Origin of the sequence: Curtobacterium pomorum (assembly GCF_044497295.1) — a bacterium.
GTDB lineage: Bacteria > Actinomycetota > Actinomycetes > Actinomycetales > Microbacteriaceae > Curtobacterium.
This window is the reverse complement of the sequence record NZ_CP172409.1, coordinates 1,813,965-1,868,867: the sequence shown is the minus strand read 5'-3', so window position 1 is coordinate 1,868,867 and position 54,903 is coordinate 1,813,965. Positions and strand designations below refer to the sequence as shown.

The window sequence follows — 54,903 nt, the reverse complement described above, 5'->3', positions numbered from 1 at the left end:
GTCCTGCGCCGGCCCGGCGAGCACGTCGAGCGCCGCCCGGTACGCCTCGACGTCGGTCGGCATGCCGTCGACGCGCCACCCGTCACCGAGCCCCACGGCGAGCTGGTCGTCGACGCGCAGGGCGAGGTCGACCTGACCGTCGCCGGGCTGTGGGACGACGATCCGGGCGATGGCGCGGAGGGTCTGCAGCTGGAGCGCCGTGAGCGCGCGCGGCGCGGCGGTCGGGTCGTCGGGCAGCGCGCGTGCCGCCAACAGGGAGCGCATGCGGGCGCTGACCCGCGGCGAGGCGATGACCCGTGCCTGCTCGACGGGCACCACGGGAGCCCCGGTGAAGCGGCGGGTCCAGAAGTCGCGGATGCGGTCGGCCACCGCCTCGGGCTGTTCCCACGGCAGCAGGTGTGCAGCGCCCTCGACGACGTGGAGCTCCGAGTCCGGCCAGTGCGGGAGCGTGAGGCGACGCTGCGCCTCGGCGTCGAGGTCGCCGTCCTCGGCACCGGCGAGCACGAGCGCCGGCACGGGGTTCGGCGCCGCGTCCGACCAGTCCTCGCGGCTGCCGCGCGTGAGCCACGCCGTCCACGCGCCGGGATCGGTGCGCTGGACGTCCTGCACGGCGGTCGTGTGCCGCTCGGGCGCCAGGGTGGACGCGGTGTTCGCGTCGACGAACTCGGCGGCGTGGGTCGCGCCGATCGGGCCGTCGGCCGCCCAGGACAGCATCGCCGCGCGGCGCTCGTCGTCCATCGGTTCCGGCGCCAGCGGGGAGGCCGCCAGCAGCACGATAGCGCGCAGGCCGAACAGGCCGTTCGCACCCGACATGGTGCGGTCGGCGACGACCGTGGCCACCTTGCCGCCCATGGAGTGCCCGATGAGCACCCACTCGCTCGCGCCGCTGGCACCGATCGCGCGCTCCACGAGCACGGCCATCTCCTCGACGGTGGTGCCGGACGACGCAGGGCTTCGGCCGAAGCCGGGCAGGTCGATGCCGATGAGTTCGAGGTCGTCACGGATCAGGGCGCGGCGGAGCAGGGCGAACTCCTCGGAGCTCGCCCCCAACGCGTGGAGGCAGAACGCAGGGGTCACCCCTCTTGCCTACCGGTCGCTCCGCGGCGGACCCAGGCGGCGTGTACCCCGTCGGCCGATCCTGTCCCCCGATCGGTCATCGTGCGTACGCGTCGACGAAGAGGTCGCCACGGATCCGCCGCAGGGTGTCGGTGAGCCGATCGACCGTCCGGCCGGAGATGCCGGACACCTGCAGGTCGTACGGGCCGAGCGCCGGCAGTCGTCCGGTGCGGATGCGCACGACCTCCCAGCCCACGGCGCGGACCGCGCGGTCCTTCTTGCGGTCGGTGTCCTGCCGCGGCCCGACGTGTTCGAGGCCGTGCCGACCGGTCGAGTCGTACTCGATCGCCACGCGGAGCTCCGGCAGGATGATGTCCGGCCAGACCTCGACGTGGTCGAAGAACGGCCGGTCGAGGCGGATCGCCGAGTGGTCGTAGGTGAACCCGAACCGGTCGGACAGCGCGGCACGCAGCTCGGCTTCGACCGCGGACGCCGTCGCCGGTGCGCAGACGCTCGCGAACGACTCACCCGACGGCAGCCGCGGGGTCTTCGGGCAGATCGTGCGGGGCACGGGCTGGTTCGCGCGTCGCGGTACCCCCGGCACCGGTCGACGCGCACGGGTGCGGCTCGAGGCCACGGCGCCCGCCGGGGTGCCGCGGGAGGGCGCCGCCGGCAGGGTCTGGCGGCCGGTGGCACGGACCACCCGCTGCGGGACCGGCACCTGAGCCGGCCAGTCGGACGGCAGGACCGGCCAGCGCTGCGGCTGCGCCTGCACCGCACACTCCGGGCACCACACCGAGCGCCGGCGTTCACGACCGGGTCGGGACCGCTGCTCGGCGGGAGTGGCGACGAAGACGTGACCGACGTCGCACTCCCAGGTCAGCAGGACCTCGGCCGCCGGCGGGACCTGGGTCAGGACGACACCGTGGTTCCAGTCGGGGTGGTACTGGCGGATGAGCACCGGGTACGGCGCCCAGTCGGCGCGGAACTGCCCGACGGCGTACGGCACCGCCTCGCCGCGCGACCACTGTCGGCGGCGCCACCACGCGTCGACGGGTTCGGCCACGTCCACACGCTAGGCACCGCCACCGACACTGCCGTCGACACCGCGGGACGGCGACGGGCGCTCAGCGTGCGAGGGCCTGCTTCGCGTACGCCACGAGCGCGTTCGCGTGGCCGTGCCCGAGCCCGTGCTCGGTCTTCAGCCAGGCGACGACCTGCATGTGCGGGTGGTCGTCGAGCTGCTCGGCGACCAGGTCGAGCCACTCCTGGACGGGGCGGCCGTACGTCGTCTCGATGCTCGGGAAGTACGACGCCGGACCCTTCGGCTTGCTGCCGTCCGCCGGGGGCACGGGAGCGGTCACGCGGTGCGCTGTCATGGCAGAACCGTACTGCGCACACGGCGTCACGGAACGTCATGCGCGACGCGACTGTGACGCCGCGTTCCGCCCCGTAGCGGTGTGTTGCACCGTGCGTTGTCCAGGCACCGCGACCCTTCTACGGTCGCGACATGACCGACACCAGAACGGGACCGCCCCGGGACGCGACCAGCGCCGTCGCGGGGACCGATGCGGTCGACGCGACCAGCGTCGACGACGCGGCCGGATCGCGGGGCGCACCACGGGCCTCCCGGACGACGGACGCGACCGTCGACGCGGCCGGACGCGCCGCGCTCGACCGACCCGTCGTCCCGTTGCGGCACCCGCTGCGCTGGATCGCCGCAGCCGTCGTGCTGGTGGTGCTCCTGAACTTCGTCGAGACCCTGTTCACGAACGAGTCGTGGGGCTGGCCGGCCGTCGGGAAGTGGCTGTTCAGCCCGGCGATCCTGACCGGTTTGCAGCTCACGCTCGTGGCGACGGCACTCAGCGCGGTCATCAGCTTCACCGGCGGCATCGTCGTAGCGATCGCCCGGCTCTCACGCAACCCGGTGCTGTCCGGGCTGGCGTGGGGGTACGTCTGGCTGTTCCGCTCCGTGCCGCTCATCCTGGTGCTCGTCTTCCTGTACAACCTCGGGTCGCTGTACCCGACCATCGGCATCGGGATCCCCTTCGGGCCGCAGGTCGAGGTCACCACGGCCAACGTCCTCGGCGACCTGGCGATCGGCGTGATCGGGCTGAGCCTCAGCGAGATCGCCTACGCGTCCGAGATCGTCCGTGCCGGGGTGCTCGCCGTCGACCACGGCCAGCACGAAGCCGCGCAGGCGCTGGGGCTCCCCCGCCGTCGCCAGTTCGTGCGGGTGATCCTGCCGCAAGCACTGCGGTCGATCGTGCCGGCGTTCGTGAACCAGGTCGTCGGGCTGCTCAAGGCGTCGTCGCTGCTGTTCTACGTGTCGCTGCTCGACCTGTTCGGCGTCGTCCAGAACCTGTCCAGCACCTACCCGACCGACATCATCCCGCTGCTCGTCGTCGCGACGCTCTGGTACCTCGCGCTCACCAGCGCGGTGTCGGTCGTGCAGTACTACGTCGAGCGGTGGACCGCTCGCGGGTCGGTGCGGGCGTTGCCGCCCACGCCGTTCCAGCGGGTGCGGGCCGCGGTGCGTCGCGGTTCCGGACGCGGGCCGGGTCGGCCTGGAGGCCCGGATCGCGCCCGGCAGGCCGCCTCCGCCGCGGCCGTGGTCGCGTCCGGCCCCGGTTCCACCATCGACGACAGGACCATCTGATGAGCGCGGCGATCAGCATCCACGGAGCCGTCAAGGCGTTCGGCGACACGGTGGTCGTCGACGGCGTCGACCTGTCGTTGCCGTCCGGGAGCGTCACCGTGGTCCTGGGTCCCTCGGGGTCCGGCAAGTCCACGCTGCTGCGCGCGATCAACCACCTCGAACCGCTCGACCGCGGGGTCGTCACGGTCGGCGGAGAGACCATCGGCGTCCGGCTCCGGACCGGGCGGGACGGCATCCCCCGGTACAAGGAGCTGCCCGAGCGCCGGATCCTGCGGCAGCGGTCGCGGATCGGGTTCGTGTTCCAGCACTTCAACCTGTTCCCGCACCTGACCGCGCTCGAGAACGTGGCCGAGGGCCCCATCGCCGCCGGGGTCCCCCGTGCCGTGGCGCGCGACCGTGCGGCGGCTCTGCTCGAGCGCGTCGGACTCGGCGACCGTGGCGACACCCGGCCGCGGCAGCTCTCCGGCGGGCAGCAGCAGCGCGTGGCCATCGCGCGGGCGCTGGCGCTCGAGCCGTCGGTCGTCCTGCTCGACGAACCGACCTCGGCGCTCGACCCGGAGCTCGTCGGCGAGGTGCTCGGGGTCATCCGGGGGTTGGCGGACACGGGCACCACGCTCGTCATCGTCACGCACGAGATCGCCTTCGCCCGCGAGGTCGCCGACCACGTCGTGTTCCTCGACCACGGCCGCGTCGTCGAGCAGGGCTCCCCCGCCCAGGTGCTCGACGATCCGCAGCACGCTCGCACGCGGGACTTCCTGTCCCGCGTCCGCTGACGCCGTTCCCTCCTTCTTCCCCTTCCACCCGATCCCAGGAGAACCATGTCCATCACCACCCCTTCCCGCTGGCGGACCCGCGCCGGCGCCCTCGTCCTCGCCACCGGAGTCGTCGTCGCCCTCGCCGGGTGCGCCACGTCGGCGACGGCCGGCTCCGGCTCCGGCTCTGGCTCTGGCTCCGGCGCGTCCGACGGCACGGTCACGATCGGCGCCGCGTCGAACGGTGCCGCCACCGAGACGAAGGTCACCGTCGACGCGGACGAGAAGCTCCACGACGAACTCCCCGCGTCGATCAAGAAGTCCGGCAAGCTCGTCGTCGGCATCGGTGCGCTGCCGGCCGGGTTCCCGCCGCTCGCGTTCACCGGCGACGACCAGAAGACGCTGACCGGCTCCGAGCCCGACCTCGGCCGGCTCGTCGCCGCGAAGCTCGGCCTCGAGGCCCAGGTCGAGAACGCCACGTGGGACAACCTGTTCGTCGGGATCGACGGCGGCAAGTACGACGCCGGGTTCTCGAACATCACGGTGACCGAGCAGCGCAAGGAGAAGTACGACTTCGCCTCGTACCGCCAGGACAACCTCGCGCTGCAGGTGCCGGAGGACTCCTCGTTGACGTTCGACGGCGACCCGTCCGTGCTCGCCGGCAAGACCGTCGCGGTGAGCTCGGGCACCAACCAGGAGCTCATCCTGCTCGGCTGGAAGGCCGACCTCGCGAAGCAGGGCAAGACCATCACGATCAAGTACTACCCGGACGGCAACGCCGTGAAGCTGGCACTCGACTCCGGCAAGATCGACGCGTACTTCGGGCCGAACCCGACGGTCGCGTACCAGAACACGTTGAGCGCGGACGGCGCGAACCCGACGAAGACCGCGGGCACGTTCTCCGGAGCGGGCGGCGACCTGCAGGGGCTCATCGCGGCGACGACGAAGAAGGGCAGCGGGCTCGCCGAGCCCATCGCGGACGCCATCGACGAGCTGATCGACGACGGCACGTACGCGAAGTGGCTCAAGTCGTACAACCTGTCGAACGAGGCCGTGGAGCACTCCGAGGTCAACCCCGAGGGGCTGCCGCTCGACGCGAGCTGAGGGCCGGGTTCGGGCCCGGGCCCGTCCGACTCGGAACGACTCCCTCGATGTCGCACGACGTCGAGGGAGTCGTTCTGTGCGCGCGCGGGCGGTCGGCTCCGACGCGGAACGACATCGTCGACGTCGGACGACGACCACGGTGTCGCTCGTTGCGCGTGCATCGTCCGACACTGCACGAGGTGATCGACGCGTGCATCGTCGGAACATGCGCGCGCACGGGCCGCACGGGCCGCACGGGCCCGACGCCGAACGACATCGTCGACGTCGCACGACGACCACGGTGTCGCTCGTTGCACGCGCCAACACTTGCACGCGCGCACGAACGACGAGCCCGATGTCGTGCGACATCCAGCTCGTCGTTCCGGGTCGACACGGACCAGTCCGGTCAGCGCACCAGTCCGGTCAGCGCACCAGTCCGGTCAGCGCACCCCGGCACCCACGCCAGCCCCCGCACGCGCAGCACCAGTACCAGTACCAACGCCAGCACCGGCACCACCACCAGCACCCCGCGCGGCCCACTCCGCCGCGAGCAGCTCGTACGAGCGCACCCGGGCGTCGTGGTCGTGCGTGATCGTCGTCACGAGGAGCTCGTCCGCGCCGGTCGCCCGCTGCAGGACCTCGAGGCGGTCGGCGACGGCCGTGGCATCGCCGACGAACCGGGTGGCGAGCCGATCGGCGACCGACGCCGCCTCCGCCACAGCGAGCGGCGCAGCCCGTGCCGCGGACGGCGTCGGGTACTCGATCGCCCCGACGCCGGAGCGGATCGAGTGCACCCACTCCGCGTACCCGAGCGACAGTTCCGCGGCCTCGGCTTCGGTGCGCCCGACGACGACGTCCGCCGACACGATGACGTGCGGTGCCTCGAGCACGCCGGGGCGGAACGCGTCGCGGTAGGCCTGCACCGACGCCAGGACCGTGCCGGGCGACGTGTGGTAGTTCGCGCCGTACGGCAGTCCGAGTGCTCCGGCGACCCGGGCGCTCTCGCCTCCGGTCGACCCGTGGATCCAGAGCTCGACGGCGGCTCCGGTGGCGGGCGGCGCCTCGACGACGGCGCCGTCCCGCGACCAGGTGCCGGCGAACAGCGCACGGACGAGGTCCAGCTCGCCCTCGAACCGGTCGACGTCGCCGGGCACCCGCCCGAGCAGCTCCCCCTGCAGGGCGAACCGGCTGCCCGGTGCGATGCGGAAGTCGAAGGGTGCGGGGACGAGCAGTCCGTCGACGACCTCGTCCGACCGGGGCGCGAGCGACGGCGGCTTCGGGGTACCGGGAGCCGGCGCTCCGGAGCGGCCGAGCCCGAGGTCGATCCGCGGCCCGTACAGCGCAGCGAGGGTGCCGAAGGTCTCGGCGATCTGCAGCCCGCGGACGTTGCCGACGAGCGTCGCCGCACTGCCGACCCGGATCGCGGACGTGGCGGCGGCGACCGCACCGATCACGATGGTCGGCGCGCTGCCGGCCACCCCGGGGTTGAGGTGGTGCTCGGCGAGCCAGTAGCGGGCGTACCCGGCGCGTTCCGCGGCGACGGCCAGGTCGACGGTGCGGTGCAGCGCCGTGGCGGCGGACGACCCAGCGGTGACCGGCACCAGGTCGAGCACCGAGAGCGGCGCCCGTCCAGCGGCGCTCACGATGCGTCCTTCCACGCGCCGGTCAGCTGGTCGAGCCGGGTGTCGGCCCCGAAGACGATGCCGTGCACGTCCGTCGCGGGCGCGATGATGCTGGTGAGTTCGTGCACCGGGACGAAGTCGACCTGGGACGCGATGCGCTGCTGGATCTCCCCGAAGGTGGCCGACCGGTCGGACGCCGACGACTGGGACAGTTCCTTCGTGAACAGCGCGTCGAGCGTCGTGTCCGACGCACCGATCGACTGGGCGCCCGAGCTGGAGAACTTCGACCGCAGGACGTCGCCGTCGGCGCGCGAGCTGTTGTCCCACGACAGGTCCCAGTCGCCGCTCGTCAGGTTGGCGAGGTACTGCGGCACGGTCCCGCTCTCGAGGGTGACGCCGACGCCGACCTTCCCGAGCTCCTGCTGGATCAGCTCGAGGGACGTCTGGTTCGGTCCGAAGTTCGTGATCCAGACGAGCTTGAGCTGCAGCTTCGTCCCGTCCTTCGAGCGGATGCCGTCGGAGCCCTTCTTCCACCCGGCGTCGTCCAGGGCGGCCGCCGCGGCCTTCGGGTCGTACGTGGCCGAACCCGACGACGTGTCCGCGTACCCGGGTGTCGTCGACCCGAGGACCGAGTCCGCGACCTCGAACAGGTCGTTCAGTGCGGTGTCGCGGACCGCCTTCGGGTCGACGGCCTGGGCGATCGCCTTCCGGACGACCAGGTCGGACACGATCGGCCGCTTCTGGTTGAACGTCAGGCCGAACACCTGGCCCGGGTTGGCGCGGGTGACGAGGTCGTACTGCGCCTGCAGGGTGTCGACGTCGCTCGGCTGCACGCTGCTGATCGCGTCGAGCTGGCCGGACTGCAGGCTGCCGGTGCGGACGCTGGCTTCGGGTACGACCTGGAACGTCACCTCGGACAGGTGCGCCGCCCCGGCGTTCGACCGCGCGGCGGGACCCCAGTCGTAGTCCTTCCGCTTCGTGAGGACGGTGGAGGTGTTCTTCGTGTACGACTGCAGCGTGAACGGCCCGGTGCCGATCACGGCCTTCCCGTCGGCACGGTCGTCGAACGGGGTCTCGGTGGTCTTCGGGGCGACGATGCCGAGGGCGACCGACGCCGTGGCGTTCGGGAACGCGGCGTTCGGCGTCGAGAAGTCGACCTCGACCGTGTCGTCGTCGACGACCTTCGTCCCCGTGTAGCCGGAGAAGTACGCGGCGGCCGTGCTCGATGCGCCGGCCGAGGCGATGTCGTCGAAGGTGTCCTTGACGGCCGTCGCGTCGAACGCGGTGCCGTCCGAGAACGTGACACCGGAGCGCAGGTCGAACGTGAACGCGGTGGCGTCGGCGTTCGCCGAGTACTTCGTCGCCAACCACGGCTTGAGCGAGCCGTCGGACGGGTCCTGCCAGAGCAGCGAGTCGACGAGCTGCCGCGTGATCGCGAGCGTGTCGTTGCCCGCGCCGGTGCCCGTCGGGTTGAGCGTGATCGGGTCGTTCGCGATGGCGTAGGTGAGCGAGCCGCCGTCGACGGGCTTCGACGACGAGGACGTCGACGCGGTACCGCCCGATGAGCAGGCCGCCATGACCAGGGCCGCCGCGGTGCCGGCCGCGATCGCGGCCACCAGACGGAACGGGGTGCGGTGGGTGGTCATGAGACTCCTTCGGTGGTGGGGACGCGCCGGGATCGTCCCGGGATCGCGTCGAGCAGTGCGCGCGTGTACTCGTGCTGCGGGTCGTGCAGCACCTGCGCCACGTCGCCGTGTTCCACGACACGGCCGCCCCGCAGGACGGACACCTCGTGGGCGATGCGACGGACGACGGCGAGGTCGTGCGAGATGAACAGGTAGGAGACGCCGAGCGTCGACTGCAGCTCCGCGAGCAGGTCGAGGATCTGCGCCTGGACGGACACGTCGAGTGCGGAGACCGGTTCGTCGAGGACGATGAACGACGGATCGAGTGCGAGCGCGCGGGCGATCGCCACACGCTGCCGCTGTCCGCCGGACAGCTCCGCCGGTCGACGACCGAGCACGGACGACGGCAGCGCGACGAGGTCGAGCAGCTCCGCCGCCCGTGCCGCGCGGGACCGCCGGGTGCCGATGCCGAAGGCCGCGAGCGGGTCCGCGATCACCGCCCCCACCGACAGCCGCGGGTGCAGCGCCGCGTACGGGTTCTGCTGCACGATCTGCGCCTGCCGCCGGTACGCCCGCACCGCCGCACCGCGGGCTCCGCCCACGTCGGCGCCGTCGAACCGCACACGGCCGGCGTCCGGGCGTTCGAGTCCGAGCACGAGGCGCGCGGTGGTCGACTTGCCCGAACCGGACTCCCCCACGAGCGCCAGGGTGCGGCCCCGCGGGACGGTCACGTCCACCCCGTCGACGGCCGTCACGCGGTCGAAGGACTTCCGCAGTCCGGTCGCGACGACGAGTGGGTCGCCGTCTGCCGGGAGGCCCGTGCGGAGTCCGACGGACATGGTCACGTCGTCGAGACTGGGCGCCGCCGCGATCAGTGCGCGCGTGTACGGCTCGCGGGGTGCGCCGAGCACCTCGGCCGGGGTGCCCTGCTCGACGATCCGCCCCTCGGACATCACGACGATGCGGTCGGCTCGGTCGGCGGCGACCCCGAGGTCGTGCGTGATGAACAGCACGCTCGTGCCCCGTTCGGCGACGAGCCGGTCCAGGTGGTCGAGGATCGTCCGCTGGACCGTGACGTCGAGCGCGCTCGTCGGTTCGTCCGCGACGAGCAGCTCCGGGTCGCCGATCAGCGCGATCGCGATGAGCACCCGCTGCCGCATGCCGCCGGACAGCTCGTGCGGGTACTGCCGCGCGCGGAGCTCGGGACGATCGATGCCGGCACGGCGAAGCTCCTCGACGGCGCGTTCCCGAGCCTCGGCACCGGCGGCGAGCCCGTGGATCCGGAGCACCTCGGCGACCTGGGTGCCGATCCGCGTCACGGGGTTGAGCGACACCGTCGGGTCCTGCGGCACGAAGCCGATCCGGACGCCGCGCACGGAACGCACCTGGCGGTCGGTCGCGGTGACCAGGTCGAGGTCCCCGGATCCGTCGGCCGCCCCGGAGAGCCGCACCGTGCCTCCCGTCAGGTCCGCTGCTGCGGGCAGGAGCCGGAGGACCGCGTGCGCCGTCGTCGACTTGCCCGAACCGGACTCGCCGACGATGGCGACGCGCTCGCCGCGGCCGACCTCGAGCGAGACGCCGTGGAGCGCGGTGCGCGCACTGCTCCCGCGGCCGTAGGTGACGGTCAGGTCCTGGATGCTGAGCAGGCTCATCGTACGGCCCTCCGTTCGGTGTCGAGCGCGCGGGCGACGCGGTTGCCCGCGAGCACCGTGACGGCGATCACGAGGCCGGGGATGGTCGTGAGCCACCACGAGGACGCGATGAAGTCGCGCCCGGTGGCGACGAGGGAACCCCACTCGGGCTGCGGTGGCTGCGCGCCGTAGCCGAGGAAGCTCAGGCTGGAGACGGCGAGGATCGCGGTGCCGAACTCGAGGGCGGCGAGCACCAGGACGGGACCGGCCGCGTTGGGCAGCACGTGCACGGCCAGCACGCGCCACCAGCGGTTGCCGTTCGCGCTCGCCGCCTCGACGTACGGCGCGGTGCGGACCCGGACGACCTCGGAGCGCATGATGCGGGCGATCGTGGCGATGCTCGCGACGCCGACCGCCACCGCGACGTTCACGGTGCCGAAGCCGAGCACGGTGACGATCGTCAGCGAGAGCAGCAGGCTCGGGATCGCGAGCAGGACGTCGGCGACGCGCATGAGCACGGCGTCGACGACCCCGCCGACGAAACCGGCGACGAGCCCGACGAGCGAGCCGCCGACCAGGCCGATGACGATCGCGAGGACCGCGGCCTGCAGTGTGAGCGCGGTGCCGTGCACGACGCGGGCGTACAGGTCACGGCCGAGCTGGTCGGTGCCGAACCAGTGCGCGGCGTCGGGAGCGGTGAGCTTGGCGGCCGGGTCGGCGGCGAGCGGGTCGTGGTGGGTGAGCGCTCCGGGCAGGAGCGCGGCGAGCACGACGAGGGCGAGCCAGACGAGCGCGACGGTGAGCGTCGGGCGGGCGACGAGCGCACGGAGCGCTGTCGTGGTGCCGCCGGGGAGGCGGTCAGTGGCGAGCGACGCGGGGCGCCCGATGGCGAGCTGCGTGGTCTCGGTCATGCGGGGACCGCCTTCGGTCCGGTGGCGCTGGACGGGGTGGTGTCGGGCGTCGCGCCCGGTGTTGCGCCGTCCTGGTCGCGGAGCTTCCGACGGCTGCCGGCGACCACGACGCGCGGGTCGAGCAGCGGGTACACGAGGTCGACGACCAGGTTCACGACGACGAAGATCGCGGCGGCGAGCAGCACGATGCCCTGCACGACGGGGATGTCCTGCTGCTGCACGGCGGTCGCGGTGACCCGACCGAGGCCTGGGCGGGAGAACACCGTCTCGGTGACGACGGTGCCGGAGAACAACTGCCCGACGATGAGTCCCGTCACGGTGAGTGCGGGCAGCGCGGCGTTCTTGAGCGCGTGCCGGAGCTGGACCCGCCAGCGTCCGGCGCCCTTGGCGTACGCGGTGTCCACGTAGGGCTCACGGAGGGTCTGGACGAGGGACTTCGACAGCAGCTGGGCGATCGTGGCACCGGTCGGCAGCGCCAGGGTGATCGCCGGCAGGACGACCGACGCCGGGCCCTCGCCACCGAACGCCGGGAACACGTGCAGCCCGAACGAGAACCACTGCACCAGCAGCAGCGCGAACCAGAACCCGGGGACGGCGACGCCGATCGGGGGCAGCTGGAGCAGGAACTGGCCGAGGGCCCGGTTCCGGGTCCACGTCGCCAGGACCGCGATCCCGCCGCCGAACACGATCGCGAGCACGAGGCCGGCGACCGCGATCTGGGCGGTCGGCGCGATCGCTTCGCCGATGACGTCGGCGACCGGTCGACCGACGCCGATCGAGCGGCCGAGGTCGCCGGTGAGCAGGGCGCCGAGGTGTTGGACGTACTGCACGAGCACCGGCTGGTCGAGGCCGTACTGGTGCCGGAGCGCGTCGAGCTGTGCCGCCGTGACGTCGGTGGCGTCCGGGCCGACCATGATCCGGGCCGGGTCGCTCGGCAGGACGTAGAGGACGAAGAACGAGATCGTCCACGCCGCCCAGAGGACGAGCACGGCCTGGCCGATGCGGGAGAGCACGTAGCGGGTCATGCGGCGACCACCCCCTGCGGCGTCGGCGTCGGCGCCGACCGAGCCGTCCGCGCCGTCCACCCGAGCGCCGGTGCGACCTTCGCCACGACGTCCGAGACGATCTGCTCGTACTCGTCACCGGCGAACTCGTAGGGCAGCTCGATCCGGAACTCGTCGACCTCGGCGAGCGTGGCGTCGTGCACGAGCTGCTCGACGATCTGCTCGGCGGGCCCCACCAGGTCGGCGGAGAACAGGGTCCGGCGCGGTCCCTGGGGCGCGGTCTGCCGTGCGAGACGGGACTCGGACCAGGTGCGGTACCGCTCGCGCGAGACCCGATCGGCCGAGTCGGTCGGTACGACGCACCGGCCCCAGGCCACACGGGGCGTGCGGCCGGTCGGCAGCGCGGCGCGGTACGCCGCGAGCTGGTTCCGCTGGGCGGTGCCGTAGTCGTCGGTGCCCTCGCCCGAGGTGAGGTTGCCGAGCAGCAGGTTGAGCCCGGAACTGCCGGCGAAGGAGGCCGACCGGAGCGACCCGCCGCCGTACCAGACCCGGTCGACCAGACCCGGCGCGTACGGCTGCAACCGGGGGCGCTGGACGTTCCCGGGGCTCTGGATGACGACGTCGTCCGCGCCGAGGAACGCGCCGCGCAGGTTCTCCACGAACCGAGACACCCGCCCGTACCCGCGGTCGAAGGCGCGCCAGTCACCGTCGAACACCAGGTCGCCGAGGATCTCGGCGTGCGGCGAGCCGGTGGACAGCCCGACCTGCAGCCGCCCGTGCGCCAGGACGTCGGCGAGCGAGAAGTCCTCGGCCAGGCGGAAGGGACTCTCCCACCCGATCGGCACGACGGCCACGCCGAGCTCGATGGACGTGGTGCGCTGTGACGCCGCCGCCAGGAAGACCGCGGCCGAGCCGATGCCGTGCTCGAGGTGCCGGTGCCGGACCCAGGCGCCGTCGACGCCGAGCCGCTCGGCCGTGGCGAACAGGTCGAGGGTGGCCTCGAGACCGTCGACGGGGGCTTCGTCCTCGAAGTTGCCGGGGACGAGGATCGCGAGGCTGGAGATCGTCACGCGAGCACCCCGGCGGACGCTGCCGCACGCGCCGGACCCGCCGCAGCGGCCGTGCGTGCGGCGGCCGATCGGTCGCGGATCGTGCCGGGCAGGTCGAGCGTCTGCCGGAGGGTCGCACCCTCGTCGTAGGACTGCCGGTAGACGCCGCGCTCCTGCAGCAGCGGGACGACCGTGTCGACGAACTCGTCGAGGCCGTACGGGTTGGTGTGCGGCACGACGACGAACCCGTCGGTGGCGCGCTCCTGCACGTACCGGTCGATCTCGGCGGCGATGTGCGACGCCGTCCCGACGAACCCGCCGCGGGTCGACGCGCGGATGACGAGATCGCGGATCGACAGGTGCTCGGCCTCGGCCAGGTCCCGCCACGACTGCACCAGGGCGGGGACGTCGCGGGTGTGTCGGGCGCGCCCGCGGGTGATCGCGGTGCCCTCGTAGTCGGGCTCGATCGTCGGCAGCGGGCCGTCGACGTCGTACGACGACAGGTCGCGGTTCCAGACCTGCTCGAGGAACGCGATCGCCGTGGCCGGGCTGACCTGGGCGCGACGGATGGCGTTCGACCGCTCCTCGGCGTCCTCCGCCGACGAGCCGATCACGAACGTCGCACCGGGCAGGATCTGCAGCTCGTCCTTCGACCGTCCGACCCGCTCGAGCCGCTCGGTGACGTCGCGGTAGAACGCCTGCGCGTCGTCGAACTCGGTGTGCAGCGAGAAGATCACCTCGGCGTTCGCGGCGGCGAGGTCGCGCCCCTCGTCGGAGTCACCGGCCTGCACGATCACCGGGTGCCGCTGCGGACTGCGGGGCACCGGGAACGTGCCGGTGACGTCGAACTGCGGGCCGTGGTGGTCGACGTCGTGGATGCGGGACCGGTCGGCGAACACGCCGTCCGCCAGCGCGCCGCCCGCGGCGGTGCCGGCGACGACGGCGTCGGCCTGCCACGAGTCCCAGAACTCGCGGGACACCGCGATGAACTCGGCGGCGCGCGTGTACCGGTCGGCGTGGTCGAGGAACCCGCCGCGGCGGAAGTTCGCACCGTGGAACGCGTCCGAGCTCGTCACGACGTTCCACCCGGCACGACCGTCGGTCAGGTGGTCGAGCGTGGCGAGCTGCTTCGCGAGCTCCACGGGCTCGTTGAACGTCGTCTGCAGGGTGCCGACCAGACCGATGTGGTCGGTGACCCCGGCCAGGGCGGCCAGGACCGCGAGGGTGTTCGGACGCCCGACGACGTCGAGGTCGTGGACGCGGCCCTTCTGCTCGCGGAGCCGCAGGCCCTCGGCGAGGAACAGGAAGTCGAAGAACCCGCGCTCGGCGTTCCGGGCGAAGTGCTCGAACGACGAGAACGCGATCTGGCTCTCGGCGCGGTCGTCGCTCCAGATCGTGGTGTTGTTGACGCCCGGGAAGTGGGCGGCGAGGTGGACCTGACGCTTGCTGCTCATGCTGAGACCTCCACGGAGACGGAACCGGCGGGTGCGGACGCGTACCGGCTGACCGCCGGGGCGATGCCGAGCCGCGTGCGCAGGTCGGCGGTGGGACGGGACGCCACGTCGGCGCGGAGCCCGGCGGTGACGAGCGCGGGGACGAGCTGCCTGGCGATGGCGGTGCTGTCGAGCGGGATGCGCAGGGGGCGGAGCCGGACGCCGGCGAAGCCGAGGCCCCGCAGGTCCCCGATCAGCGACACCAGTTCGGGCACCGTCGTCGCGAGCACGGACGTGTCCGACGCCCCCGCGTACGCGCTCCCGGCAGCGCCGTCGAGCGCGGCGAGCTCGTCGGCCGCGGCAGCGGACGACGACCCGATCAGCACCGCGAGGTCGGCGAGGACCGGACGACGGACGTCAGACCCGGCCACCTGCTCGAGGTGACGGACCTCGTCCAACAGGTCCCGCGCCTCCCGGCCCTGGTACCCGGGCGTGACCAGCACGACGTCCGCAGCGTCCACGGCGAATGCCGCAGCGTCGGCGCGGTGGGCCAGCGCGAAGACCGGCGGCCGGCCCTGCGGCGACCGCGGCACGATCGACGCGCCGTGGACGGACAGGTGGCGGCCCGCGTACTCGGCGTTGTGGATGCGGTCGCGGTCGATGAACCGGCCGGTCGTGACGTCGCGGATGATCGCGTCGTCGTCCCAGCTGTCCCACAGGCGGGAGACGACCTCCGCCGCCTCGCGGGCCTCGTCGAACAGGGTGGCCGCGTCGTCGCCGCCGGGTCGACGGCCGAACAGGGCCGCCTCGCGGGTCGTCGGACTCACCTGGATCCGCCAGCCGGCTCGCCCGAGCGAGACGTGGTCGAGGGTCTGGAGGCCCGTGGCCACGTGGAACGGCTCGGTGTGCGTCACAGAGACGGTCGGCACCAGACCGACGGCGCGGGTCGCGGGGGCGACCGCGTTCGCGACGAGGAGGGCGTCGAGCCGTCCGACGACGGTCGCGGTGTCGAGGTCGTGGTCGGCGGCCGTCGGGCCCGCGGTGAACGAGTCCTCGATGGTGACGGCGTCGATGCCGAGGCGGTCCTGCTCCACGACGACGTCGCGCCAGTGCCGGAGGCTGGTGAGGCGCTGCGCGACCGGGCCGGCGACGCGCCAGGCGGCGGGGTGCCAGCCGGCGCCCTGCAGCGCGGTGACGAGGGTGATGCGGTCGGGCATGGCGGTCCTCCTAGTGGGTGTGCGCGGCGTGGTCGGCGGCGGCCGGTGCCGCGTCGGCGGAGGTCGCGTGGGCGGGGGCCGCGTGGGCCGGGGTCGCATGGGCCGGTGCCGCGTCGGCGGGGGTCGCGTGGGCGGGGGTCGCGTCCGCGGGGGTCGCGTCGGCGGGGGTCGCGTCGGCGCCGAACTTGAAGCCGAGTCGGCCGTGCGCGAATCCGCCGCCGGCGCGGATCGCGGTGGCGACCCAGGCGGCCTCGGCGAGCTCGGCCTCGGTCGCGCCGGCCGTCACGGCGCGCTGGCTGTGGCCGTCGATGCAGTAGACGCACTGCGTGGTGATGCCGACGGCGAGGGCGATGAGCTCCCGGTACTTCAGCGGGATCGCGCGGCCCTCGGCCTGGAACACCGACTCGTCGAACTGGACGAAGGCCTTGAGGATGTCCGGGGTCTGCTGCTTGTAGACCTTCGTGAAGGTCTTGTCCTGCTCGCGGTCGAGGTAGTCGGTCATGTCGGCGACGCTAGGGCGGTCGGGGCCCCGAGGCGACGGGTGTTGCGGACCGTGACCGGCGGTGTCGCCGTGTGACGCGGGCCGCGGCGCCGGCCGTCACACGGCGTCACGCGGGGTGCGGGACGCGCGGTGCGGTCGGTGCGGGACGCGCGGTCCGCACAGTGCGGCTTCCGTCGGTCGGTGCGAGGTTGCTCGCACCGTGAGCGGCTGCGAGCCCGCACGGTGCGACCAACCTCGCACCGTGTGAACGCACGCGCACGGTGCAGCAGCGCGGCCGTACCGCGGACAGCGCACCGTGCGACGTCAGAGCCCCCGGGCACGCGCCGCGAACCGCCCGCGCAGCGTCACGTCCTCGTACGACCGGTGGAACACCCCGCGGCGCTGCAGGATCGGCACGAGCTCGTCCACGACGGTCTCGAGGCCCCGCGGGAACTCGTCGATCATCAGGTTGAAGCCGTCGGCGGCACCCGTGCGGTACCAGTCCTCGATGGTGTCGGCGGCCTGTTCCGGGGTCCCGACCACGATCCGGGCGCCGTACCCACCGAAGCCCCGCAGCACGTCCCGCAACGAGGTGTTGTTGGCGCGCACCCACCGCACGACGGTCTCGTGGTATCCGAGCGAGGGCCCGTAGGTGACCGGGTCGACCTCGCGGTCGAGGATCGCCGACGGGATCGGCGCGTCCGGCTCGAGCCCTGACAGGTCGGCGTCGAGGTGCGTCCCGAGCGCCCGGAGCGAGTAACCGTCCGGCGCGAGGGCTTCGAGCTCGTCGAACCGGCGCTGCGCCTCGGCCTCGGTGCTGCCGAGCACGAGCGACAACCCCGGCACGATCGCGACGTCCGCTGCGCTCCGCCCGTGCGTCTCGGCGGCGGCCTTGACGGCGCGGCGGTGCTCCCGCGCCGGTTCCGGCGTCAACTCGACGGCGAAGACCCCCTCGGCGACGCGTGCCGCCAGGTCGCGGCCGTGGGGCGATCCCCCGGCCTGGAACACGACCGGGTGGCCCTGGGCCGACGACGGGACCCGGAGCACGCCCTCGAGGTCCAGGAACCCGCCGTGGTGCACGACGGGGACCCCGGTGGCGGCGGACCGCCAGAGCGCCGTCACCAGGTCCACGAACTCCCCCGCACGGGCGTAGCGCTCGGGCCGGTCGGGGTTCGTCGCGACGCCGAAGTTCGCGGACACCGAGCGGTCGTAGGTGGTGACGGCGTTCCACGCGACGCGTCCGCCGGACACCGAGTCGAGCGACAGTAGCCGCTCGGCGAGGTCGAACGGGTCGTTGTACGTCGTCGACGCGGTGCCGACCAACCCGAGGTGGCTCGTCGCGTCGGCGATCGCACCGAGGGCGACGAACGGCTCGAGCAACCCGTAGGCGCGGACGTTCGGGTCACCGAACGCCGGGTGGTCGGCGAAGAACACCATGTCGAGCAGGCCGCGTCGCCCCAGAACCCGGCCGAGAGCAGGTCGGTGGGCTCGACGTCCTGCGTGCGCCAGGCCGCGGGACGCTGCCCGAACCCCTGCAGGTTCACGCCGAGGATCAGCCCGGCGTCGTCGGCCGGGCCCGTCACGCGGTCACCGCCGTCGGGTCCGGGAGTCCCAGCAGGGTGCGGAGCGTCGGTCGCGCTGCTCGCGGTGGCCGTGGTGGTCGCGTCGCGGTCGACCGGGAGGCCCGGTGCGGCTCCGCCTCGGACCTCGCCGCCGGCAGCGGTGCGAGCGGGTGCACGGTCCCGCCCAGGACGAGGTCCGCTCCGGGCAGGTCGACGTCGTGCCAGACCGCGAGGACGGGTTCACCCTGCCGGCTCGACGGCGTCGTGAGCGGTCCCCGGACGCGGTAGCCGTCCGGCCCGCCGTCGTGGTCGAGCGGTCGGATCCGGTCGGTGTGCGCGAAGACCCCCGACGTGCGGTCCCCGACGATGCTGTCGAGCGGCCAGGTGCGCCACAACCCACGCAGCACCCGGGCGAACTCGGCAGGGTCGTGCTGCTCACCGGTGCTCGGCACGCCGTGGTCGCGGGCACCGACGACGGCGCCCACCCGACCGTCCAGGACGTGGTCGAGCGAGAGGATCCGGCGGGCGGCGTTGTACGGGTGCTCGCGGGTCGGGGCCACGGCGACGAGGAACCCGTGGTCCGGCAGCGCACGGCCGAGGGCGAGCGTCGCGGTGGTGGGGTCCAGTCGATGGGCGGTGCTCGTCGCCGGATCGAAGCGGTCGGTGCCGACGGCGACGACGGTGGCACCGGAACCGGCGAGGCGGTCCGCGAGTCGGTCGATGCCGCCGGGTGTGGCTGCCGCTGCTGCGAGGTCCGCGTCCGGCACGGCGACGACGGGTGGTGCGGGGGCGGTGGTCACGGTGGTCCTCCCGTTCGGGTGCGCAGAACGGCCCGCCACGGTCGCCTCCCCAGCGTCCGTGGCGAGCCGGTGCACCGACCGTAGGGGCTCGCCTCGGCGCGGCGCACGCAGGTGTCGGCGGGTTGCGCCCCGTGACGGTCCGTTACGGCCGAGCGGGTCAGCGGTCAGCGGTCAGCGGTCCAGCGGACTCGCACCGTTGACGAGCAGGTCGGCGACGATGCGGCGCTTGTGCACCCGCGGGTTGTGCGACGCCAGGGTGCGGGCGTTCCGCCAGTGCCGGTCGAGGCCGAGCGAGCGGAACGTCCCCGAGGACCCGAGGGCGTCGAACACTAGCGTCGTCGCGTCGAGCACCGCGTCGGTGACGATGGTCTGGGCGCGCGCCACCGCGATCCAGCTGCGTTCGAGCGCCGCCCGGAGCACCGGGTCGGTCGACGGTTCGGCACTGGCCGCGCGCAGGGCGGTGTGCCGATCGACGGCCGCGTCCACCGGGCCGAGGCTCGCGGCGAACGCGGCGTCGGCGGCGTGTACCCGGGCGTCGACGGTGCCGATCACGCTCAGCAGCTCCGGATCGCGGGTCGGGTCGGCAGCGGTGCCGTTGTGGTGTCCGCGCGCCCGGGATCGGAGTGCCTCGACGCCCTCGCGCAGCGCGGCGCGACCGATGCCGACGAGGATCGCGTGCATCACGGTCTGGTGGTACTGCTCCTGGTACGGGTACCGGGTCGCGTATGGCAGCACCCGCTCGTCGGGCACCGGCACGTCGGTGTACGTCACACTCCCGCTGCCGGTGATGCGCTGGCCGAAGCCGTCCCAGTCGTCACCCACCACGACGCCGGGGTCCTCCGCGTCGACGAGCGCGACGAACCGTGCACCGGTGTCGTCGAGCGCCAGGACCGTGATCCACCGGGCGTAGACGCTGCCCGTCGAGTAGAACTTCCGGCCGGTCAGCCGCCAGGACCCGTCCGGGTCGCGGACGATCCGCGTGGTCAGGTCGCCCCCGGCCGGGTTCGGCGACTCGCTCCACCCGCCCCCGACGAACTCGCCGTCACCGAGCCGCGTGACGATCGCACGGTCGAACGCGGTGCCCTCGGCGTGCACGCGGTCCTCGACGAACGAGAAGTGGTTCCGCCACACGTGCGCCAGGTTCGGATCGACCTCGGCGATCTCGGCGATCGCCCGGAACACGTCGGACAGACGGGCACCGACCCCGCCCCACGCGACCGGCGTCCGCCACCGTGCGAAGCCGGCGTCGACGAGCCAGCCGAGCTGTTCCGTGGCGAGACGCTCCTCGCGTTCCCGCTGGCGGGCGTCGATGCCGATCCGCTCGATGACGGGCCGGAGCGGTGCGATCAGCTCGTCGTAGCGGTCGTCGGCCGGGATCTCACTCGGACACATGGCGGCACGCTACCGAGGTGCGATCGCGGCGCGGCCGGCCGCCGCAACGCGGGGCAACGGAGCGCAACCGGACGTCACACGCTCCGCCGAGGGCATCACCACACGATGCGGGCGAACTCCTCGCGGAGCCGTCGGGCGCGGCCCGGGTTGACCTGCTCGACCCACCCGATGCGCCCGAGCAGGTGCGCCCGGAACTCCGGGTGACCCGAACGGTTCTGCGAGGCAGGCCCGTGCACCGCGGCGTTGTGCAGGACGGCGTGCAGCCGGTCGACCTCGCGGCGCCCGGGCGACGGCCGCTCGTTGACCACGACACCCGTGACCGACTGCCGGACCCCGCGGCGCCGCACCCGGGTCTTCGATGGGTTGAGGCGGTGCCCCTGCTCGGTCACGATGCGGTCGACGCCCCGCAGGAATGCGTCCGGGCGCGCGGCGAGCCGGTCGCCGCCGCTGAACGTCAGGTCGTCGGCGTAGCGGGTGTACACCGCGTCGACGGCCCCGGCCCACCCGGCCAGCCGGGCGTCGAGGTGCCGCAGCGAGGTGTTCGCCAGCGCGGGCGACGTCGGGGCACCCTGGGGAAGGTGCGCCGTCGCCAGGGCCTGACGCAGCGCGTGACGCTCCTCCGGCGAGCCGCCGGCCGGCATCGCGCTGAGCACGTGGACCGGTACCCGGTGGGTGCAGAGCCCGGTCAGCACGTGCGCGAGCGGCTCCGCGAACCCGGCAGCCCGGAAGACGCCGTAGACGGTCGGCGCGGAGACGCTCGCGAAGAACGTCGTGAGGTCCGCGGTGACCACGACCTGCTGACCGGTGTGCACCGCTGCTCCCGTGACGACGCTCCGGCCGGGCACGAAGCCGTGCGCGGCGTCGTGCACCGGCAGCATCGTCAGGAGCTCGTCGAGGATCGTCCGTTGGGTGCGCCGGAGCATGTCCATCGGCTTCTCGAGCAGGCGAGGCGCGCGACCGGGCCGGGTGATCCACTCGTGCCGGTGGTGGTGGAGGGGGCTCGAGGGTCCCTGGCGGCGGTTCCACGCGCGGGTGTCGGCGAGCCAGAGCAGCCGGCCGACGGTGAGGTCGAGTGCCCGCGCGAGCTCGGGCAGGGTGTCGACGAGCAACGGGCTCGCCGTCTCCGGACGGGCACGGACCGCGGTGGCCCGGCGCACGAGCACCCGGACCGGCCGACGGTCCTCGCGCGACCGGTGCAGCGTGACGAGGCGCGGCGCAGCGGCGAGCACGGCTGCGAGCTGGCGCGGAGCGTCCACCGGCGGCCGCGGGTACGCCTCGAGCGCGGTGGCGACCGCGAGCCCGACGTACGCGCGCTCGACGCCGACGACCACGTACCCGACGGCCGTCAGGTCGTCCGCCTCCCACCGCTCGGCGGTCAGGAACGCGTCGGCCAGCGCCGCGGTGACGACGGAGAGGGGCGTGGGGTTCCCGGAGGACCTGTCGGTGCCTCCGTGCAGCGTCGCGCGCGGAGCGCGCTCGCCTGCTCGGGGCGTGTCGTCCTGCTGGTCCTGCGTGCCCCGGGGTGACCCCGGAGAGGTCGACGCGTCACGCGCGCCGGCCGCCTCCCCCGGGAACTCCACGCGCTCACCCTACGACGAGCCCCCGACGCGCACACCACCCCGGCCCGTGCCAGGATCGCCGGATGGTCTCGTACTTCCTGAGCCACGCCGAGGTCGTCGTGGAACCCGCCGAACCGATCGAGTCGTGGGGGTTGTCCGACGTGGGGCGCACTCGTGCCGGGCGGGCGGACGCGCTGGCGTGGGACTCGGGTGTCGATCGCATCGTGTCGAGCACGGAGCGCAAGGCCGTCGAGACCGCCGAGCTGCTCGGGGCCGCGGTCGGGCTCGTGCCCGCGCAGGATCCCCTGCTCGGCGAGATCGACCGCAGCGCGACGGGCTACCTGCCACCGGCCGAGTTCGAGGGGGTCGTCGACCGGTTCTTCGCGGAGCCGACCCGATCGGTCCGCGGATGGGAGCGAGCCGTCGACGCCCAGGCCCGAATCGTCGGAGCGGTCCGGCGGCTCACTGCAGCGGGCGACGCGACCATCGTGTCGCACGGTGCGGTCGGGGCGCTGCTCCTCGCCGAGCTGACCGGAGCGCCGGTGTCACGCGCGCTCGACCAGCCCGGCATGGGCAGCGTGTTCGCGTTCGATGCGCGCGCGTGGCGAGCAACGAGCACCTGGGAGCGCGTGCCCCTCGCCTGACGCGCACGCCGACCGCCGACGCCGAACGACACCGTGGCCGTCGTACGACATCGACCTCGTCGCTCCCGCGCGGCTGCAACGACCCGCGCGCGCAACGAACGACGTCGTACGACATCGAGGACGTCGTTCCGAGTCGGGCGTGCGCGGCCCCAGCGACACGGGCTCAGACGGGCAGCCGCTCCCCCGCCTCGACCGCCACGTCGAGCCGGTTCTCGGCCGGGGGCAGCGGGCACGTCGCGTGCGCCGTGTACGCGCACGGCAGGTTCGTCGCGCGGGTGAAGTCGATCCGGGTGGTCCCGGCGGCGTCCGGCGCCGGGACGTCGAGGCTCCGGTTGGCCTCGTACGTCGTGACGCCGCTGGTGCGGTCGGTGAACAGGACGTGCAGGCCGTCCCCGTGCCCGTTGAACGCGAGCAGCGACCGCGGCCCGTCGAGGTCGAAGGTCAGCACGCCCGGCGCCGAGTAGACGTGCTGCAGGCCGTCGACGACCGAGCCGACGGTGACCTCGCGCGGTTCGTCGAACGGTTCGAAGTGCGCGTCGACCACGAAGCGTTCCGACGGCTCGTACGTCGGGGTCCCGGGGTACTCGGTCCGGGTCGGGTTGCCGGGGTGCCGTGGGCGGATGACGTCGCTGCCGCCGCGTCGGGCGACCTCGATCACGACGGACTCGTCGCCGTCCTGCCACACCACGGCGGTGCTCGACCGTTCGGGCAACGGCCCGAAGCGGTGGGTGCCGGTGACCGGCTGCCCGTCGACCTCGACCGTCTCGCCGTCCGCGAGCTCGACGACGGGGCCGCCATCGCCGGTCGACCACGTGCCGGGTGCGTCGTCGAAGCGCTCGGGTGTCGCGGTGAGCCACCGGATGCTGGTGATGGCCAGGAAGCCGTGCTCGCTCGCCCGAGCCCGCTCGTGCTCGTCGTGCCAGGCGGCCCACTCGGTGGCGAAGTCGGATGCGGTCGGCGTCGTCGTGCTCATGCTCCGACGCTACGGCGTCGCGACGGCGGCCGCGCCGACGTCGTCGCACGGCGTCACGCGCGCTGCCGGCCCCGTGCCCTGGACGCTCCCGCTCACCAGGGGTGGGCGATGCTGCGGAGGTGCACCGGGCCTCCCGGTCGACGCCCCGGACCGGCCCCGTGGACGGCGGGGGCGGGCACGGCGAGGTCGGCCTGCAGCACCGCGCAGGCCACACCGCGGGCGACCGAGGCCTCGCCGAAGGCGGTCGCCGCGACCGTCGGGAACGGCCCCTGCGGCAGGCGGACGGCGAGCCTCTCCCGGACGGCCGCGATGAAGACGTCGCCGCCGGCGAGGGCCGCGCTGCCACCGATCGTGACCCGCGGCACGTCGAGCAGCTCGACGACGTGGGCGAGCGCGGATCCGAGTGCGGCCCCGGCCTCGGCGACCAGCGGTGCCGCGGCCGGCGTCGCGCAGAGCCGCTCGAACGCGCGTCGGACGTCGGTGGCCCGGTCGAGCGGGATCCCCGCGGGGAGCAGCCCGGCGGTGACCGCGCGCCGGACCTGCTGCAGGGGCTGGCAGGCCTCCCAGACCTCGGTCCAGCGGCCGTGCGCCTCGACCGGCATGCCCCCGAACTCGCCGGCGTTGCCGGTGGCGCCGCGGACCACCTCACCGGCCGCGACCGTCGCCGCGCTGATCCCGTGGCCGAGGAAGACGGACACCAGGTCGTCGGCAGCGGGCTCGGCCCAGACCTCGCCGAGGGCGCTCGCGACGCCGTCCTTCTCGAGGAGCACGGGCAGACCGGTCCGGACGGCGAGCTCGTCCGTGACGGGCAACGACCACCAGGCGGGCAACTGCGCGGGGGTGCCCATCCGGACGCCGTCCGGGTCGATCGATCCGGGGACGGCCAGGCCGATGCCGGCAGGGGCGGACCGGCCGCCGCGGACACGCCGCACGGCCGCGGCCATCGTGTCGAGCGTCCGCGCCGGGTCGTCGGTCGCGTCCAGGTCGACGTGCTCGACGGCCAGCACGGCACCGGTCAGGTCGGTGCGCACCACGACCAGGTGCGCCGGGTCGAGGTGCACCCCGATCGCCGACCGCGACCCCGCGACGACCTCGAGCCGTCGCCCACCGCCCGGCACCTCGCGCACCAGCCCCGCCCCCACGAGTCCGGCGGCGATGTTCGACACCGTCTGCGCGCTGAGCCCGGTCGCACGCACCAGATCGGCTCGGGCGAACGGCCCCCGGCGGCGGACGAGGTCGAGCACGAGCGCACGGTTCTGGACTCCGACGCGCACCAGGTTCGTGCCGCCCGTTCTGCCCTGCACCACGGTGTCAGGAAGGGGTTGACGGGGCTCGGACATGATCCCTAGCATCTCTGGTCATACGAATTTGTCAATCAATTGGATTGAAACCGCGACGGTGCGATCGGTTCGCCCGTCCGACGACGGATTCGCCTGTGCCACACCGGCGTGGCACGGGGTCGGAAGGGACGCTCGTGACGACGACGACACGATCCGGGACCACTGCACCACCACGGACGCGCACGGGCGGTGACGCTCCGGCCCGTCGACGACCACGCGAGAAGCATCCGTGGACCCCGGCCGAGAAACGCCGGCTGCGCGTCGGCATCGCGTTCATCTCGCCGTGGATCCTCGGCGTGCTCGTGTTCATCGCCTACCCCCTGATCTACTCGTTCGCGATCAGCCTGACCCGGTACTCGGGCATGGCCGACATCACCTGGGTCGGGTTCGCCAACTACGTCGCCGCGTTCATCGACCCGCTCGTGCACACCGCGGTCGGCAACACCCTGTTCTACGCCGTGATCGCGGTGCCCGTCGGCATCGTGATCGCCATCGTCATCGCCATCGCGATGAACCAGGACGTCCGCGAGATCGGCTGGTACCGGACCGCGCTGTACATCCCCTCGCTCATCCCCACCTTCGCGCTGGCGTTCATCTTCGTGGTGCTCGTCAACCCGCAGACCGGCCTGGTCAACCAGGTCATGAAGCTCGTCGGGATCCCGGCGACGAACCTGCTCGGCGACCCGACGACGGCGAAGCTCGTGATCGTCGCGCTCGCCCAGATGGGCGCCGGCAACGCGGCGCTGATCTTCCTCGCCGGGCTGCGCGGGATCCCGAAGACCCTGTACGAAGCCGCTCGCGTGGACGGCGCCGGACCGGTCCGGCAGTTCTTCGCGCTGACGCTCCCGCTGCTCTCCCCCGTGATCCTGTTCAACCTGATCACCGGCATCAGCAACGGCCTGCAGGTCTTCACCGAGGCGTACGTGATCTCGTCCGGCACCGGCGGGCTCGGCAGCCCGGACAACGGGACGTTGTTCTACATGCTCTACCTCTACAAGAACGCGTTCAGCTACGCGCAGCTCGGGTTCGCCAGCGCCATGGCCGTGCTGCTGTTCCTGGCCGGCATGATCCTGTCCGGGCTCGTGTACTGGCTGTCCAAGCGCTTCGTCAACTACGACGTGACCGGGGAGTGACCGATGACACTGCGCACTGAACGACACCCGGACCGCGACACCGTCACCTCGTCGATCGAGGCCGTCCGACCCCGCGGCCGCAAGGGTGCCGACGACCGTTCCCGCAACGCCGACGGCTCGATCCGCTCGCCGTGGTCGTCCGTCCTCGCCCGCGTGCTCCTCATCGCGATGAGCCTGCTGTTCCTCATCCCCATCTACTGGATGGTCATCTCGGCGCTGAAGGGCAACTCCGAACTCGGTGCCTTCCCGCCCACCTGGTTCCCGCAGTGGCTCGACTGGTCGAACTTCGGCAAGGCGATCGACGCGATGCCGTTCTTCACCTTCTTCCGGAACACGCTCATCATCACGGTCTGCGTGACGCTGTTCTCGATGGTGTCGAACCTCGTGATCGCGTACGGGTTCGCGTGCCTCGAGTGGCGCGGCCGCGACAAGGTGTTCTACGTCGTGCTCGCCACGCTGTTCATCCCGTTCCCCGTCACGCTCATCCCGATGTTCGACCTGTACGCCCGACTCGGCTGGATCAACACCTTCCTGCCGCTCATCGTGCCGAGCCTGTTCGGGTCCGCGTTCTACGTGTTCCTGCTCCGGCAGTTCCTGCTGCAGATCCCGAAGGACCTGCTCAACGCAGCGCGGATGGACGGCGCCTCCGAGTGGGGCATCCTCTGGCGGATCGTCTTCCCGCAGGCCCGGGCGGCGCTCGTCACCGTGGGGATCTTCGCGGCGGTGGGCGCCTGGAACGACTTCCTCGGGCCGCTCATCTACCTGCAGGACGAGAACGTGCAGACGCTCTCCATCGGGCTGCAGATCTTCCGCCTCAACAACTCGCAGGACTTCCAGTTCAACCAGCTGATGGCGGCATCGGTGCTCATCATCCTGCCGCTCGTGGTCCTGTTCTTCGTGTTCCAGCGGACGTTCATCAAGGGCGTCCAGATCGGGAGCTTCAAGTGAGCAGCGCATTCGACCGACGAACGTTCCTCCGCGGTGCCGCGGCCACCGGCGGGGCCGGCGCGCTCGCACTGCTCGCCGCCTCGTGCGCGAGTGGCTCCGGGGCCCGCAGCAACCCGAACCAGGTCACCATCTGGGGCGTCACGGGCACCTTCGTGCCGTTCCAGACGAAGGTGATCAAGGACTTCAACGAGGTCCATCCCGAGGTCGACGTGAAGGTGAACGTCGTGCCGTCGCAGGGCACCGGCGACGCCACGAGCATCATCACGGCCGTGCGCGGTGGCACCGCCCCCGACCTGTGGCTCCTCGACCGGTTCAGTGCGGCGCAGTACGCGGCGATCGGGCTCATCGAACCGATCGACGACATGATCGAGGAGTTCGAGGACCAACCGAAGGACGAGTTCCTGGCGCAGTGGCTCGGGTTCACGATCGGCGAGGTCAGCTACCAGGGCAAGACCTACGGCCTCCCCCACGACACCGACGCCCGCGGCATGTTCGTGAACCGGAAGATGCTCACCGGCGCCGGGATCGACCCGGACGAGTTCGACTGGGAGCACAACGGTCCGGTGAGCATGGACCGGATGTGGGACGTCAGCGAACGCCTCACGAAGAAGTCCGGCGGGAACTACACGCACGTCGGACTGCTCCCCTGGTACGGCGAAGGCTGGCCGTTCACGTGGGGGCTCGGCCTGGGCGCCTCGTACTTCGACCAGCAGGACTCGAAGATGACGATGGACTCGGCGAGCGTCCGGAGCATCTTCGAGTTCTACGAGGACTGGGCGAAGCGCTACGGCTACAAGGACGCCGACACCTTCATCGCGACCTACGAGCCGACCGGGCACCCGCCGGGACAGACCGCGTTCATGGCGGACCGGATGGCGTTCATGGTCAGCGTCCCGTCGACGATCCAGACCTTCGACAACTACGGCCCGAAGGACCTCGACTGGGGCACCGCGTACCTGCCGACCCAGCAGGACGGCGGCGACAAGTACACCTGGTCCGGCGGCTTCGCGCTGTGCGTGCCGAAGGGCTCGAAGAAGAACAAGGCCGTGTGGGAGCTCATGAAGTACTTCACGAGCAAGCAGGGTCAGGAGACCTACATGGTGCCGGCCACGAGCGTGCCGTCGAACATCGCAGCGCTCAAGGACCCGAAGGGCTCGGCGAAGTCGATCCGCTTCTTCACCGAGTCGATCGGCGCGTCCACCTGCCGCCCGCCGCTGCCCGTCGGCGGCGCGTGGTGGGACTCCCTCGCCGACGCGCGGTCGAGCGTCCTGCTCGGCACCGCGAGTCCGCAGGAGGCCGTCGAGCGTGCGCAGAACCGCGTCGACCCGATGATGCAGACGTACTCGCCGTTCACGCTGCCGAAGGACTACGACACGGTCCGGATCTGAGCAGGAACGCACCGCCCGTCACCACGAGAGGAACCACCGACACATGCCCTCCACCCCCTTGCGCGTCGCCGTCCTCGGCTTCTGGCACGTCCACGCCGGCGACTACGCGCAGCAGACCGTCGACCACCCCGGCACCGAGCTCGTGGCCGTGTGGGACGACGACGCCGAGCGCGGCCGGGCCGGCGCCGAACGGTTCGGTGTCGAGTTCACCGACGACCTCGACGCCCTGCTCGCCCGACCGGACGTCGACGCCGTCACGATCACGACCTCGACCGACGTCCACCGCGACGTCATCGTGCGCGCCGCCGCGGCCGGCAAGCACGTCTTCACCGAGAAGCTCCTCGCCCCCACCGTCGAGGAGTGCGAGGAGGTCATCGCCGCCTGCGACACGGCCCGCGTCGCCCTCGTCGTCTCACTCCCGCGGCTGTACCACGGGTACACCGCCGCGATCCTGCGCGAGCTCGATGCGGGTCGCCTCGGCGACGTCACGTCCTCCCGCGTCCGGCTCTCGCACGACGGTGCCGTCGCACCGTGGCTGCCGGAGCGCTTCTTCGACCCGGCGACGGCGGTCGGCGGCGCCCTCACCGACCTCGGCTGCCACCCCGTGTACCTGACCCAGCTGTTCCTCGGCGCACGGCCGGACAGCGTCGCGGCCGTCTACCGTTCGGTCACCGGCCGAGCGGTCGAGGACCACGCCGTGGTCACCGTCGGCTACCCCTCGCAGGCGATCGGCGTGATCGAGGCCGGCTTCGTCGCCGGCACCCCGTTCACGATCGACGTGGCCGGCACGCGGGGGTGGCTCGCCTACTCCGACCTGGAGGCCCGGCTCACCGCCGGCGGACCGGCCTACGGCGACGAGACGGTCACCCTCGAGGTCCCCGCCGACACCCAGGACGCGTTCGGACAGTGGGTGGACCACGTGGCCGCCGGCACGCGTGCCGACGACAACCTCGCCCGCGCCGTCGAGCTCACCCGCCTGGTGGTCGCCGCGAACGACGCCGCGGGCCAGCCCGCGGGACACGCCGCGCGACACGCCGCCCCCGTCGGCGCACCCGTCTGACGGCCCCAGCAGTCCAGCAGTGCAACGCCACGAACCCACCACAGGAGTCACCATGTCCAGCGACATCATCCGCGTCGGCCTGATCGGCGGCGGGGGCATCGCCACGTTCCACCTCAACGGGTACGCCCAGCACCCGGAGCTGATCCGGGTCGCCGCGGTCGCCGACGCGTTCGCGGCCACGGCCGAGGAGCGCGGCGCCGAGCTCGGCGTCCCCTGCTTCACCGACTACCTCGAGATGCTCGAGCAGGCGGACATCGACGCCGTGGACATCTGCCTGCCGCACCACCTGCACCGCGACGCGATCGTCGCCGCCGCGAAGGCCGGCAAGCACGTGCTGTGCGAGAAGCCGCTGTGCCTGAGCCCTGACGAGGCCGCCGACGTGCAGCGTGCGGTGTCGGAGTCCGGCATCACCCTGATGTGCGCGCACAACCAGCTGTTCATGCCAGCGGTCGCGAAGGCCAAGGAGCTCATCGACGGCGGCGCGCTCGGCACGGTGTACGAGGTCCGCACCACCGACTCGTTCCGCAACGAGTTCGACCCGTCGAACATGGGGTGGCGTGCGCACGCGTCGACGAGCGGCGGCGGTGAGCTCATCGACACGGGCTACCACCCGAGCTACCTGCTCATGCACCTGGCCGGCGGCGTCCCGGTGCAGGCCACCGCGATGCTGTCCACGCACCGACTCGCCTTCATGGAGGGCGAGGACTCGGCACAGGCCCTGTTCCGCTTCGACAACGGCGCCGTGGGGCAGCTCGTGACGAGCTGGGCCTACGACCCGGCCGCCGGCACCGAGCGGTTCAGCGTCGTCGGCGAGCACGGCTCCCTGACGAGCGACGGCACCACGCTGCGGTGGGACCTGCGGGACGGCACGAGCGAGTCGGTCACCTTCGACGAGGTCGACACCTTCGCGGCCGAGATCGGCGCGTTCGGGGCGTGCCTGCGTGACGGCACGCGGCCGATCCACTCCGAGCGGGAGGGCATCGCGGTGCTCGGCATGATCCTGGCGGCGTACGAGGGCGCCCGGACGGGCACGATCGCCCCGGTCCTGACGGCGGACGAGACCGTCAGCGCCTGACTGGCGCGGATCGGCCCCGGACGACATCCTCGACGTCACACGACGTCGAGGATGTCGTTCCGTGTCTCGGGGCTTCGCGCGTCAGCTCGTCGCCGGTGCCGCGTCCTCGTCGTCGGCGGCGTGCAGCACCGACTCCGCCTGCCCGAGCAGGTGGCGCGCGGCCAGGTTCAGTGACCGCACCCCGACCACGGCGACGAGCAGGGTCAGCAGCACGAGCAGCACGGTCGTGGGCACCCAGGCCACCGGCAGGTCGAGCACCCGGAACCACTCGATCGCCGCCGTCGCGACCGCCGCCGCCGGGAACACGAAGGACCAGAACCCGAGCGAGAACCCCAGCCGGACGTACCGGGGCAGCAGGGCGAGCTGCACGAGGAGCATGAGGACGCCGAGGCCGGCGATCGCCTGCACGGGCAGGGTGAGGGCGTCGTCGGTGAGCGCGAACAGGGAAACGGTCGCCACCGCGGGCGGGGCCACGAGGATCGCCATGGTGGGGACGAGCGGGTCGGGCAGTGCCGGACGGAACGACAGCCGGATGAGCAGCAGCCCGGTCATCACGCCCCAGAAGAACACGCCGACGCCGAAGCAGGCCCACGACGACCAGCCGACTCCGACCTCGTGGGTGGCGACGGCGGCCACGAGGGCGGCGGCGACGGTCGGCAGCAGGTAGCCGCCGTGCACGGCCTCGAGGCTGAGGCGCCCCTCGAACCACGTGCTCAGCAACCACGCCGCGAACCCGGCGGCGACCGTCACCGCGAGCAGCACGAGGACCTGCCCGCCGAGCTCCCAGAAGCGAGCGAGGTCGACACCGAGGAGCATCGCGGTCGCGGGGACCAGCGCCGCGATCGGCCCCTGCGCGGGGTGGCGGAGCTGGTCGACCAGGCGTTCCTCGACGCGGACGCCCCGCAGGACGTGCGCGCCGAGCAACCACACCCACGCCACCGCCGCGACCGCCCAGAACACCTGCGGGACGACGGCCGGTAGTCCGAGCACGGGTGCTGCGTACGACCAGGTCTCCGCGAAGCCGGCGAGGCCGAACGGTGCGGCGAGGGTGTTGAGCGGGATGCGGGAGGTCGGGCGCGCGCTGGGCATAGGGGTCCCATTCTCCCCGGACCGCGTCGCGTCGCGTAACGCCCCGGCCACCGTGACGCCCCCGTGGCACATTGGGCCCATGCCCTTCGAGAACACCGACCACGTCCAGGCCACCACGGCCGGCTCGCTCCCCCGCACGCCGGAGCTCATCGCCGCGAACGCCGCCCGCCCCGTGGGCGCGGACGGCTTCACGCTCGAGGCCACCGACGAGGTCCGTCAGCTGACGAGCGCGGCGGTCGACGACGTCGTCGCACGCCAGACCGCCCTCGGCATCACGCAGCCGGGCGACGGCGAGTTCGGCAAGGCGATGTCGAACGGCGTCGACTACGGCGCGTGGTGGGGGTACTCGTTCCAGCGGGTCAGCGGCCTCTCGCTCACCGAGGAGAACGTCTTCACGCAGGAGCCGGTCCGCTCGAGCCCGGGCAACGTGCAGCTCACGAGCTTCCCGGACCGCCGCGACTGGACGATCTTCCGCGACGCCTACACCGACCCGGAGTCGGGCATCGGCACCGGCAAGAACGCCACCGCGTTCCCCACCACGACCGGCCCGATCACCTACACCGGGCACGACGCCGCGCGCACCGACGCCGCCAACCTCACGCACGCGGTCGCGGCCGCCGGTGCCGACAACGGGTTCATCACGGCCCTCTCGCCCGGCTCGGCAGCCCGGGTCGCGAACGAGTACTACGCGACGGACGAGGAGCACATCTGGGCCTGGGCCGACGCCCTGCGCGAGGAGTACCGGATCATCCTCGACGCCGGTCTCGTGCTGCAGATCGACGACCCGTCGATCGCCGAGAACTGGGACCAGATCAACCCCGAGCCGAGCCTGGAGGACTACCGCGCCTTCACCCGCATCCGCGTCGAGGCGCTCAACCACGCGCTCAGGGGCCTCGACACCAGCCGCGTCCGCTTCCACCTGTGCTGGGGCTCCTGGCACGGCCCGCACACCACCGACATCGAGCTCCGCCACATCGTCGACCTGATGCTCGACATCGACGCCGACGCCTACTCGTTCGAGGCCGCGAACGCCCGCCACGAGCACGAGTGGACCGTCTGGCAGGACGTCACCCTGCCCGACGGCAAGGTCATCGTGCCGGGTGTCGTCGGCCACGCCACGAACGTCGTCGAGCACCCCGATCTCGTCGCGCAGCGCATCGAACGCTTCGCCTCGGTCGTCGGGCGCGAGCGCGTCATCGCCGGCACCGACTGCGGGCTCGGCGGCCGCATCCACCCCCAGATCGCCGCGGCCAAGCTCGAGTCCCTCGGCGAGGGTGCCCGGCGTGCGAGCGCGAAGCTCTTCTAGCCGCCCGTTCCTTCCCAGAACGGCTGCAGTACCTAGCGAGATCGGGCGTACCTGCCGAGAAGAACACGGCAGGTACGCCCGGTTTCGGCAGGTACGCCCGATTACCGGCGCGCGCGGCCGAGCACGACCGCGCCGACCGCAGCAGCCGCGCCGAGCCACACGAGGGGGCGTGTGACGCGTCGCCGCTTGGCGACCCAACCACCGTTCGTGGCGTTGTCGGCGTCCGCCGGGGCGTAGAGGTTGCCGTCGGTCGGCGCGGCCTTCCCGCGCAGCGCGAAGGTCTCGACCATGGGCTTCGTGATCTTGTGGAACAGGCCAGGGAACACGTACTGCAGCGGCACGAGCGACGCCTGGATCCGGCCGACGAAGCGGTACCGCTTCGGGTGCGTGGCGGCGGTGACGACGGCACGACCCGCGCGTTCGACCGACACCGTCGGCGGCAGCGGGTGCGAGTTCTTGCCGGTGTAGTTGGCGCCGTTCTGGTAGATCGGGGTGTCGATCGTCGACGGCAGCAGCGCGGTGAAGTGGATGCCGGTGCCGGCGAACTCGTCACCGAGGACGTCGATCAGGCCGAGCGCCGCGTGCTTGCTCGTCACGTAGGCCGACTGGTACGGCGCGGACAGCAGCGACTGGATCGAGCCGACGAGCACGTACGTGCCCTTCCCGCGCTGCTTCCAGTGCGGCAGCAGGTGGGTCACGGCGTTGAGGTGCCCGTACAGGTTGGTGTCGACGACGCGCTTGAAGGCCTCGGTGGGGGTCTGCTCGAACAGGCCGTAGACGAACAGGGCGGCGTTGCCGACGAAGACGTCGATGCGGCCGTGCCGACTCGTCACCGTGCCGATGAGGTCCTTGACCTGGTGCTCGTCGGCGACGTCCGTGGGGATCGCCACCGCGTCGGCGCCGAGAGCCCGGCACTCCGCGGCGGCGGCCTCCAGGGAGTCGTGGCCGCGAGCGGCGAGCACGAGCGTCGCGCCCTGTCGGGCGAACTCGTGCGCCGCGGCCCTCCCGATGCCGCTCGATGCTCCGGTGACGACGACGATCTTCCCGCGGTACCGATGTCCCATGCGTCCTTGGTACGCGCCGCTGGTCCGTTCCCGCACAGACGCGCCGTACCCCTGCACCCGGTGCGAGGATGGAGCATGCGCAAGGACGACCTGACCGTCGACGAAGCCACGGTCATCGCCGAACACGCCCGGTCCGGTGCCCTCGAGCTGGACGACCCCGAGGTCCGCAGGGTCGTCGAGCAGGCGAACCGCGTGCTCGTCCGTGCACAGATGTGGGGCGAGGAGCGGAGCCCGAAGCTCCGTCGCCGCCGCCGCTTCATCGCGATCGGCGCGCTCGTGATGGTGCTCGTCTGGGTCGCCGGACTGTTGGTGCCGCTCGCCCTGCGGTTCGGGGTGTAGCCGGAGCCGACCTCGCGTCGCCGTCCGGCTCAGCGGCTGGCGCGGGCGTTCCGGGCGAGGAGCCAGAGGTACGTGCTGTGCCCGACGAGCGCCAGGCCGAAGAAGATCGCGGCGACGGCGTAGACGCGGTCGAGCTTGCCCTGCCCGATCACGAGCATCACGACGCAGAACGCCACGGCGATCGCGAGCACGCCGACCTGCACGGTCGACCAGATCCGTCGGAAGCGCGGCATGCCCGTCTCGTTCACCCGGCCATTCTCCCCCATGCCGGGCGTGTTCCGCGGACGGCCGACGTCGGCCCGCGGTACGACACGGACGTCGCGCGCCGGTACCGTGCTCCGATGCGCGGCGGTCCGAGCCGGACCTAGCGTGCAGGCATGGACACGCACCACCCCACGGCCACCCCCACCAGTACCCCGGCCCGCCCTCCACGCCGACGCCGCCGCCCGTTGAGGATCATCGGCTTCTCGCTCGTCGGGCTCGTGGGCCTCGGCGCCCTGACGCTCGGCGGCACGGCCACCTACGACGCGATCGCGACCGCAGCCGAGCGGGACGACATCCGCCCGTACGGCGAACTCGTACCCGTCACCGGCGGTCGGCTCAACGTCGCCGTCACCGGGTCCGGGGCGTCGACCGTCGTGCTGCTGCCCGGCTTCGGCACGGCGTCCCCCGTCATCGACTTCGCCCCGCTCGTCGACCGGCTGCAGGACACCCACCGGGTGGTCGTGGTCGAGCCGCTCGGGTACGGCCTGAGCGACGGCACCGACCGACCACGGACCAGCGCGAACATCGTCGACGAGGTGCACCAGGCGCTGTCGACCCTCGGCATCGACCGGTACGTGCTCGCCGGGCACTCGGTCGCCGGGATATACGCGCTCGAGTACACGAACGCGTACCCGGACGAGGTGCAGGCGTTCGTCGGCATCGACAGCAGTGTGCCGACGCAGCCCGGCATCGACGAGGCCGTCGGGTCCGGCCTGTTCCGCTTCGTGAAGGCCGCCGGGCTCGCCCGCGTGCTCACTGCCGTGTCCGGCGACGCGTACGCCGGGCTGCCCTACACCGATGCGCAGAAGGAGCAGATGACCCTGCTGTCACACCGCACCAGCATGCGCGCGACGTACCTGGACGAGTACGAGCACCTCGGCGCGAACTTCCGGCACGCCCGCAGCCTCGCGTTCCCCGCCGATCTGCCGGTCCGCCTGTTCGTCGTGGGCGACGACCCGGAGGTGCCGGGGTGGGAGCGTCTGCACCGTGAGCAGGCGGCGTCGGTGGCCGACGGCCAGGTCGTCCTGCTCGACGGCGGGCACTACCTGCACCACACGCACGCAGCGGAGATCGCCGAGGGCATCGACGCGGTCGCCGACCTCGGTCAGTGATCCCGGAGCGCCTCGACGAGCTCGGCCTTGCGCTTCGACGAGTACCCGGTCAGGCCGAGCTCCTTCGCCCGCTTCCGGAGGTCGGCGACGGTCCAGTCGTCGTAGGAGCCGGACTCGCCGCCCTTCTTCCCGACTGCCTTCTCGCCGCGGGCCGCTGCGGCGTTGCTGATCCGCGCGGCCTTCTCCTTCGAGTTGCCCTCCTTGCGGAGCTCCTCGTACATGTCCGGCTTCTTGAGTTGGTTCGGCATGGTGCGTCACGGTACGCGCGCCGGCCCGGCGTCGTTCCGAGCCGGCGGCGGCTCAGCGCTTCTCGGGGTCGTGACCCCAGTTCATCAGGGACCACCGCCACGGGGTGTCGTGCACGTCGCCGTCCGGCCGCTGCTCCGAGTGCCGGGCGACGTAGCCGATCACCTTCCGCATGTGGGCGTGGTCGTCGTCGGTCCGGTCCGCCTTGTGCTTCTCGAGGATCCGGATGACGTGCCGCCCGCTCTCGTGCCCGGTCGACTCGCCGCCCCCAGGGGGCTTCTGCCCGACGTGCTTCGACTCGTCGGTGTCGAGCCACTCGCGGAGCTCCGACGGGGTCATGTTCACCGCGTCGGCGAAGTCGCGCTCGGTCTGCTGGTCGTCGTCGTCGCTCATCCCCCGAGGCAACGCCCCGGCCCTGGACGAGTGCGCAGGACGGACGGCGCTCCGGCTTCCCCCAGCGCCGACGGGTTCGGTGGTCACGAGCCAGCAGGAAGGAACCCCATGCCCACCGACCAGTACGAACACGGCGACCCGCGCACCCGCTACCCGAACGTCGAGCCGGAGCCGCAGACCCAGGACGAGCCGGGCCTCCAGTCCGCCATGGACCCGGTCCCCGACCTGGGCGAGACGAGCTATCGGGGCACCGGTCGGCTCGCCGGCCGGAAGGCCCTGATCACCGGCGGTGACTCCGGCATCGGCGGCGCCGTCGCGATCGCGTTCGCCCGCGAAGGCGCCGACGTCGCGATCGCCTACCTGCCGGAGGAACAGTCCGACGCCGACCACGTGCTCGAGCAGATCCGTGCCGCCGGACGCACCGCCGTGGCGATCCCCGGCGACCTGCGCGACAAGGCGTACGCGCAGGAGCTCGTCGACCAGGCGGTCGCCGGACTCGGCGGGCTCGACGCCCTCGTGAGCGTCGCCGGCAAGCAGCGGTGGCAGCCCGACGTGCTCGACATCACGGACGACCAGTTCGAGGCGACCTTCGACGTGAACGTCTTCGGGCTGTTCCGCCTCGTGAAGGCGGCACTGCCGCACCTGCAGCCCGGTGCGACGATCACCACGACGGCCTCGATGGAGGCGTACAAGCCGGCGCCCGACCGGCTCGACTACGCGGCGTCGAAGGGCGCGATCAACAACCTGTCGAAGGGGCTGTCCCAGCTGCTCGTCGAGCGCGGCATCCGCGTGAACGTCGTCGCTCCCGGGCCGACGTGGACCGTCCTGCAGCCGAGCGGCGGCGTCGACCCGTCGACGTTGCCGGAGTTCGGCAGCAGCGAGTCGCCGATGGGTCGCGCCGGGCAGCCGGCCGAACTCGCCCCGGCCTACGTCTTCCTGGCGTCGGACGAGTCGAGCTACGTGGTCGGCGAGACGCTCAACGTGAACGGCGGCATGGTCACGCCCTGACCGGCACCGCTCGCCGACGACACGGCAGCGGGTGGGAATGGATCGGACCCGCCCGCTGTCGGACTCTGCACCGATCACGAAGACCACGAAGACCACGAAGGAGCACACCATGAGCCTCGAACCCCACAAGGGCGCAGCGATCGTCGACGAGCGCACCTGCACGCCGAAGCCCGTCCTGACCAAGCTGCACGACACCCGCACTCCGGCGTTTGGCCGGTGGCTCGGGCAGATCAACCGCCAGGACTGAGGCGCCGCCCGGCGCACCGCGTCGCCCTGCTAGCGTGCAGACGTGTTCCGGGGCCGGCTCTACTTCGCACTGCAGGCACTCGGTGGCGCTGTCTGGTGGATCACCGTCGCGACCGTCCCGGGCATCCGGACGCTCACCCTCGGCTCGCTCGACCCGGTCGCCGTTGCGGCCGTCGACGTCCCGCTGTTCGTGGTCGCGTCGGCGATCGCGGCGTCGTCGGCCAGTGCCATCGGCCGGGCCGCCGCGATCGTCGCCACCGGCTGGACGGCGGTCGTCCTCGCGGCACTCGCCGTCTGGGCCACCGTCACCGGTGAGGCCGGCTGGGGAGTCCTGGTCATGACCGCGGCCACCGTCGGCTCCGGGCTGGCCCTCGCGCTCGTCCTGCTCGGCCGGGTGCCGACCGAGTGGCTGACGTCCGGTCCGCTGCGGTTCCGCACCGCCGACCCGGATGCCGCCCGGTCACGGCACGTCGCCGCGACGACGCTGCAGATCGTCGTCTTCTGGGGACTCTTCCTCGGGGTGTTCCCCGTGACCATCGCCGTCGCCGAGCAGCGCTGGCGGCTGCACCCCGCCCTGCCCGGACCGGTCGTGACCGCGCTGCTCGTGGTCGGGCTCGTCGTCCTCGCGCTCGCCAGCGCGCTCGGCATCGCGTCGGCGGCGGCGATGTCGACCAAGGGCGCGGGGACGCCGCTGCCGTCCGCCAGCGCGAACCGGCTGGTCGTCGCCGGCCCGTACCGGTCGGTCCGCAACCCGATGGCGCTCGCCGGCATCACGCAGGGCGTCGCCGTCGGCCTGCTGCTCGGGTCGTGGATGGTCGTCGTCTACGCGCTCGCCGGCTCGATCGTGTGGAACTGCGTCGTCCGACCGCTCGAGGAGGCCGACCTCGAGGTCCGCTTCGGCGACGACTTCCGCCGCTACGCCGCGCGTGTCCGGTGCTGGGTGCCGCGGTGGCCGATCGCCGCGAGCGTGGGCGGCGTGCCCGTCGCCGTCAGCTCGTCGACCCGCTGATGTTCACGAGCCACGTGACCCGGAACCGGTCGGTGAGCATCCCGAACGTGTCGCCCCACGGCGCCTTCGTCAGCGGTTCGATGATCGTCGCCCCGTCGGCGAGCCCGTTCCAGTAGCGGGTCAGCGCCTCGTCGTCGTCGCCGCTGAGCGACAGCGAGATGGTGCTCTCCGACGGCGTCTCCATGCCGGTCGGCGCGTCCGACGCCATCAGCAGCAGGCCGTTCTCGCCCTCGAGCTGCCCGTGCATGACCTTGTCGACGTCGGCCGGGTCCTGGCTCATGCCGGCCTCGCCGAAGGTGCCGATCGTGAGCTGGCCGTGGAACACCGAGTGGTAGAAGTCGAGGGCCTCGCGGGCTCCCGAGCGGAAGCCGAGGTACGGGTTGAGACGCACGGACATGGTGGACTCCTCACGACGGGCGGGCGTCGTCGCCCGCTGCGCGCCCATCGTCGCAGACGCGACGTGCCCGCGGAAGGGCACGTCGCCGTGGACGGGCGTGCGATGCGCCCTGGAGGCCCGTGGCAGGGCCGCCCCGCGCCTCCAGGCCGTCAGGCGGTCGCGGTGCGGTCCGTGGCCGGGTCCGCACCGGCCAGGTCGCGGATGCGCTTCGCCGGCACGCCGGCGTAGACGCCGTGCGCCAGCAGGCGCCCGGTGACGACCGCGCCGGCCGCGACGACCACGTCGTGCTCGATGTGCGCGCCGGGCAGGATCGTGGCACGGCCGCCGATCCACACGCGGTCCTCGATGACGACCGGCCGGCCGGTCGCGGTGTCGCTCCACCGGCCGTCGGCATCGATCGCGTGGTGGCTCGTCATGATGAGGACCTGCATGCCGATCGCGGCGTTCGCACCGATGGTGACGGGGGCGATGGCCTCGATGGTCGTGCCGCGGTTGAAGTAGACGCCGCGCGCGACCGACAGGTTGCGCGGGTCGCCGGTCAGTGAGAACCCGGGACCGGGAGCCGACTCGGCACGGGCGCCTGCGGCGTTCAGCAGCAGCCGTCGCACCACCCGCGGCAGGAACGGCGAGCCGAGCAGGGCGGTGAGGAGGACGTGCTCCCGGGCGTGCGCGGCGTCCTCACGCAGGCGTCGGGAGAACGTGGAGGGGACGGGGACGGCTGGCGTGGCCATGCGGCCTCCTGGGTTCGACGGGGCGTGCGATGTCGCACAGCCGAAACGTAGGCGGTGCCGGACGACCCGACAACGGACACCGAGGCGGTTGCGTGATCCTTGCGGTAACGCCCCGGCCCGCTACTCCCGCGCCGCCAGCGCCGTCTGCCGCGGCAGCTCCCCGAACTCCTGCCGGTAGCTGCCGGCGAACCGGCCCAGGTGCGCGAACCCCGTCGCCCGGGCGATCTCGGCGACGCTGCGGTCGTCGCCGGCCTCGAGCTGCTCGCGGGCGAGCAGGAGGCGGATCCGGCGCAGGTACATCGTCGGCGTGATGCCGTGGTGCCGCTGGAACGCGGCCTGGACACCGCGCACGCTCAGGCCCGCGGCCTCGGCGACGTCGTTGACCGTGATCTGCTCGGTCGCGTGGTCGAGCAGGAACGTCTCGGCGCGGGCGAAGCGGGCGGTCGAGGCCATCACCGGCTCGTGCTGCCCCACCGGCCAGTGCGGGATCGCGGTCAGCAGCCCACCGGCGGCGAACCGGGCGAGCTCGCGCTCACGTTCCACCGGCACGTCGGCCGGGCCCTGCAGCACCTCCTGCGCGACCGAACGGACCATCAGCCACCACGCGGCCAGCGGCGCGCCCTCGGGCACGTGACGCGGACGGAACTCCAGCGGACCCGGTGCCCAGTCGCCACGCTCGGCAGCGACCTGCTCGACGATCGTCCGGTCGATGCGCAGCACGTCGTGCTGGACGTCCACCCACCGGAACCGCTGGGGGTCCTGCCGGTAGAGCACCGGGCGGCCGACCTTGACGGGGTTGTCGTCGACGACCGCGGAGCCGGACTTCACCCAGACGATCATCATCGCCCGTCCGGGCTCGACCGCGCCGCTCAGGGTGCCCGTGCACCGCGTCGACTCGAGCGACAGCAGGGCGGTCCCCCGCACGCGTTCCTCGAAGGCGAACCCCTCGCCGGTGCCCTCGACGGTGAGGCCGTGGGTCACGTGGGTCACCGAGAGTGCCTCGGCCGCGACCGACGGCTCGTCTGTCCTGATCTGCCGCTGCGTGCGGTGCATCATCTCGGGCACAGGACGATCCTCGCGACATGTCGGCATCCGCGCAACGCACGACGCGCCGGGTTCCTCGGAAGACAGCCAGCAACCGCGCGTTTGACTGGTGGGCCATGAAGTACATCCAGTACGACCGCTCGACGATCCTGACCAGCGACGACGTCGCCGATGCCGTGATCGAGTACGCCGCGGCGCTCGCCGGCGGCAACCGAGCCGACGCCATCGCGATCCCGGCGGTGGCGGAGGACGGCACCATGACCACGACGAAGATGCTCATCGGCCCGTCGAGCGAGATCGTCGTCGCCGATGCGGACGAGGACGAGCTCGAGGTCGAGAACGGCGAGTTCGTCGCCCGTCTGCGTGCGGCAGCCGGCACGTTCGAGCACCCGGAGACGATCCACGCGGACACCCGCTCCGACCTGACGGGCGAAACGCCGGTCGCCTGACCGCAGCACGGTCGTCGCGACGCTCACCGGCCGAGGTCGGTCGGGAACCTGCTGGCGTCCACGGCGAGGACCGCCTCGGTCCGTCGGCGCATCTCCGCCAGGAAGGCCCCGCCCTCGGGCTCCAGGTCGTCGTCCGGCGCCGGCTCCAGGGCGACCGCCACCGCAGGTGCGAGGAGCAGCTCTACCGTGCTGGCCGCGCCGAACTCGTCGGTCGTCGGGACCGACACGACGTCGCTCAACCGGCTCTGGTGCAGGGCGGCCGCGTACCGGATCACCGCGTCGGCGACCGCGTCACCGGTCAGGACCCGGACGGCCCCCGCGTAGTTGACGTACTTCATCGATGCTCCCTCGTGACGAGGGGCACCCGCCGCGGTGACGGTTCCCTGATCCTGCTGGACAGTAGGCCGTGGTCGCCGCGCGCGTCACAGACAGCGCCGCCGGAGACGGCGCCGAGGGGTCTGTCCGCTCCGCGCTGTCGCTCGGGATCCCGCTGGTAGCAACGAGGTGCGTGCCGCCACCCGTGCGGCGCGGGAAGGAAGCGACTCTTGACCGAGATCACCGCCCACCACGGGCTCTTCAAGGACACGAACCTGCACGTCGACGACACCGGCGGTTCCGGCCGCACCGTCGTCCTGATCCACGGCTGGCCGCTGTCCGGCGCGTCCTGGAGCAAGCAGGTCCCGGCGTTCGTCGACGCCGGCCACCGCGTCGTCACCTACGACCGTCGCGGCTTCGGTCGCAGCGACAAGCCGAAGACCGGCTACGACTACGACCACCTCACCGAGGACCTGCACACGATCCTCACCGAGCTCGACCTGCAGGACGTCACCCTCGTCGGCTTCTCGATGGGCGGCGGCGAGGTCGCCCGCTACTTCTCGAAGTACGGCACCGAGCGGCTGCACAGCGTCGTCTTCGCCTCGGCCGTGCCGCCGTACCTGCTGCAGACGTCGGACAACCCGGACGGCCCGCTGCCGAAGGAGCAGGCGGCCGAGATGACCGCGGGCCTGACGAAGGACGAGGACGCGTTCTACGACCAGTTCACGACCGACTTCTTCTCGGTGGACGGCACCCTGGTCGTCTCCGAGGAGGACCGGCAGCAGGCGCTCACGCTCGCGAAGCAGGCGTCGAAGACCGCCGCGCTCGAGGCGATGGCGTCCTTCGCGAACACCGACTTCCGCGACGACCTGCCGAAGGTCACCGTGCCGACGCTCGTCATCCACGGTGACGGCGATGCGACCGTGCCGTTCGACGGCTCGGGTGCCCGCACGCACGCCGCGATCGCCGGCTCCGAGCTGCACGTCGTGGCCGGCGGCCCGCACGGCGTCAACGTCAGCCACCCGGACGAGTGGAACCGCGTGGTGCTGGAGTTCCTCGCGAAGTAGCGCGGAGACAGGGCGGACGGGAGGCCCGTGGCGGGTCCGCCACGGGTCCGCCGTCCGCCCTGTGCGCAGGTCCAGGGCCCCACTCAGGCCGCGGGAGCCACCAGACCGGCGCGCCGGCGCAGGTCGAGCGCGGCCGCGACGAGCTCGCGGGTGCGCGGGTGCGCGCCCGCGTCGAACAGCCGCTCCGCGGGGCCCACGTCGACGACACGACCGCCGTCGAAGACCGCGATGCGGTCGGCGACCCGGCGCACGACGGCGAGGTCGTGCGAGATGAACACGCAGGTCGTGCCGGTGGTGCGCTGCAGGTCGAGCACCAGGTCGAGGATCCGCGCCTGCACCGAGACGTCGAGCGCGGACGTGGGTTCGTCGCACACCACGAGCGGCACCGGTCCGGCGAACGCCCGGGCAATGGCGACGCGCTGCTTCTGCCCGCCGGACAGCTGGGCCGGCCGGCGGTCGAGGACGTCGGCGGGCAGCCCGACCCGCGCCGCGAGCTGCTCGGCGGTGCCGTCGCCGTGCAGCAGCCGGATCGCCCGTCCGAGCACCTGTCGAACCGTGCGCCGCGGGTTGAGCGAGGCGTCCGCGTTCTGGAACACGACCTGCACGGGTGGGGTACCGGTCGGCGTCCGGTCGCCCGCGTCCAGTGTGATCGTGCCGTCGTGTCGGACCAGTCCGGCGAGGGCTCGGCCGAAGGTCGTCTTGCCGGAGCCGGACTCCCCCACGACGCCCAGCACCTCACCGCGGCGCAGCTCGAGGTCGATGCCGTCGAGGGCGACGGCGCCGTCGTACTCCTTGCGGAGGCCCCTGATCGTCGCGAGCACGTCGTGCTGCGCGGTGTCGGCCGACGTGTCGGCCTTGCCCGCCGTTCCTGCCTTGCCCGTCGTGATGTCGGGCAGGGCGTCGACGAGCTGCTTCGTGTACGGCTCCGCGGGGTGGAGCAGCACCTGGGTCGCGGTGCCCTCCTCGACGAGCACCCCGTGGCGGAGCACCCCGACCCGTCCGCAGTGCGCCGCGACCAGCGGCAGGTTGTGGCTGATGAGCAGGGTCGCGAAGCCGATCTCGGTCCGGAGCTCGTCGATGAGCGCCATGATGCCCGCCTCGACCGTGCTGTCCAGGCCGGTCGTCGGTTCGTCGAGCACGAGCAGGCGCGGACGGGCCACCAGGGCCATCGCGATCGCGACGCGCTGCTGCTGACCGCCGGACAGCTCGTGCGGGTACCGGACCCCGATCGTCGTCGGCGACGGCAGCCCGACCCGGGTGAACGCCTCGATCGTCGCGGTGTCCGCAGCCGCGCGGCCGGAGCCCGTGGCGCGCAGGACCTCGGCGACCTGGCGTCCGACCGTCATCGTCGGGTTGAGGGCGAGGCCGGGTTCCTGGTGGACGACCGCCACGACGTCGCGCCGGAACCGCCGGAGGCGCTCACCGCTCAGGGACGCGACGTCGACGCCGTCGACGACCAGCGCCGACGACCCGACGGCGGCGTCCGGGCCGAGCGACGCCGTCAGCGTGCCGGCCACGGTGCTCTTGCCGGAGCCGGACTCGCCCACGAGCCCGTACGAGCCACCGGGCTCGATCACGAACGCGACGTCGTCGACCACCCGGGTGCCGCGGTACGACACGGTGAGCCCCTCGACGCGGACCAGTGCGTCGGTCGTGCCGGTGGTCCGGGGCTGCTCGCTCGTGCCGGTCTGCTCGGTCACTCGGAGACCTCCTTGAGGTTGTCGGCGATCAGGTTCGCGGACACGACGATCGACGCCACGGCGACGCCCGGGAACACGACCGTCCACCACGCGGCCTGCAGGTAGGCGCGGTTCGCGTTGATGTCGAGCCCCCAGTCGGCGGCCGGTGGTTGCGAACCGAGCCCGAGGAACGACAGCGACGCGGTGATGAAGATCGCGGCACCGAGGCTCAGGACCGCCTGGATCACGAAGACCCCAATCACGTTCGGCAGCAGCTCCGTGACCATCGCCCGGACGGCGCTCTCGCCCTGCAGCCGTGCGGCCTGGACGTAGGACTTGCCCATCTCGACGAGCACCGCGGCCCGGACGATCCGCGCGATGCCCGGCGCGAAGAGCACGCCGACGATGAGGACGAGCGCGGGCGTCGACACCCCGAACGCACCGACGAGCACGACGAGGAAGATCAGGCTGGGCAACGCGAGCAGCACGTCGAAGAACCGCATCAGGGCGGTGTCGACCCACCCGCGGTGGTAGCCGGCGAGCAGGCCCAGGGTGCCGCCGACGACGGTCGCCAGCGCCGCGCCGAACGGGCCGATGACGAGCGCCGGCCGGGCCCCGGCGGCGACGCGGGCGAAGACGTCACGGCCGAGCGAGTCGGTGCCGAACCAGTGCGCAGCGCTCGGCGCCTGCAGGAGCTCGCCGGTGCGGGCGAAGGGCTGCAGGCCGAGCAGGTGCCAGCCCACGGCCAGGACGACCCACCAGAGCAGGATCGCCACGGAGACCAGGAACGTGGGACGCCGGAGGAGTCCGCGCCACCCGCGGCGGGTGACCCGTGCGGTGCCCGTGGTGGTCGACGCCGACGGACGGCCGGCGAGGGCGTCGGTCTCGACGGCACCGGGGACGACGGCGGTCATGCGGTGGCCGCCCGTTCGAAGCGGATCCGGGGATCGACCACCACGAACAGCAGGTCGGTGAGCAGGAGCGCGCCGAGCGAGAGCGCCCCGGCGAGCATCACCCCGCTCTCGAGCAGCAGGGCGTCCTTGCGCTCGGCGGCCGACACGAGCAGCGCGCCGAGGCCCGGGTAGGAGAACAGGGTCTCGACGATGACGCTGCCGCCGAGCAGGGTGCCGAGGTAGATGCCGAGCACCGAGAACGTCGGGATGAGCGCGTTGCGGACGACGTGCCGGCGGACGACCTGGCCGGTGGTCAGGCCCTTGAGCACGGCGGTGCGGTGGAACTGCGACCGGATCGTCTCGATCGTCCCCGCACGCACCATCCGGGTCAGGACGGCGAGGTACGCCAGGGCGAGCACCACGGCGGGCAGCGTGAGCACCCGGAGCCGCTCGCCGAACCCGGCGTCGAGCGCACCGGACGCCTGCACGGGCACCACCCGCAGCCAGACCGCGAAGACGAGCAGCAGCACGATCCCGACGACGAACTCCGGCACCGCCGAGATCGTCAGCAGCCCGACCGTGACGGCACGGTCGGAGCGGCGACCCTGCCGGTACGCCTGCACGGCACCGAGCGTGATCGCGACCGGCACCATGATGACGAACGCGTACGCGCCGAGCAGCAGGGAGTTGCCGAGACGGCCGAGCACCAGGTCGCGGACCGGCTCGGAGTAGACGAAGCTCGTGCCCCAGTCCCCCGTGACGAACCCGCCGATCCAGTGCAGGTACCGGCTGACGAGGGACCCGTCGAGCCCGTGGTCGACGTTCCACGCGCGCACCTGCGCCGCCGTCGCGTACTGCCCGAGGGCGTTCCGGCCCGGGTCCCCCGGCACGACCTGGACGAGCCAGAACGTCAGGACGGAGACCACGACCAGGACGAGCGGGATCTGGACGACCCGTTGCCCGACCAGGGTCAGCAGACGACGGCGGCGCGCGGTGCTCATGACGCGGTGACCCCGATGCCCCGGAAGTCGAACCCGCCCGGGAAGTCCTGCCCCGACCGGAAGGTGCCCGTGACGCGCTTCTGCAGCAGGATGCTGCTCGACGCGAACGCGGGGACGATCACGGGCAGGTCGGTCCACTCGATCTCGGCGATCTGGTTCGCCAGGTCCTGCCGCTCCGACTCGTCGGTCGTCGACTCGTACCGGTCGGTCAGCTGCTCGAGCTCCGGGCTCGAGTACTTCGAGGCGTTCCAGACGGCGCCGTCGCGGTAGATCAGGTCGACGTACTGCGCGGGCAGGCGCTGCGCCCAGTTGGTGATCGTCACCGGGGCGTTCAGCCACGGGGTGTCGTCGCCGTCGGCGTAGTACTGCGCGCTCGTCAGCACCTTGAGGGTGACGTCGAACCCGCCGACCGCCTCGAGCTGCTGCTGCACCACCTGGGCGAGGGCCTTCTCGGCGTCGAGCGTCGTGATCTCGAAGGAGACCGTCGTGCCGCCGAGCAGGTCCGCGACCTTGGCCTTGTCCTGCTCGCGCTGCTCGAGTCCCTTCGGTTGGATCGCCGAACTCGGGAAGAACGTGGTGTCGTTGCCGACCTCGGCTGCGCCGCCGTAGACCGTCTTGACGATCTCCTCACGGTCGAGCGCGAGGGCGAAGGCCTCACGGACCTTCGGGTCGTCGAAGGGCGCCTTGGTGACGTCGAGGAAGATGCCGTCGAACTTGTTGAAGTACGGCTCGGTCTCGGCGTAGTCCGAGGCCTGCAGCGTCGACGTCGCGGTGGGGCTGGCGGCGATCTGGTCGATCTCCCCGCTCTGGAACGCGAGCAGCTGGGCCTGGTCGTCGGCGTAGAACTTCACGTCGACCTGCTGCAGCTCCACGTCCTTCGCGTCCCAGTAGTCCGGGTTCTTCGTGAACGTGGCGCCCTGGCCGGCCGAGTACTTCGTCAGCACGAACTGTCCGGCGCCGACGGGCTGCTTGGCCCAGTTCGCGCCGGCGTCGAAGCCGGCCGGCTGGATGGTCGTGTTCGAGCCCGTGAGCAGGTAGGGGAAGTCGGCGTACGGCTTGGCGAGCGTGAAGTCGACGGTCGAGGCACCGTCGGCGGCGACCGACTGCAGGATGCCGTCGAAGCTCGACTTGCCGGGCGACTGGCTGTCCTTGCCGATGATCGAGTCGAACGTCGCGACGACGTCCTTGCTCGTGAGCGCGGCACCGTCGGAGAACTGCAGGTCGTCGCGGAGCTGCACCGTCCAGGTGCGTCCGTCGGACGACGCCTTCCACGAGTCGGCCAGACGCCCCTCGAGCTTGCCCTTCGCGTCCTGGCTGAGCAGGCCCTCGGACGCCAACCCCACGATGAACATCGCGTTGTAGTCCGAGGTGGTGAGCGGGTTGATCGTGCTGTCGGGCTCCTGGAGCCCGAGCGTGTAGGTGCCGGTGTCCGAGGACGATCCGGGCGAGGCGTCGCCGCCGGACGAGCACGCGGCGAGCGTGAGGGCGAGGGCGGACGCGGTGGCCGCGAGGGCGAGGCGCTTGAGGCGACGCCGCCGCGACGTGAGGTCGACGGTCACGGATGACTCCTAGGGGTTCGGGTTGCAGGGGTGCTGTGCAGGGAGCGGTGGAGCGGTCAGCGGTGCGCGCGGTCCGGCACCCGGGGGTGTCCGAAGCGCTCGCGCAGGGTGAGGTCGTCGTGCGCCGTCGCGGTCCGGCCGCGGCGCTGCAGTTCCGGGACGACGTGGTCGACGAACCGGTCGATCCCGCCGGGCAGGTACGGGAACTGCACGATGAAGCCGTCGGCGCCACCGTCGTCGGCGAGCTCCTCGAACCGGTCGGCGATCTCCGGACCGGTGCCCGTCAGCAGGCTCCGGCGGTACGACCACGCGTAGACGTCGCGGGGCGTCGCCGGGCCGTCGGCGAGCAGCCGTTCGACCGCGGGCTTCGGCGAGCGGGTCTCGTTCGAGGTGTCGAACTCCTCGGCGTAGTCGAACGGCACGTCGACGTCGCGGCCGGACAGGTCCTGCCCGATCTGGTGCGACACGTCCTCGAGGATGAGGGCGTCCGGCGTCAGGGCGAGGATCGCGTCCGCCTCCGCTCGGGCGTCGGCGGCGGTCTCCCCCACGACCGGCATCACCGACGGCATGATCTTCACCGCGTCGGCGGAGCGGCCGTGCCGGACGGCGCGGGCGCGCAGGTCGTCGACGAAGCGTCGGACGTCCGCGGTGGAGCCACCACGGGTGAACACCGCGTCGGCCGTGTCCGCGGCGAGTTCCAGCCCGGACTCGGACCCGCCGGCCTGGAACAGCAGCGGGTGGCCCTGCGGCGGCCGCGCGATGTTGAGCGGCCCGCGCACCCGGAAGAAATCGCCCTCGTGGTCGAGACGGTGCAGGCCGTCGCGGCGCGCGAAGACCCCGGACGCCGGGTCGGCCACGATCGCGTCGTCGTCCCAGCTGTCCAGCAGCCCGTTCACGACGTCGACGAACTCGCGACCGCGCTCGTACCGTCGGGAGTGGTCGATGTGGGCGTCACCACCGAAGTTGCGGGCCTCTTCGTCGTAGCGGCTCGTGACGAGGTTCCACGCGGCTCGCCCACCGCTGAGGTGGTCGAGCGAGGCGAGGGTCCTGGCCACGTGGTACGGCTCGTTGTACGTCGTCGACACGGTCGCGGCGAGGCCGATCCGCGACGTCACCTGGGACAGCGCGGCGAGCAGCGTGAACGGTTCGGGCCGCAGCGCACCGTAGTGGTCGACGCCCGACGGGTACCGGTCCCAGAAGTACAGGCCGTCGGCGAGGAAGAGCGTGTCGAACACCCCGCGCTCGGCGGTCTGCGCGATGTGCCGGTGGTGCCGGATGCTCAGGTGCTCGGCGGGACGCGAGGACGGGTGCCGCCACCCGGTGACGTGCGCGCCTCCCGGGTGGAAGGCGAAGGCGCCCAGCAGGATGCGGTCGCTCATGCGGACGCCTCCTGGTCGACTGTCGCTGGCGCGGGCACGGCTGCCGAACCGTCGTACCGGCTCGCCGGTCGCGCCAGCCCGAGGTGCTCCCGCAGGGTGTCGCCGCGGTACGCGCGGTCGTACACGCCACGACGTTCGAGCTCCGGCACCACCTGGTCGACGAACCGGTCGACGCTCACCGGGATCGACGAGAACGCGAGCATGTAGCCGTCGGCGGCGTCCTGCTCGTAGCGCTCGGTCAGCCAGTCGGCGATCTGCTCGGGTGTGCCCGGCAGGAACCGACGGCGCAGGATCGTCCGGTAGACCTCGCGCAGCGTGGTGGCCTCGGCAGCGATGCGGCGGATCGACTCGTAGACGGACTTCGACTGGTTGATTGCCGTCTCGTCGAAGACGTGCTCGAACGGTGCGTCGAGCGGCCGGTCGGACAGGTCGGTCTGCAGGTAGTGGGACAGCAGGTCGAGCGAGACGCGGTCCGGTGTCAGCTCCTCGATCTCGTCGAGCTGCCGCAGCGCGTCGGCCTCGGTGTCGCCGATCACCGGCGACACCGCCGGCAGGATCAGCATCGACGACGCGTCACGTCCGTGCTCGACGGCGCGGCGCTTGTAGTCGGCGTACAGGGCCTGTGCGTCGGCGAGGTCGTCCTGCCAGAGGGTGAAGACGCCCTCGGCCTTCGCACCGGCCAGCGCACGGCCGGCCTCGGATGCCCCGGCCTGGAACAGCACCGGGTGGGCCTGCGGCGGCCGGGCGATGTTGAGCGGCCCGCGTACGCGGAAGAACTCGCCCTCGTGGTCGAGCACGTGCAGTCCGTCGCGCTTCGCGAAGTACCCGGACTCCTGGTCGTACAGGAACGCGTCGTCGTCCCAGCTGTCCCAGAGGCCCTGCACGACGTCGACGAACTCGGCACCCCGGCGGTAGCGGACGGCGTGGTCGAGGTTCGCGTCGCGACCGAAGTTCCAGGCCTCTTCGTCCGAGGCGCTCGTGACGAGGTTCCAGGCGGCCCGGCCCTCGCTCAGGTGGTCGATCGACGCCAGCTTCCGGGCCACGTGGTACGGCTCGTTGTAGGTGGTCGAGACCGTCGCGGCGAGCCCGATGTGCTCGGTCCGCTGCGACAGGGCACCGAGCAGGGTGAAGGGCTCGGTGCGGATGTTCACGGCGTGGTCGATGCCCGACGCGAAGCGGTCCCAGACGTACAGCTCGTCGGCGATGAACAGCGTCGCGAACCCACCGCGCTCGAGCGTCTGCGCGAACCGGACGTAGTACTCGACGTCCAGGTAGGCGTCCGGTTCGCTGCCCGGCAGGCGCCAGCTCGTGACGTGCTCGCCGCCGGGGTAGAAGACCATCCCGCCGAGCACCAGGCCGCCGTCGCGGGTCATGCCGTCACCGCCTCGTGGGCCAGTACGGCGCCGAGCTGCGGGGCCACCTGTTCGGCGAACAGCGCGAGGGCGTCCGTCCGTGCACCGACGTCGGAGTAGCCGTCGTCGACCTGCACGTTGAGCTGCGTCGCGTACCGGGAGTACGGCTTCGACGCGATCGACTCGGCGATGTCGTCGGCCGTGCCGTAGTGCAGGTTGAGCGACGCGGCCTTCTCGGCCAGGGTCGTCGCCGGTGGCAGGAACGACTCGCCCCACGCGTACTTCGCCTCGATGCCCGCACGCGCCTCGCGCAGCGCGGTCTCGCGGTCCGGCGCCGGGTAGATCGCCGTCGAGAGCGCGACGCGGGGAACAGCGCCGTCCGGCAGTGCGGCGTGGTAGGCGTCCGCGGTGACCTCGGCCGGCACGGTCTGCGTGGTGCCGATCAGCACTCCGTGCCCCCGACGGGCGGCGACGGTGGCGCTCTCGGCGCTGAGCGTGGCGTCCCAGATCCGGTCGAGCAGCCCGCTGCCGTCCGGGTTCAGGCGTGCGGTCCCCGTGCCGAGTGACGCACCACGCAGCGCGTCGAGCAGCCGTGCGAGCTGCTCGTCGAACGCGGCACGACGGGTGTCGTGGTCGGCCCCGACCAGACCGGGCGCGAAGACGTCGAGGGTCTCCGGGCCGCCACCGTTGGCGACGCCGAGTTCCACCCGGCCGTCGCTGATCGCGTCGAGGACGGCGGCGTCCTCCGCGACCCGGACCGGGTCCTCGTGCGGCAGCGTGACCGCTCCGAGCCCGAGCCGCAGGGTGGACGTCCGCTCGGCGAGGGCCGCGAAGAACACGAACGGTGACGGCAGTCCGCCGCGCGCCGGTGCGTCGTCGTGTCGGAAGTGGAACTGGCGGACCCAGGCCCCGTCGTACCCGAGGCGTTCCGCCGCGGTGAAGAGCTCGAGCTCCTCGCGGTAGGCCCGGGTCGCCGGCGGCGCCTCGGTGCCGTGCGAGAACACCGCGATCCGCAACGGCACCGTGGCCGCGCGGGCGGTGCGTTCGACGTGCGTCATGCAACACTCCCTCGTCAGTGGAGCGATGCAAACACGAGCGAGCGATGCGCACGAGCGTCGACGTAACGGGGCGCAGTGATTCGTCACGGAACGTAGGAGAGCGCGCGCAGCGCGGAACAGGAGCATCATCGCCGCCCTTGTGCCCGGAGCAGGACCGACGTAGCTTGGCGGCAGCTGCCCCGGACCCCGGTCGCCGGAACTCCTGTGTTCCTCGAGCCGATCAGGGAGCGTCACCGTGTCGCAGCAATCCGTCGACGAGACGTCATCCGCGAACGTCACCGAATCGACCCTTTCCACAGCGGCCGCACCGGTCCGCCTGGAGGCCTCGGCGTCCTCGCCCGAGCAGGCCCTCGAGCAGTTGCCGGGCCTCGTCACGGGCACCTCCTGGCAGACCCGTCCGACCACCGGGGCGTACTCGTTCCGGTACCTGGCCGTCGGTGACGGCAACGTGACGCTCCGCCGGTCGCAGATGCGCGGCTACGTCCGCGGCACCGTGGCCCCCGACGACGCGTACATCGTCGTCCTGGTGCTCGGCGGCGTCGTCACGCTCGACCTCCTGCGTGGCGGCGGGCCGGTCGACAACGGCGTGCCGGCGCTGATGCCCACCGAACGACGCGCCGTGGTCGAGGCCAGCAACCACGACGCCGTCATGGTGCACCTCACCCGCGCGTTCGTGCGGTCCGTCGCCGAGGAGCGCCACGGCCTGCCCTCCGGCGGCCTGCACCTCGACGAGCGTGCTGTCCCCGCAGCGGACGCCGTCGTGCGCTGGCGGCAGGTCCTCGAGTCCGCTCGTCGGGTCCTCGCGGCACAGGGTGTGGCCTCCACCGCGTGGTCGGACGCCACCCGGGCCGTCGCCGTGGCCTTCCTCGCCCTGTACCCGCCGAAGGCCGCCGGGCCGTCGAGCGCCCTGTGGGCCCCGCGGAACGCCCGGATCCGGCGAGCGGTCGACCACGTGCACGAGCACGCGGCGGAACCGATCGCCGTGTCGGACCTCGCCGCCGTGTCGGGCTTGAGCGTCCGTGCCGTGCAGGAGTCGTTCCAGCGGCTGTTCGGGATGCCGCCCTCGACCTACGTCCGGTCCGTGCGTCTCCAGCGCGTCCGAGGCGACCTGCTGCGGCTCGACTCGACGTCCACCTCGGTGAGCGAAGTCGCCCGCCGCTGGGGCTTCGCGCACCTCGGCCGGTTCTCGGCGGAGTACACGAGCCGCTACGGCGAGTACCCGAAGGCCACGCTGCACCGGTGACGGTCGGGTCGGCACCCCGCCGACCGTCGCGGACACCTGGGTCGCCGCGCACCCGTGCTCGCCTACCGTCACGTCCATGTCCACGCGAACGAAGACCGCCACGGCGCTGTTCGGTGCCGCCACCATCGCCCTCCTGCTCACCGCCTGCGACCCCGGCGGCGCCCAGAACCCGAACCCCGTCGGGCAGCTGCCCGGTTCCGAGGAGAAGTCGCAGGCGGCCGAGTGCGACCTCGCCTCGGGTGCCGCGGTCGACCTGATCGCGGACGCCGTCGGCCCGGACGACACGATCACCGCCGCCAACATCCAGAAGGGCGACGGCGGCTGGTACCTCGGTGCGACGATCATGCCGAAGGGCGACGACGACACGAACGAGGACGACGAGGAGGACGCCGTATCGGTCTGGGCGAGCACCGCCGACCCGACCGCAGACGACTTCGACGGCCCGCTCTACGCCGTCAACGACACCGCGCAGGACGCGGTGTCGGACACCGCCGCGACCGCCGCGCCGAGTTCGTTCAGTGACGACTCGCAGCTGGCGCAGCAGGTCGAGAACTGCGTCGACGGCGAGACCGACGGCTGATCGCCACCACGCGCCCTGGGCGCGACCGACGGGCGGACGGGAGGCACGGTGCGGGCCCGCACCGCGCCTCCCGTCCGTCAGGTCGTGGCGTCCACCGCCCTGGCGGACGTCACGCAGGCGGTGTCGCGTCGAGCGCGATGACCGCGACCTGGACCACCGCGTCGTCCGGCATGTCCGGGTAGTAGTTGGCGCGCAGCTGCCGAGCGAAGTCGGCCATGTCGGTGTCGGCCGGCTGGTGCGCGGCCCGAGGGGTGAGCTCCGCCAGGCGGTGGTCGGTCACCTCGGTGACCTGGCCGGCCAGCGGCGTCGCCGAGGGGTGCTCGTCGAAGACGAACACCGCGGGGCCGGTGCGGACGTCCTCCTGCCAGCGCACCGTCGTGACCTTCTCGCCGCGCTGGACGGCGTCGTGGTGCTTCTGGTGGAAGTGGATCGTCTGTGGTGCTGCGGTGGGAGACACCGCTCCAGTCTTGCGACATCCTGGCCTCATGACGAACCGATCGCCGTCGGGGCTCCGCGCGGTCGGGTTCGACCTCGACGGGACGCTGTTCGACCACCGTGGCGCAGCGACCTCCGGAGCCGTCCGGTTCCTCGAGTCAGTCGGCATCCCGGTCTCGGTGTCCGCCATCGACCGCTGGTTCGCCGCCGAGACCGAGCAGTTCGAGCGGTGGCGAGCCGGGCAGATCAGCTTCCCCGAGCAGCGGCGCGAACGGCTGCGGGCCGTCCTGCCCGCGCTCGGTGTCCCGACGCCTACTGACCACCATGAGCTCGACGAGCTCTTCGACGCGTACCGGCACCACTACGAGGCATCGTGGCGTGCGTACCCGGGGAGCCTGCCGCTGCTGCGGACGCTCCGTGTGCAGGGGCACCGCATCGGCGTGCTGACGAACGGCACCGAGACGCAGCAGGTCGACAAGCTGCGCCGCACCGGCTTGCTCGACGCGGTCGACGTCGTGTGCGCCTCGGACCGGATCGGAGTGCAGAAGCCGGACCGTCGAGCGTTCGAGATCCTGTCCGCCGAACTCGGCGTCGAGTCGAGCGGCTGCTTGTTTGTCGGGGACAGTGTCGCGCACGACGTGGAGGCGGCCCGGGCCGCCGGGATGCACGGGCTGTTGATCGACCACGAGGCCACGGACGGCCCCGACATGGAGACCCTGGTGCTCACGGCGCTCGCCGGCGGCACGCGGCCGTAGAGTGCACCATGACCCAAACACCGGCAGCATCGCCGCTGCTGCACCTCGGGGTGCTGGCCGAGTCGCGGAAACCCGACGAACGCCGCCTCCCGATCCATCCCGCCCACTTCGAGCGCATCGACCCCGACCTGCGCGCGAACATCATCCTGGAACGCGGGTACGGTCGCCGCTTCGGCGTCACGGACGACCAGCTCGAATCCCTGGTCGGCGCCATGGCGGACCGAGACGAGCTCATCGCCGCGTCGGACGTCGTGCTGCTGCCCAAGCCCCAGGTGTCCGACCTCGAGGACCTGCGGGACGGACAGGTCCTGTGGGGCTGGCCGCACTGCGTGCAGGACCCCGCCCTCACCCAGGTCGCGATCGACAAGCGCCTGACCCTCATCGCGTGGGAGTCGATGAACCACTGGCGGTCGGACGGCGGGTTCAGCCTGCACGTGTTCCACAAGAACAACGAGCTCGCGGGCTACTGCTCCGTCATCCACGCCCTGCAGCT

The 54,903-nt window shown here is 72.3% G+C and carries 56 protein-coding genes (2 of these 56 running past the window's edge); 21 read left to right on the top strand and 35 right to left on the bottom strand.

Features of this window, described 5'->3' with window-relative positions; translation table 11 throughout:
- The 3 genes from ACGH48_RS08985 to ACGH48_RS08975 all read right to left on the bottom strand — a co-directional run.
- Positions 1-1,077, bottom strand: the 5' portion of a protein-coding gene (locus ACGH48_RS08985) for an alpha/beta fold hydrolase (RefSeq protein WP_396291063.1). 306 nt of this gene lie to the left of the window's left edge; 1,077 of the gene's 1,383 nt are visible here — the first part of the coding sequence; its start codon is at positions 1,075-1,077; the stop codon falls past the left edge of the window.
- A gap of 76 nt (positions 1,078-1,153) precedes the next feature.
- Positions 1,154-2,122, bottom strand: coding sequence for a hypothetical protein (locus tag ACGH48_RS08980; RefSeq protein WP_396291062.1), 969 nt, complete (start codon positions 2,120-2,122; stop codon positions 1,154-1,156).
- Positions 2,123-2,183: 61 nt separating this feature from the next.
- On the bottom strand, positions 2,184-2,435 hold the full coding sequence (locus tag ACGH48_RS08975; protein WP_396291061.1) for a DUF4287 domain-containing protein: 252 nt from the start codon (positions 2,433-2,435) through the stop codon (positions 2,184-2,186).
- 131 nt (positions 2,436-2,566) lie between these two features.
- On the opposite strand from ACGH48_RS08975, the gene ACGH48_RS08970 reads away from it, so the two are divergent.
- Genes ACGH48_RS08970 through ACGH48_RS08960 form a run of 3 tightly spaced genes read left to right on the top strand, consistent with a single transcriptional unit; the run spans position 2,567 to position 5,571 of the window.
- A complete protein-coding gene (locus tag ACGH48_RS08970) occupies positions 2,567-3,715 on the top strand; it encodes an amino acid ABC transporter permease (protein ID WP_260233042.1) in 1,149 nt (382 codons plus the stop codon).
- Positions 3,715-4,488, top strand: coding sequence for an amino acid ABC transporter ATP-binding protein (locus ACGH48_RS08965; protein WP_396291060.1), 774 nt, complete (start codon positions 3,715-3,717; stop codon positions 4,486-4,488). The genes ACGH48_RS08970 and ACGH48_RS08965 overlap by 1 nt, the downstream gene beginning before the upstream one ends.
- Before the next feature lie 45 nt (positions 4,489-4,533).
- A complete protein-coding gene (locus ACGH48_RS08960; RefSeq protein WP_396291059.1) occupies positions 4,534-5,571 on the top strand; it encodes an ABC transporter substrate-binding protein in 1,038 nt (345 codons plus the stop codon).
- A gap of 419 nt (positions 5,572-5,990) precedes the next feature.
- On the opposite strand, the gene ACGH48_RS08955 is transcribed toward ACGH48_RS08960, so the two are convergent.
- The 13 genes from ACGH48_RS08955 to ACGH48_RS08895 form a co-directional block, all read right to left on the bottom strand.
- Positions 5,991-7,193: an LLM class flavin-dependent oxidoreductase gene (locus ACGH48_RS08955; RefSeq protein ID WP_396291058.1), complete on the bottom strand. Its 1,203-nt coding sequence runs from the start codon at positions 7,191-7,193 to the stop codon at positions 5,991-5,993.
- Positions 7,190-8,818: an ABC transporter substrate-binding protein gene (locus tag ACGH48_RS08950; protein ID WP_396291057.1), complete on the bottom strand. Its 1,629-nt coding sequence runs from the start codon at positions 8,816-8,818 to the stop codon at positions 7,190-7,192. Before ACGH48_RS08950 ends, ACGH48_RS08955 begins: the two co-directional genes overlap by 4 nt.
- Positions 8,815-10,449: a dipeptide ABC transporter ATP-binding protein gene (locus ACGH48_RS08945; protein WP_396291056.1), complete on the bottom strand. Its 1,635-nt coding sequence runs from the start codon at positions 10,447-10,449 to the stop codon at positions 8,815-8,817. Before ACGH48_RS08945 ends, ACGH48_RS08950 begins: the two co-directional genes overlap by 4 nt.
- Positions 10,446-11,339: an ABC transporter permease gene (locus tag ACGH48_RS08940; protein ID WP_340196861.1), complete on the bottom strand. Its 894-nt coding sequence runs from the start codon at positions 11,337-11,339 to the stop codon at positions 10,446-10,448. Before ACGH48_RS08940 ends, ACGH48_RS08945 begins: the two co-directional genes overlap by 4 nt.
- A complete protein-coding gene (locus ACGH48_RS08935; RefSeq protein ID WP_396291055.1) occupies positions 11,336-12,364 on the bottom strand; it encodes an ABC transporter permease in 1,029 nt (342 codons plus the stop codon). Before ACGH48_RS08935 ends, ACGH48_RS08940 begins: the two co-directional genes overlap by 4 nt.
- Complete coding sequence (locus ACGH48_RS08930; RefSeq protein WP_396291054.1) at positions 12,361-13,413, bottom strand: LLM class flavin-dependent oxidoreductase; 1,053 nt, start codon at positions 13,411-13,413, stop codon at positions 12,361-12,363. Before ACGH48_RS08930 ends, ACGH48_RS08935 begins: the two co-directional genes overlap by 4 nt.
- Positions 13,410-14,846 (bottom strand): NtaA/DmoA family FMN-dependent monooxygenase, encoded by a 1,437-nt coding sequence (locus ACGH48_RS08925; protein WP_396291053.1) that lies wholly within the window; start codon positions 14,844-14,846, stop codon positions 13,410-13,412. The genes ACGH48_RS08930 and ACGH48_RS08925 overlap by 4 nt, the downstream gene beginning before the upstream one ends.
- Complete coding sequence (locus ACGH48_RS08920) at positions 14,843-16,042, bottom strand: LLM class flavin-dependent oxidoreductase (RefSeq protein WP_396291052.1); 1,200 nt, start codon at positions 16,040-16,042, stop codon at positions 14,843-14,845. Before ACGH48_RS08920 ends, ACGH48_RS08925 begins: the two co-directional genes overlap by 4 nt.
- 10 nt (positions 16,043-16,052) lie before the next feature.
- A complete protein-coding gene (locus ACGH48_RS08915; protein WP_396291051.1) occupies positions 16,053-16,544 on the bottom strand; it encodes a carboxymuconolactone decarboxylase family protein in 492 nt (163 codons plus the stop codon).
- A 303-nt stretch (positions 16,545-16,847) separates the two neighbouring features.
- A complete protein-coding gene (locus ACGH48_RS08910; RefSeq protein WP_396291113.1) occupies positions 16,848-17,969 on the bottom strand; it encodes an NtaA/DmoA family FMN-dependent monooxygenase in 1,122 nt (373 codons plus the stop codon).
- A 133-nt stretch (positions 17,970-18,102) separates the two neighbouring features.
- Complete coding sequence (locus ACGH48_RS08905) at positions 18,103-18,885, bottom strand: hypothetical protein (protein WP_396291050.1); 783 nt, start codon at positions 18,883-18,885, stop codon at positions 18,103-18,105.
- Positions 18,886-19,056: 171 nt separating this feature from the next.
- Positions 19,057-20,277, bottom strand: coding sequence for an acyl-CoA dehydrogenase family protein (locus ACGH48_RS08900; protein ID WP_396291049.1), 1,221 nt, complete (start codon positions 20,275-20,277; stop codon positions 19,057-19,059).
- A gap of 95 nt (positions 20,278-20,372) precedes the next feature.
- Entirely contained in the window at positions 20,373-21,857 is a 1,485-nt protein-coding gene (locus ACGH48_RS08895) for a reverse transcriptase family protein (RefSeq protein ID WP_396291048.1), read from the bottom strand.
- A gap of 62 nt (positions 21,858-21,919) precedes the next feature.
- Between ACGH48_RS08895 and ACGH48_RS08890 the strand changes: the two genes are divergently transcribed.
- Positions 21,920-22,480 (top strand): histidine phosphatase family protein, encoded by a 561-nt coding sequence (locus ACGH48_RS08890; protein ID WP_396291047.1) that lies wholly within the window; start codon positions 21,920-21,922, stop codon positions 22,478-22,480.
- A 163-nt stretch (positions 22,481-22,643) separates the two neighbouring features.
- Here the strand turns inward: ACGH48_RS08890 and ACGH48_RS08885 are convergent, their stop codons facing one another.
- Positions 22,644-23,453 (bottom strand): DUF1684 domain-containing protein, encoded by an 810-nt coding sequence (locus ACGH48_RS08885; protein ID WP_396291046.1) that lies wholly within the window; start codon positions 23,451-23,453, stop codon positions 22,644-22,646.
- A 92-nt stretch (positions 23,454-23,545) separates the two neighbouring features.
- The gene (locus tag ACGH48_RS08880) at positions 23,546-24,793 is read right to left on the bottom strand and encodes an ROK family protein (protein ID WP_396291045.1); all 1,248 of its coding nucleotides are present in this window, start codon (positions 24,791-24,793) and stop codon (positions 23,546-23,548) included.
- Between the two features lie 134 nt (positions 24,794-24,927).
- Here ACGH48_RS08880 and ACGH48_RS08875 point away from each other — a divergent pair, with 134 nt between their 5' ends.
- The 5 genes from ACGH48_RS08875 to ACGH48_RS08855 are packed head-to-tail and all read left to right on the top strand — an operon-like array spanning position 24,928 to position 30,397.
- Entirely contained in the window at positions 24,928-25,926 is a 999-nt protein-coding gene (locus ACGH48_RS08875; protein WP_123312820.1) for a carbohydrate ABC transporter permease, read from the top strand.
- Positions 25,927-25,929: 3 nt separating this feature from the next.
- Complete coding sequence (locus ACGH48_RS08870) at positions 25,930-26,874, top strand: carbohydrate ABC transporter permease (protein WP_123312821.1); 945 nt, start codon at positions 25,930-25,932, stop codon at positions 26,872-26,874.
- Positions 26,871-28,262: an ABC transporter substrate-binding protein gene (locus tag ACGH48_RS08865; RefSeq protein WP_396291044.1), complete on the top strand. Its 1,392-nt coding sequence runs from the start codon at positions 26,871-26,873 to the stop codon at positions 28,260-28,262. The genes ACGH48_RS08870 and ACGH48_RS08865 overlap by 4 nt, the downstream gene beginning before the upstream one ends.
- A gap of 43 nt (positions 28,263-28,305) precedes the next feature.
- Positions 28,306-29,322, top strand: coding sequence for a Gfo/Idh/MocA family protein (locus ACGH48_RS08860; protein ID WP_396291043.1), 1,017 nt, complete (start codon positions 28,306-28,308; stop codon positions 29,320-29,322).
- A gap of 52 nt (positions 29,323-29,374) precedes the next feature.
- Positions 29,375-30,397, top strand: a complete 1,023-nt coding sequence (locus ACGH48_RS08855; RefSeq protein ID WP_396291042.1) for a Gfo/Idh/MocA family protein — start codon at positions 29,375-29,377, stop codon at positions 30,395-30,397.
- A gap of 81 nt (positions 30,398-30,478) precedes the next feature.
- On the opposite strand, the gene ACGH48_RS08850 is transcribed toward ACGH48_RS08855, so the two are convergent.
- Positions 30,479-31,486: a transporter gene (locus ACGH48_RS08850; RefSeq protein WP_123312825.1), complete on the bottom strand. Its 1,008-nt coding sequence runs from the start codon at positions 31,484-31,486 to the stop codon at positions 30,479-30,481.
- 79 nt (positions 31,487-31,565) lie between these two features.
- Between ACGH48_RS08850 and ACGH48_RS08845 the strand changes: the two genes are divergently transcribed.
- The gene (locus tag ACGH48_RS08845; RefSeq protein WP_396291041.1) at positions 31,566-32,792 is read left to right on the top strand and encodes a cobalamin-independent methionine synthase II family protein; all 1,227 of its coding nucleotides are present in this window, start codon (positions 31,566-31,568) and stop codon (positions 32,790-32,792) included.
- A gap of 101 nt (positions 32,793-32,893) precedes the next feature.
- Here the strand turns inward: ACGH48_RS08845 and ACGH48_RS08840 are convergent, their stop codons facing one another.
- Positions 32,894-33,856, bottom strand: a complete 963-nt coding sequence (locus ACGH48_RS08840) for an SDR family NAD(P)-dependent oxidoreductase (RefSeq protein ID WP_396291040.1) — start codon at positions 33,854-33,856, stop codon at positions 32,894-32,896.
- A gap of 75 nt (positions 33,857-33,931) precedes the next feature.
- Between ACGH48_RS08840 and ACGH48_RS08835 the strand changes: the two genes are divergently transcribed.
- A complete protein-coding gene (locus tag ACGH48_RS08835; RefSeq protein ID WP_123312828.1) occupies positions 33,932-34,195 on the top strand; it encodes a hypothetical protein in 264 nt (87 codons plus the stop codon).
- A 29-nt stretch (positions 34,196-34,224) separates the two neighbouring features.
- Here the strand turns inward: ACGH48_RS08835 and ACGH48_RS08830 are convergent, their stop codons facing one another.
- Positions 34,225-34,428, bottom strand: coding sequence for a hypothetical protein (locus tag ACGH48_RS08830; protein ID WP_396291039.1), 204 nt, complete (start codon positions 34,426-34,428; stop codon positions 34,225-34,227).
- 144 nt (positions 34,429-34,572) lie between these two features.
- Here ACGH48_RS08830 and ACGH48_RS08825 point away from each other — a divergent pair, with 144 nt between their 5' ends.
- The gene (locus tag ACGH48_RS08825) at positions 34,573-35,571 is read left to right on the top strand and encodes an alpha/beta fold hydrolase (RefSeq protein WP_396291038.1); all 999 of its coding nucleotides are present in this window, start codon (positions 34,573-34,575) and stop codon (positions 35,569-35,571) included.
- On the opposite strand, the gene ACGH48_RS08820 is transcribed toward ACGH48_RS08825, so the two are convergent.
- Both ACGH48_RS08820 and ACGH48_RS08815 read right to left on the bottom strand, forming a co-directional pair.
- Complete coding sequence (locus ACGH48_RS08820) at positions 35,565-35,819, bottom strand: Rho termination factor N-terminal domain-containing protein (protein ID WP_123340470.1); 255 nt, start codon at positions 35,817-35,819, stop codon at positions 35,565-35,567. The genes ACGH48_RS08825 and ACGH48_RS08820 overlap by 7 nt on opposite strands.
- A gap of 52 nt (positions 35,820-35,871) precedes the next feature.
- Positions 35,872-36,210, bottom strand: a complete 339-nt coding sequence (locus ACGH48_RS08815; RefSeq protein WP_123312832.1) for a DUF3140 domain-containing protein — start codon at positions 36,208-36,210, stop codon at positions 35,872-35,874.
- Between the two features lie 108 nt (positions 36,211-36,318).
- Between ACGH48_RS08815 and ACGH48_RS08810 the strand changes: the two genes are divergently transcribed.
- The 3 genes from ACGH48_RS08810 (at position 36,319) to ACGH48_RS08800 (ending at position 38,473) form a co-directional block, all read left to right on the top strand.
- Complete coding sequence (locus ACGH48_RS08810; RefSeq protein WP_396291037.1) at positions 36,319-37,218, top strand: SDR family oxidoreductase; 900 nt, start codon at positions 36,319-36,321, stop codon at positions 37,216-37,218.
- Between the two features lie 109 nt (positions 37,219-37,327).
- The gene (locus tag ACGH48_RS08805) at positions 37,328-37,465 is read left to right on the top strand and encodes a hypothetical protein (protein WP_185021360.1); all 138 of its coding nucleotides are present in this window, start codon (positions 37,328-37,330) and stop codon (positions 37,463-37,465) included.
- A 42-nt stretch (positions 37,466-37,507) separates the two neighbouring features.
- Positions 37,508-38,473, top strand: coding sequence for a methyltransferase family protein (locus tag ACGH48_RS08800; RefSeq protein WP_396291036.1), 966 nt, complete (start codon positions 37,508-37,510; stop codon positions 38,471-38,473).
- Here the strand turns inward: ACGH48_RS08800 and ACGH48_RS08795 are convergent.
- From ACGH48_RS08795 to ACGH48_RS08785, 3 genes are all read right to left on the bottom strand, one after another.
- Positions 38,454-38,870, bottom strand: coding sequence for a VOC family protein (locus ACGH48_RS08795; protein WP_396291035.1), 417 nt, complete (start codon positions 38,868-38,870; stop codon positions 38,454-38,456). The two genes, ACGH48_RS08800 and ACGH48_RS08795, sit on opposite strands and share 20 nt — an antisense overlap.
- Before the next feature lie 149 nt (positions 38,871-39,019).
- Complete coding sequence (locus ACGH48_RS08790) at positions 39,020-39,601, bottom strand: DapH/DapD/GlmU-related protein (RefSeq protein ID WP_340196522.1); 582 nt, start codon at positions 39,599-39,601, stop codon at positions 39,020-39,022.
- A 120-nt stretch (positions 39,602-39,721) separates the two neighbouring features.
- A complete protein-coding gene (locus tag ACGH48_RS08785) occupies positions 39,722-40,657 on the bottom strand; it encodes an AraC family transcriptional regulator (protein WP_123312837.1) in 936 nt (311 codons plus the stop codon).
- Positions 40,658-40,761: 104 nt separating this feature from the next.
- On the opposite strand from ACGH48_RS08785, the gene ACGH48_RS08780 reads away from it, so the two are divergent.
- Complete coding sequence (locus ACGH48_RS08780) at positions 40,762-41,094, top strand: hypothetical protein (RefSeq protein ID WP_123312838.1); 333 nt, start codon at positions 40,762-40,764, stop codon at positions 41,092-41,094.
- 23 nt (positions 41,095-41,117) lie between these two features.
- On the opposite strand, the gene ACGH48_RS08775 is transcribed toward ACGH48_RS08780, so the two are convergent.
- Positions 41,118-41,432 carry a hypothetical protein gene (locus ACGH48_RS08775; RefSeq protein WP_340196523.1) on the bottom strand — a complete coding sequence of 105 codons (315 nt, stop codon included), beginning with the start codon at positions 41,430-41,432 and terminating at the stop codon, positions 41,118-41,120.
- 207 nt (positions 41,433-41,639) lie between these two features.
- On the opposite strand from ACGH48_RS08775, the gene ACGH48_RS08770 reads away from it, so the two are divergent.
- Positions 41,640-42,476, top strand: a complete 837-nt coding sequence (locus ACGH48_RS08770) for an alpha/beta fold hydrolase (protein ID WP_396291034.1) — start codon at positions 41,640-41,642, stop codon at positions 42,474-42,476.
- Between the two features lie 83 nt (positions 42,477-42,559).
- Here ACGH48_RS08770 and ACGH48_RS08765 read toward each other — a convergent pair whose 3' ends face one another.
- Genes ACGH48_RS08765 through ACGH48_RS08735 form a run of 7 tightly spaced genes read right to left on the bottom strand, consistent with a single transcriptional unit; the run spans position 42,560 to position 51,397 of the window.
- Positions 42,560-44,176, bottom strand: coding sequence for an ATP-binding cassette domain-containing protein (locus ACGH48_RS08765; RefSeq protein WP_396291033.1), 1,617 nt, complete (start codon positions 44,174-44,176; stop codon positions 42,560-42,562).
- On the bottom strand, positions 44,173-45,069 hold the full coding sequence (locus ACGH48_RS08760) for an ABC transporter permease (RefSeq protein ID WP_123938233.1): 897 nt from the start codon (positions 45,067-45,069) through the stop codon (positions 44,173-44,175). The genes ACGH48_RS08765 and ACGH48_RS08760 overlap by 4 nt, the downstream gene beginning before the upstream one ends.
- Entirely contained in the window at positions 45,066-46,049 is a 984-nt protein-coding gene (locus tag ACGH48_RS08755) for an ABC transporter permease (RefSeq protein WP_111085670.1), read from the bottom strand. The genes ACGH48_RS08760 and ACGH48_RS08755 overlap by 4 nt, the downstream gene beginning before the upstream one ends.
- Entirely contained in the window at positions 46,046-47,608 is a 1,563-nt protein-coding gene (locus tag ACGH48_RS08750; protein WP_396291032.1) for an ABC transporter substrate-binding protein, read from the bottom strand. The genes ACGH48_RS08755 and ACGH48_RS08750 overlap by 4 nt, the downstream gene beginning before the upstream one ends.
- A 56-nt stretch (positions 47,609-47,664) precedes the next feature.
- The gene (locus tag ACGH48_RS08745; protein ID WP_396291031.1) at positions 47,665-48,987 is read right to left on the bottom strand and encodes an NtaA/DmoA family FMN-dependent monooxygenase; all 1,323 of its coding nucleotides are present in this window, start codon (positions 48,985-48,987) and stop codon (positions 47,665-47,667) included.
- Positions 48,984-50,360: an LLM class flavin-dependent oxidoreductase gene (locus tag ACGH48_RS08740; protein WP_396291030.1), complete on the bottom strand. Its 1,377-nt coding sequence runs from the start codon at positions 50,358-50,360 to the stop codon at positions 48,984-48,986. The genes ACGH48_RS08745 and ACGH48_RS08740 overlap by 4 nt, the downstream gene beginning before the upstream one ends.
- On the bottom strand, positions 50,357-51,397 hold the full coding sequence (locus tag ACGH48_RS08735; protein ID WP_396291029.1) for an LLM class flavin-dependent oxidoreductase: 1,041 nt from the start codon (positions 51,395-51,397) through the stop codon (positions 50,357-50,359). The genes ACGH48_RS08740 and ACGH48_RS08735 overlap by 4 nt, the downstream gene beginning before the upstream one ends.
- Positions 51,398-51,632: 235 nt before the next feature.
- Here ACGH48_RS08735 and ACGH48_RS08730 point away from each other — a divergent pair, with 235 nt between their 5' ends.
- The gene (locus tag ACGH48_RS08730) at positions 51,633-52,640 is read left to right on the top strand and encodes a helix-turn-helix transcriptional regulator (protein ID WP_340196529.1); all 1,008 of its coding nucleotides are present in this window, start codon (positions 51,633-51,635) and stop codon (positions 52,638-52,640) included.
- Positions 52,641-52,716: 76 nt separating this feature from the next.
- Positions 52,717-53,220 (top strand): hypothetical protein, encoded by a 504-nt coding sequence (locus ACGH48_RS08725; protein ID WP_123312849.1) that lies wholly within the window; start codon positions 52,717-52,719, stop codon positions 53,218-53,220.
- A gap of 109 nt (positions 53,221-53,329) precedes the next feature.
- Here the strand turns inward: ACGH48_RS08725 and ACGH48_RS08720 are convergent, their stop codons facing one another.
- Entirely contained in the window at positions 53,330-53,677 is a 348-nt protein-coding gene (locus tag ACGH48_RS08720; RefSeq protein ID WP_396291028.1) for an ASCH domain-containing protein, read from the bottom strand.
- A 28-nt stretch (positions 53,678-53,705) separates the two neighbouring features.
- On the opposite strand from ACGH48_RS08720, the gene ACGH48_RS08715 reads away from it, so the two are divergent.
- Positions 53,706-54,410: an HAD family hydrolase gene (locus ACGH48_RS08715; protein ID WP_396291027.1), complete on the top strand. Its 705-nt coding sequence runs from the start codon at positions 53,706-53,708 to the stop codon at positions 54,408-54,410.
- Between the two features lie 8 nt (positions 54,411-54,418).
- Positions 54,419-54,903, top strand: partial view of a N(5)-(carboxyethyl)ornithine synthase gene (locus tag ACGH48_RS08710; protein ID WP_396291026.1) — the beginning only. Its footprint extends 682 nt past the window's final position; the window shows 485 of its 1,167 coding nt (coding positions 1-485); its start codon is at positions 54,419-54,421; its stop codon lies off the right edge, out of view.

What these genes read in the sequence shown, in the direction of transcription:
- ACGH48_RS08915 (WP_396291051.1), bottom strand. Translation starts at nt 16,544, where the DNA reads ATGACCGACTACCTCGACCGCGAGCAGGACAAGACCTTCACGAAGGTC.
- ACGH48_RS08890 (WP_396291047.1), top strand. Translation starts at nt 21,920, where the DNA reads ATGGTCTCGTACTTCCTGAGCCACGCCGAGGTCGTCGTGGAACCCGCC.
- ACGH48_RS08740 (WP_396291030.1), bottom strand. Translation starts at nt 50,360, where the DNA reads ATGACCCGCGACGGCGGCCTGGTGCTCGGCGGGATGGTCTTCTACCCC.
- ACGH48_RS08815 (WP_123312832.1), bottom strand. Translation starts at nt 36,210, where the DNA reads ATGAGCGACGACGACGACCAGCAGACCGAGCGCGACTTCGCCGACGCG.
- ACGH48_RS08920 (WP_396291052.1), bottom strand. Translation starts at nt 16,042, where the DNA reads ATGCCCGACCGCATCACCCTCGTCACCGCGCTGCAGGGCGCCGGCTGG.
- ACGH48_RS08830 (WP_396291039.1), bottom strand. Translation starts at nt 34,428, where the DNA reads ATGCCGCGCTTCCGACGGATCTGGTCGACCGTGCAGGTCGGCGTGCTC.
- ACGH48_RS08975 (WP_396291061.1), bottom strand. Translation starts at nt 2,435, where the DNA reads ATGACAGCGCACCGCGTGACCGCTCCCGTGCCCCCGGCGGACGGCAGC.
- ACGH48_RS08970 (WP_260233042.1), top strand. Translation starts at nt 2,567, where the DNA reads ATGACCGACACCAGAACGGGACCGCCCCGGGACGCGACCAGCGCCGTC.
- ACGH48_RS08960 (WP_396291059.1), top strand. Translation starts at nt 4,534, where the DNA reads ATGTCCATCACCACCCCTTCCCGCTGGCGGACCCGCGCCGGCGCCCTC.
- ACGH48_RS08810 (WP_396291037.1), top strand. Translation starts at nt 36,319, where the DNA reads ATGCCCACCGACCAGTACGAACACGGCGACCCGCGCACCCGCTACCCG.
- ACGH48_RS08715 (WP_396291027.1), top strand. Translation starts at nt 53,706, where the DNA reads ATGACGAACCGATCGCCGTCGGGGCTCCGCGCGGTCGGGTTCGACCTC.
- ACGH48_RS08870 (WP_123312821.1), top strand. Translation starts at nt 25,930, where the DNA reads ATGACACTGCGCACTGAACGACACCCGGACCGCGACACCGTCACCTCG.
- ACGH48_RS08965 (WP_396291060.1), top strand. Translation starts at nt 3,715, where the DNA reads ATGAGCGCGGCGATCAGCATCCACGGAGCCGTCAAGGCGTTCGGCGAC.
- ACGH48_RS08935 (WP_396291055.1), bottom strand. Translation starts at nt 12,364, where the DNA reads ATGACCCGCTACGTGCTCTCCCGCATCGGCCAGGCCGTGCTCGTCCTC.
- ACGH48_RS08725 (WP_123312849.1), top strand. Translation starts at nt 52,717, where the DNA reads ATGTCCACGCGAACGAAGACCGCCACGGCGCTGTTCGGTGCCGCCACC.
- ACGH48_RS08945 (WP_396291056.1), bottom strand. Translation starts at nt 10,449, where the DNA reads ATGAGCCTGCTCAGCATCCAGGACCTGACCGTCACCTACGGCCGCGGG.
- ACGH48_RS08760 (WP_123938233.1), bottom strand. Translation starts at nt 45,069, where the DNA reads ATGACCGCCGTCGTCCCCGGTGCCGTCGAGACCGACGCCCTCGCCGGC.
- ACGH48_RS08820 (WP_123340470.1), bottom strand. Translation starts at nt 35,819, where the DNA reads ATGCCGAACCAACTCAAGAAGCCGGACATGTACGAGGAGCTCCGCAAG.
- ACGH48_RS08855 (WP_396291042.1), top strand. Translation starts at nt 29,375, where the DNA reads ATGTCCAGCGACATCATCCGCGTCGGCCTGATCGGCGGCGGGGGCATC.
- ACGH48_RS08755 (WP_111085670.1), bottom strand. Translation starts at nt 46,049, where the DNA reads ATGAGCACCGCGCGCCGCCGTCGTCTGCTGACCCTGGTCGGGCAACGG.
- ACGH48_RS08925 (WP_396291053.1), bottom strand. Translation starts at nt 14,846, where the DNA reads ATGAGCAGCAAGCGTCAGGTCCACCTCGCCGCCCACTTCCCGGGCGTC.
- ACGH48_RS08880 (WP_396291045.1), bottom strand. Translation starts at nt 24,793, where the DNA reads ATGTCCGAGCCCCGTCAACCCCTTCCTGACACCGTGGTGCAGGGCAGA.
- ACGH48_RS08850 (WP_123312825.1), bottom strand. Translation starts at nt 31,486, where the DNA reads ATGCCCAGCGCGCGCCCGACCTCCCGCATCCCGCTCAACACCCTCGCC.
- ACGH48_RS08785 (WP_123312837.1), bottom strand. Translation starts at nt 40,657, where the DNA reads ATGATGCACCGCACGCAGCGGCAGATCAGGACAGACGAGCCGTCGGTC.
- ACGH48_RS08840 (WP_396291040.1), bottom strand. Translation starts at nt 33,856, where the DNA reads ATGGGACATCGGTACCGCGGGAAGATCGTCGTCGTCACCGGAGCATCG.
- ACGH48_RS08845 (WP_396291041.1), top strand. Translation starts at nt 31,566, where the DNA reads ATGCCCTTCGAGAACACCGACCACGTCCAGGCCACCACGGCCGGCTCG.
- ACGH48_RS08805 (WP_185021360.1), top strand. Translation starts at nt 37,328, where the DNA reads ATGAGCCTCGAACCCCACAAGGGCGCAGCGATCGTCGACGAGCGCACC.
- ACGH48_RS08745 (WP_396291031.1), bottom strand. Translation starts at nt 48,987, where the DNA reads ATGAGCGACCGCATCCTGCTGGGCGCCTTCGCCTTCCACCCGGGAGGC.
- ACGH48_RS08735 (WP_396291029.1), bottom strand. Translation starts at nt 51,397, where the DNA reads ATGACGCACGTCGAACGCACCGCCCGCGCGGCCACGGTGCCGTTGCGG.
- ACGH48_RS08940 (WP_340196861.1), bottom strand. Translation starts at nt 11,339, where the DNA reads ATGACCGAGACCACGCAGCTCGCCATCGGGCGCCCCGCGTCGCTCGCC.
- ACGH48_RS08885 (WP_396291046.1), bottom strand. Translation starts at nt 23,453, where the DNA reads ATGAGCACGACGACGCCGACCGCATCCGACTTCGCCACCGAGTGGGCC.
- ACGH48_RS08790 (WP_340196522.1), bottom strand. Translation starts at nt 39,601, where the DNA reads ATGGCCACGCCAGCCGTCCCCGTCCCCTCCACGTTCTCCCGACGCCTG.
- ACGH48_RS08835 (WP_123312828.1), top strand. Translation starts at nt 33,932, where the DNA reads ATGCGCAAGGACGACCTGACCGTCGACGAAGCCACGGTCATCGCCGAA.
- ACGH48_RS08780 (WP_123312838.1), top strand. Translation starts at nt 40,762, where the DNA reads ATGAAGTACATCCAGTACGACCGCTCGACGATCCTGACCAGCGACGAC.
- ACGH48_RS08795 (WP_396291035.1), bottom strand. Translation starts at nt 38,870, where the DNA reads ATGTCCGTGCGTCTCAACCCGTACCTCGGCTTCCGCTCGGGAGCCCGC.
- ACGH48_RS08950 (WP_396291057.1), bottom strand. Translation starts at nt 8,818, where the DNA reads ATGACCACCCACCGCACCCCGTTCCGTCTGGTGGCCGCGATCGCGGCC.
- ACGH48_RS08860 (WP_396291043.1), top strand. Translation starts at nt 28,306, where the DNA reads ATGCCCTCCACCCCCTTGCGCGTCGCCGTCCTCGGCTTCTGGCACGTC.
- ACGH48_RS08825 (WP_396291038.1), top strand. Translation starts at nt 34,573, where the DNA reads ATGGACACGCACCACCCCACGGCCACCCCCACCAGTACCCCGGCCCGC.
- ACGH48_RS08900 (WP_396291049.1), bottom strand. Translation starts at nt 20,277, where the DNA reads ATGTGTCCGAGTGAGATCCCGGCCGACGACCGCTACGACGAGCTGATC.
- ACGH48_RS08775 (WP_340196523.1), bottom strand. Translation starts at nt 41,432, where the DNA reads ATGAAGTACGTCAACTACGCGGGGGCCGTCCGGGTCCTGACCGGTGAC.